General features: G+C 72.6%; 51 protein-coding genes, 2 pseudogenes and 1 CRISPR repeat array (1 of these 54 only partly in view). Of the genes and pseudogenes, 32 read left to right on the top strand and 21 right to left on the bottom strand.

Annotation, left to right across the window (positions count from 1 at the left end; genetic code table 11):
• Window positions 1-47 carry the final stretch of a GNAT family N-acetyltransferase gene (locus B7C62_20400; protein ID ARF74331.1) on the top strand. It extends 481 nt beyond the left edge of the window, so 47 of the gene's 528 nt are visible here — the last part of the coding sequence; the start codon falls outside the window, past its left edge; the stop codon is at window positions 45-47.
• A 58-nt stretch (window positions 48-105) separates the two neighbouring features.
• Here the strand turns inward: B7C62_20400 and B7C62_20405 are convergent, their stop codons facing one another.
• Window positions 106-570 carry a MarR family transcriptional regulator gene (locus B7C62_20405; protein ID ARF74332.1) on the bottom strand — a complete coding sequence of 155 codons (465 nt, stop codon included), beginning with the start codon at window positions 568-570 and terminating at the stop codon, window positions 106-108.
• A gap of 174 nt (window positions 571-744) precedes the next feature.
• Between B7C62_20405 and B7C62_20410 the strand changes: the two genes are divergently transcribed.
• From B7C62_20410 to B7C62_20440, 7 genes are all read left to right on the top strand, one after another.
• Window positions 745-1,401, top strand: coding sequence for a hydrolase (locus tag B7C62_20410; protein ARF74333.1), 657 nt, complete (start codon window positions 745-747; stop codon window positions 1,399-1,401).
• A 72-nt stretch (window positions 1,402-1,473) separates the two neighbouring features.
• Entirely contained in the window at window positions 1,474-1,782 is a 309-nt protein-coding gene (locus B7C62_20415) for a GNAT family N-acetyltransferase (protein ARF74334.1), read from the top strand.
• Window positions 1,783-1,840: 58 nt separating this feature from the next.
• On the top strand, window positions 1,841-2,101 hold the full coding sequence (locus B7C62_20420) for a hypothetical protein (GenBank protein ID ARF74335.1): 261 nt from the start codon (window positions 1,841-1,843) through the stop codon (window positions 2,099-2,101).
• 112 nt (window positions 2,102-2,213) lie between these two features.
• Complete coding sequence (locus tag B7C62_20425; GenBank protein ID ARF77289.1) at window positions 2,214-3,134, top strand: NADPH:quinone reductase; 921 nt, start codon at window positions 2,214-2,216, stop codon at window positions 3,132-3,134.
• Window positions 3,135-3,352: 218 nt separating this feature from the next.
• Window positions 3,353-3,682 carry a hypothetical protein gene (locus B7C62_20430; protein ID ARF77290.1) on the top strand — a complete coding sequence of 110 codons (330 nt, stop codon included), beginning with the start codon at window positions 3,353-3,355 and terminating at the stop codon, window positions 3,680-3,682.
• Between the two features lie 73 nt (window positions 3,683-3,755).
• Window positions 3,756-4,487, top strand: a complete 732-nt coding sequence (locus B7C62_20435; protein ID ARF74336.1) for an SAM-dependent methyltransferase — start codon at window positions 3,756-3,758, stop codon at window positions 4,485-4,487.
• Between the two features lie 49 nt (window positions 4,488-4,536).
• Window positions 4,537-4,950, top strand: coding sequence for a hypothetical protein (locus B7C62_20440; protein ID ARF74337.1), 414 nt, complete (start codon window positions 4,537-4,539; stop codon window positions 4,948-4,950).
• A gap of 116 nt (window positions 4,951-5,066) precedes the next feature.
• Here B7C62_20440 and B7C62_20445 read toward each other — a convergent pair.
• The 9 genes and pseudogenes from B7C62_20445 to B7C62_20485 form a co-directional block, all read right to left on the bottom strand.
• A pseudogene (locus B7C62_20445) lies at window positions 5,067-5,261 on the bottom strand (hypothetical protein).
• A 41-nt stretch (window positions 5,262-5,302) separates the two neighbouring features.
• Window positions 5,303-5,914, bottom strand: a complete 612-nt coding sequence (locus tag B7C62_20450) for a hypothetical protein (protein ARF74338.1) — start codon at window positions 5,912-5,914, stop codon at window positions 5,303-5,305.
• A 162-nt stretch (window positions 5,915-6,076) separates the two neighbouring features.
• Window positions 6,077-7,195: a phosphoserine aminotransferase gene (locus B7C62_20455; protein ARF74339.1), complete on the bottom strand. Its 1,119-nt coding sequence runs from the start codon at window positions 7,193-7,195 to the stop codon at window positions 6,077-6,079.
• 95 nt (window positions 7,196-7,290) lie between these two features.
• Complete coding sequence (locus B7C62_20460) at window positions 7,291-8,520, bottom strand: cytochrome (protein ID ARF74340.1); 1,230 nt, start codon at window positions 8,518-8,520, stop codon at window positions 7,291-7,293.
• Window positions 8,517-9,773, bottom strand: a complete 1,257-nt coding sequence (locus B7C62_20465) for a cytochrome (protein ID ARF77291.1) — start codon at window positions 9,771-9,773, stop codon at window positions 8,517-8,519. Before B7C62_20465 ends, B7C62_20460 begins: the two co-directional genes overlap by 4 nt.
• 116 nt (window positions 9,774-9,889) lie before the next feature.
• Complete coding sequence (locus B7C62_20470) at window positions 9,890-10,534, bottom strand: ATP-binding protein (GenBank protein ARF74341.1); 645 nt, start codon at window positions 10,532-10,534, stop codon at window positions 9,890-9,892.
• Window positions 10,515-10,886 (bottom strand): hypothetical protein, encoded by a 372-nt coding sequence (locus tag B7C62_20475; GenBank protein ARF74342.1) that lies wholly within the window; start codon window positions 10,884-10,886, stop codon window positions 10,515-10,517. The genes B7C62_20470 and B7C62_20475 overlap by 20 nt, the downstream gene beginning before the upstream one ends.
• Window positions 10,883-11,305 carry a dynein regulation protein LC7 gene (locus B7C62_20480; protein ARF74343.1) on the bottom strand — a complete coding sequence of 141 codons (423 nt, stop codon included), beginning with the start codon at window positions 11,303-11,305 and terminating at the stop codon, window positions 10,883-10,885. Before B7C62_20480 ends, B7C62_20475 begins: the two co-directional genes overlap by 4 nt.
• A complete protein-coding gene (locus B7C62_20485; GenBank protein ID ARF74344.1) occupies window positions 11,302-12,879 on the bottom strand; it encodes an ATP-binding protein in 1,578 nt (525 codons plus the stop codon). Before B7C62_20485 ends, B7C62_20480 begins: the two co-directional genes overlap by 4 nt.
• A 284-nt stretch (window positions 12,880-13,163) precedes the next feature.
• Here B7C62_20485 and B7C62_20490 point away from each other — a divergent pair, with 284 nt between their 5' ends.
• Genes B7C62_20490 through B7C62_20500 form a run of 3 tightly spaced genes read left to right on the top strand, consistent with a single transcriptional unit; the run spans window position 13,164 to window position 18,425 of the window.
• A complete protein-coding gene (locus B7C62_20490) occupies window positions 13,164-16,124 on the top strand; it encodes an FAD-binding oxidoreductase (protein ARF74345.1) in 2,961 nt (986 codons plus the stop codon).
• A 46-nt stretch (window positions 16,125-16,170) separates the two neighbouring features.
• Entirely contained in the window at window positions 16,171-17,247 is a 1,077-nt protein-coding gene (locus tag B7C62_20495) for a hypothetical protein (GenBank protein ARF74346.1), read from the top strand.
• The gene (locus B7C62_20500) at window positions 17,244-18,425 is read left to right on the top strand and encodes a hypothetical protein (GenBank protein ID ARF74347.1); all 1,182 of its coding nucleotides are present in this window, start codon (window positions 17,244-17,246) and stop codon (window positions 18,423-18,425) included. The genes B7C62_20495 and B7C62_20500 overlap by 4 nt, the downstream gene beginning before the upstream one ends.
• A 24-nt stretch (window positions 18,426-18,449) precedes the next feature.
• On the opposite strand, the gene B7C62_20505 is transcribed toward B7C62_20500, so the two are convergent.
• Window positions 18,450-19,286 carry a LysR family transcriptional regulator gene (locus B7C62_20505; protein ID ARF77292.1) on the bottom strand — a complete coding sequence of 279 codons (837 nt, stop codon included), beginning with the start codon at window positions 19,284-19,286 and terminating at the stop codon, window positions 18,450-18,452.
• A gap of 298 nt (window positions 19,287-19,584) precedes the next feature.
• Here B7C62_20505 and B7C62_20510 point away from each other — a divergent pair, with 298 nt between their 5' ends.
• Window positions 19,585-20,589, top strand: coding sequence for an EamA family transporter (locus B7C62_20510; protein ID ARF74348.1), 1,005 nt, complete (start codon window positions 19,585-19,587; stop codon window positions 20,587-20,589).
• Between the two features lie 12 nt (window positions 20,590-20,601).
• On the opposite strand, the gene B7C62_20515 is transcribed toward B7C62_20510, so the two are convergent.
• The 3 genes from B7C62_20515 to B7C62_20525 are packed head-to-tail and all read right to left on the bottom strand — an operon-like array spanning window position 20,602 to window position 22,047.
• A complete protein-coding gene (locus tag B7C62_20515) occupies window positions 20,602-21,036 on the bottom strand; it encodes a VapC toxin family PIN domain ribonuclease (GenBank protein ARF74349.1) in 435 nt (144 codons plus the stop codon).
• Entirely contained in the window at window positions 21,033-21,275 is a 243-nt protein-coding gene (locus B7C62_20520; GenBank protein ID ARF74350.1) for a CopG family transcriptional regulator, read from the bottom strand. The genes B7C62_20515 and B7C62_20520 overlap by 4 nt, the downstream gene beginning before the upstream one ends.
• Window positions 21,276-21,333: 58 nt before the next feature.
• Window positions 21,334-22,047 carry an NUDIX hydrolase gene (locus B7C62_20525; GenBank protein ID ARF74351.1) on the bottom strand — a complete coding sequence of 238 codons (714 nt, stop codon included), beginning with the start codon at window positions 22,045-22,047 and terminating at the stop codon, window positions 21,334-21,336.
• A 166-nt stretch (window positions 22,048-22,213) separates the two neighbouring features.
• Between B7C62_20525 and B7C62_20530 the strand changes: the two genes are divergently transcribed.
• A complete protein-coding gene (locus tag B7C62_20530) occupies window positions 22,214-23,431 on the top strand; it encodes a hypothetical protein (GenBank protein ID ARF74352.1) in 1,218 nt (405 codons plus the stop codon).
• Window positions 23,432-23,499: 68 nt separating this feature from the next.
• On the opposite strand, the gene B7C62_20535 is transcribed toward B7C62_20530, so the two are convergent.
• From B7C62_20535 to B7C62_20545, 3 genes are read right to left on the bottom strand one after another with little or no spacing between them, the layout of a single operon-like run.
• Window positions 23,500-24,213, bottom strand: a complete 714-nt coding sequence (locus tag B7C62_20535) for a DNA-binding response regulator (protein ID ARF74353.1) — start codon at window positions 24,211-24,213, stop codon at window positions 23,500-23,502.
• Window positions 24,153-24,917 carry a hypothetical protein gene (locus B7C62_20540; protein ID ARF74354.1) on the bottom strand — a complete coding sequence of 255 codons (765 nt, stop codon included), beginning with the start codon at window positions 24,915-24,917 and terminating at the stop codon, window positions 24,153-24,155. The genes B7C62_20535 and B7C62_20540 overlap by 61 nt, the downstream gene beginning before the upstream one ends.
• Window positions 24,914-25,924 carry a multidrug ABC transporter ATP-binding protein gene (locus tag B7C62_20545; protein ARF74355.1) on the bottom strand — a complete coding sequence of 337 codons (1,011 nt, stop codon included), beginning with the start codon at window positions 25,922-25,924 and terminating at the stop codon, window positions 24,914-24,916. The genes B7C62_20540 and B7C62_20545 overlap by 4 nt, the downstream gene beginning before the upstream one ends.
• A gap of 344 nt (window positions 25,925-26,268) precedes the next feature.
• Here B7C62_20545 and B7C62_20550 point away from each other — a divergent pair, with 344 nt between their 5' ends.
• The 15 genes from B7C62_20550 to B7C62_20620 all read left to right on the top strand — a co-directional run bounded on the left by B7C62_20550 (window position 26,269) and on the right by B7C62_20620 (window position 44,018).
• Window positions 26,269-26,469: a hypothetical protein gene (locus tag B7C62_20550; protein ARF74356.1), complete on the top strand. Its 201-nt coding sequence runs from the start codon at window positions 26,269-26,271 to the stop codon at window positions 26,467-26,469.
• A gap of 75 nt (window positions 26,470-26,544) precedes the next feature.
• Window positions 26,545-26,754, top strand: a complete 210-nt coding sequence (locus B7C62_20555) for a hypothetical protein (protein ARF74357.1) — start codon at window positions 26,545-26,547, stop codon at window positions 26,752-26,754.
• A 151-nt stretch (window positions 26,755-26,905) separates the two neighbouring features.
• Complete coding sequence (locus B7C62_20560) at window positions 26,906-28,810, top strand: thioesterase (GenBank protein ID ARF74358.1); 1,905 nt, start codon at window positions 26,906-26,908, stop codon at window positions 28,808-28,810.
• Window positions 28,807-29,373 (top strand): hypothetical protein, encoded by a 567-nt coding sequence (locus B7C62_20565; protein ID ARF74359.1) that lies wholly within the window; start codon window positions 28,807-28,809, stop codon window positions 29,371-29,373. Before B7C62_20560 ends, B7C62_20565 begins: the two co-directional genes overlap by 4 nt.
• Window positions 29,374-29,464: 91 nt before the next feature.
• Window positions 29,465-30,223 (top strand): SAM-dependent methyltransferase, encoded by a 759-nt coding sequence (locus tag B7C62_20570; protein ID ARF77293.1) that lies wholly within the window; start codon window positions 29,465-29,467, stop codon window positions 30,221-30,223.
• Window positions 30,220-31,938 carry an ABC transporter ATP-binding protein gene (locus tag B7C62_20575; protein ARF74360.1) on the top strand — a complete coding sequence of 573 codons (1,719 nt, stop codon included), beginning with the start codon at window positions 30,220-30,222 and terminating at the stop codon, window positions 31,936-31,938. Before B7C62_20570 ends, B7C62_20575 begins: the two co-directional genes overlap by 4 nt.
• On the top strand, window positions 31,935-33,398 hold the full coding sequence (locus B7C62_20580; GenBank protein ID ARF74361.1) for a dehydrogenase: 1,464 nt from the start codon (window positions 31,935-31,937) through the stop codon (window positions 33,396-33,398). The genes B7C62_20575 and B7C62_20580 overlap by 4 nt, the downstream gene beginning before the upstream one ends.
• Before the next feature lie 174 nt (window positions 33,399-33,572).
• Window positions 33,573-34,385 (top strand): TIGR03084 family protein, encoded by an 813-nt coding sequence (locus B7C62_20585; protein ID ARF74362.1) that lies wholly within the window; start codon window positions 33,573-33,575, stop codon window positions 34,383-34,385.
• On the top strand, window positions 34,382-36,127 hold the full coding sequence (locus tag B7C62_20590; protein ID ARF74363.1) for an exopolyphosphatase: 1,746 nt from the start codon (window positions 34,382-34,384) through the stop codon (window positions 36,125-36,127). The genes B7C62_20585 and B7C62_20590 overlap by 4 nt, the downstream gene beginning before the upstream one ends.
• Window positions 36,124-37,722, top strand: coding sequence for an acetyl-CoA carboxylase carboxyltransferase subunit (locus tag B7C62_20595; protein ID ARF74364.1), 1,599 nt, complete (start codon window positions 36,124-36,126; stop codon window positions 37,720-37,722). Before B7C62_20590 ends, B7C62_20595 begins: the two co-directional genes overlap by 4 nt.
• A gap of 7 nt (window positions 37,723-37,729) precedes the next feature.
• Window positions 37,730-39,706, top strand: coding sequence for an acety-l/propionyl-CoA carboxylase subunit alpha (locus B7C62_20600; GenBank protein ARF74365.1), 1,977 nt, complete (start codon window positions 37,730-37,732; stop codon window positions 39,704-39,706).
• Window positions 39,703-40,875: an acyl-CoA dehydrogenase gene (locus B7C62_20605; protein ARF74366.1), complete on the top strand. Its 1,173-nt coding sequence runs from the start codon at window positions 39,703-39,705 to the stop codon at window positions 40,873-40,875. The genes B7C62_20600 and B7C62_20605 overlap by 4 nt, the downstream gene beginning before the upstream one ends.
• Window positions 40,876-41,107: 232 nt before the next feature.
• On the top strand, window positions 41,108-42,691 hold the full coding sequence (locus tag B7C62_20610; GenBank protein ARF74367.1) for a 4-coumarate--CoA ligase family protein: 1,584 nt from the start codon (window positions 41,108-41,110) through the stop codon (window positions 42,689-42,691).
• Window positions 42,688-43,422: an enoyl-CoA hydratase gene (locus tag B7C62_20615; protein ARF74368.1), complete on the top strand. Its 735-nt coding sequence runs from the start codon at window positions 42,688-42,690 to the stop codon at window positions 43,420-43,422. Before B7C62_20610 ends, B7C62_20615 begins: the two co-directional genes overlap by 4 nt.
• Window positions 43,410-44,018, top strand: a complete 609-nt coding sequence (locus B7C62_20620; GenBank protein ID ARF74369.1) for a TetR family transcriptional regulator — start codon at window positions 43,410-43,412, stop codon at window positions 44,016-44,018. The genes B7C62_20615 and B7C62_20620 overlap by 13 nt, the downstream gene beginning before the upstream one ends.
• Window positions 44,019-44,197: 179 nt before the next feature.
• Here the strand turns inward: B7C62_20620 and B7C62_20625 are convergent, their stop codons facing one another.
• The 3 genes from B7C62_20625 to B7C62_20635 form a co-directional block, all read right to left on the bottom strand.
• The gene (locus B7C62_20625; GenBank protein ID ARF74370.1) at window positions 44,198-45,196 is read right to left on the bottom strand and encodes a MarR family transcriptional regulator; all 999 of its coding nucleotides are present in this window, start codon (window positions 45,194-45,196) and stop codon (window positions 44,198-44,200) included.
• A 387-nt stretch (window positions 45,197-45,583) separates the two neighbouring features.
• A CRISPR array of direct repeats spans window positions 45,584-47,321; the repeat unit is 29 nt; unit sequence GGGACCACCCCCGCGTGCGCGGGGACCAC.
• A 167-nt stretch (window positions 47,322-47,488) separates the two neighbouring features.
• Window positions 47,489-47,839, bottom strand: coding sequence for a 4a-hydroxytetrahydrobiopterin dehydratase (locus B7C62_20630; protein ID ARF74371.1), 351 nt, complete (start codon window positions 47,837-47,839; stop codon window positions 47,489-47,491).
• A 311-nt stretch (window positions 47,840-48,150) separates the two neighbouring features.
• A complete protein-coding gene (locus tag B7C62_20635; protein ID ARF74372.1) occupies window positions 48,151-48,735 on the bottom strand; it encodes an HAD family hydrolase in 585 nt (194 codons plus the stop codon).
• 196 nt (window positions 48,736-48,931) lie between these two features.
• Between B7C62_20635 and B7C62_20640 the strand changes: the two genes are divergently transcribed.
• The 4 genes and pseudogenes from B7C62_20640 to B7C62_20655 all read left to right on the top strand — a co-directional run bounded on the left by B7C62_20640 (window position 48,932) and on the right by B7C62_20655 (window position 56,238).
• Window positions 48,932-49,594 (top strand): haloacid dehalogenase, encoded by a 663-nt coding sequence (locus tag B7C62_20640; GenBank protein ID ARF74373.1) that lies wholly within the window; start codon window positions 48,932-48,934, stop codon window positions 49,592-49,594.
• A 166-nt stretch (window positions 49,595-49,760) separates the two neighbouring features.
• A complete protein-coding gene (locus B7C62_20645) occupies window positions 49,761-50,399 on the top strand; it encodes a hydrolase (protein ID ARF74374.1) in 639 nt (212 codons plus the stop codon).
• Window positions 50,400-50,408: 9 nt separating this feature from the next.
• Window positions 50,409-50,792: pseudogene (locus B7C62_20650) on the top strand (methyltransferase).
• Between the two features lie 322 nt (window positions 50,793-51,114).
• On the top strand, window positions 51,115-56,238 hold the full coding sequence (locus B7C62_20655; protein ID ARF77294.1) for a hypothetical protein: 5,124 nt from the start codon (window positions 51,115-51,117) through the stop codon (window positions 56,236-56,238).
• 74 nt (window positions 56,239-56,312) lie between these two features.
• Here B7C62_20655 and B7C62_20660 read toward each other — a convergent pair whose 3' ends face one another.
• On the bottom strand, window positions 56,313-56,765 hold the full coding sequence (locus B7C62_20660; protein ARF74375.1) for a hypothetical protein: 453 nt from the start codon (window positions 56,763-56,765) through the stop codon (window positions 56,313-56,315).
• Window positions 56,766-56,880: the final 115 nt, after the last annotated feature.

A 56,880-nucleotide genomic window follows, 5' to 3' on the forward strand; every position in this document is an offset into this window, starting at 1 on the left:
GGGAGCAGCGGTGGACCGGGTGCGCGCCGCGTCCGCCGGTTCTCTGACGGGCCTCCGGCGGTAGGAGGCCGGGTATCAGTCCGCTGACTCTCCGGAGGCCGGATTTCAGTCCGGCTGGTCCTCCATGTGCGCGAGGACGCGGTCCGAGAGGCGGGCGAGGGTGTCGAGCTCCTCCTGGGTGAGGGCGTCGATGAACAGCCGCCGGACATGGTCGACGTGCACGGGCGCCGCGTCCTCGATCGCCTCGCGGCCGGCCGGGGTGGCGACGACGAACGCCCCGCGCCCGTCCTCGGGGCAGTCCTCCTTCGCCACCAGTCCGCGCTTGGCCATCCGCCCGACCTGGTGGGACATGCGGCTCTTCTCCCACTCCAGCAGCTTGGTCAGCTCCATGAAGCGCATCCGCCCGCCGGCCTCGGTGAGTTTGGCCAGGACGAGGTAGTCGGAGGCGGACATGCGGGAGTCGGTCTGGACCCGGCGGGAGAGCCGTCCGATGAGCTTCTCCTGCATCCGGATGAAGCTGTTCCAGGCGGCCTGCTGCTCCGGGGTCAGCCAGCGGGGAGATGCGTCCATGCCGAAAAGCCTAGGAGGTGTCCGGCGATCCCGTGCGGGCGGGCGGCGCGGTCGGACGCGCGTCGGCGAATCAGTTGCCCCGAGCACTGGTTGACGTATCAACTAACCCTGCCTAATGTGGATGACACGTCAACTAAATGGTGGCGGGCCGTTACATGGACCGAGGGGAACCCCATGAGCACCCAGACCAAGACCGGACTCGACGCGCTGCTGACGCCCGAGGAGAGCGTCCTGGTGCTGATCGACCACCAGCCGTTCCAGTTCGCCAACCTGAACAGCCATGAGCCGACGATGGTCGTGAACAACGTCGTCGGGCTCGCCAAGGCGGCCAAGGCGTTCGGTGTGCCGACCGTCCTGACGACCGTTCTGGAGGAGCGCGGCGGGTTCCTCATCCAGGGGCTCCAGGACGTGTTCCCGGAGCAGAAGCCGATCGACAGGACCTTCATCAACACCTGGCAGGACCGGCGCGTCGTCGACGCCGTCAAGGCGACCGGACGCAAGAAGCTGATACTCGCCGGTCTCTGGACGGAGATCTGCCTGGCGATGCCCGCCATCCAGGCGGCCGGTGAGGGTTTCGAGGTCTACGCCGTCACCGATGCGTCGGGCGGTGTGTCGGCGGAGGCCCACGACATGGCGGTGCGCCGCATGGTCCAGGCGGGCGTCGTCCCGATCACCTGGATGGCCGTACTGGGCGAGTGGCAGCGCGACTGGGCCCGCGAGGAGACCGTGCCGGCCGCCGCCGAGATCCAGGCCCAGCACGGCGGCGCCTCGGGCGTGGCCTTCGCCTGGGAGATGCAGCTCCTCGCCGGGCGCGCCGGCAGCGGCGGCTGACCGCCCGGCCGCCGGAAGGCGGAGGGCGACACGAGCGGATTACGGTGAGGAAAGGGCGAGTGGAGGAGACCGATGACAGTTCAGGTGCAGGACGTTCCCGAGGCCAAGCGGTACGAGGCGCGGATCGAGGGGGAGCCCGGGGTCGCGGGTTTCGCGGACTATCTCCGTACGGAGGAACTCATCGCGTTCCTCCACACCGAGGTATCGCCGGACCACGAGGGCAGCGGGGTCGGTTCGGCCCTGGCCCGTACCGCCCTCGACGAGGCGCGCTCCGCGAAGCTGCGGGTGTTGCCCACCTGCCCGTTCTTCGCGGGCTGGATCGCGCGGCACCCCGAGTACCAGGACCTGCTGTACCAGTCCCGCAGCAGGGTCAGCGACTGACAGGCCGGGGGTCGGGGCCGGTGACCGGACGGGGGGACACGGACCGAGGGAGATCGGGATGAGCGACGGAACGGGCAGGCGGTCGTACGAGGGCCGGTCGATCACCGTCAGCTTCGACGCGGGCCTGTGCGAGCACTCCGCCGTCTGCGTCCGCGGCCTGCCGGAGGTGTTCGACACCGGCAGGCGCCCGTGGATCAGCCCCGACGGTGCCGATGCCGAGCAGGTGGCCGCGGTGGTGCGGCGCTGCCCCTCGGGCGCGCTGCGCTACGAACACCCGGAGGGCGGGAGGGGCACCGGCCCGCTTCCCTCCGGGTGCTGAGCACCTCCCTCCGGGGCTGATGCACTTCCCTCCGCGGGTAGCACTTCCCTCCGGGGGCTGAGACGGCCGGGCCCCTTCCGCGGGTGCCCCGGAAGGACAGGAGATGATCCGGATGTCCCTCGCAGTGCAGTTCTCCGACTACGGCACCACGGACGTGCTGCGTGTCGTCGATGTGCCACCGCCCGACCCGGGCCCCGGGGAGGTACGGCTCGCGGTGCGGGCCGCGGGCGTCAACCCGGTCGACTGGAAGATCCTCAGCGGCTCCATGCGCCAGGTCATGCCGCTCCGGTTCCCGGCCGGGCTCGGGTCCGACGTGGCGGGAGTGGTGGACCGGGTGGGGGAAGGCGTCACCGCCTTCGGGGTGGGGGACGAGGTGCTGGGAGCGTCCGTCACCCCCTCCTACGCCCAGTCCGCGCTCGCCACCCCCTCCGCGCTGGTCGCCCGGCCCGCCTCGGTTCCGTGGGAGGTGGCCGGCACCCTGGCCGGTCCGGGCATCACGGCCTGGGAGACGCTGAACAAGCTGGAGGTCGCCCGGGGCGAGACGCTCCTGGTCCATGCCGCCGCCGGAGGTGTCGGCACCTTCGCCGTGCAGATCGCCGTCGCCCGGGGCGCACGGGTCATCGGTACCGCGAGCGAGGCCAACCACGCCCGGCTCCGCTCCTTCGGTGTGGAGCCGGTCACCTACGGCCCCGGACTGGTCGAGCGCGTGCGGGCCCTCTCGCCGACGGGGGTCGACGCGGTCCTGGACGCCTCCGGGCGCGGGGAGATCCCGGACTCCATCGAGCTCGCCGGTGGTCCGGAGCGGGTCCTCTCCCTCGTGGCCTTCGATGCGGCCGACACCGGCATCCAGATCCATATGACCGAGCCCGGTGCGGGCGGGGCCGACGCGCTCGGGCACATTCTCGCCCTCATCGACGAGGGGCGGCTGAGCGTGCCGATCCACCGGGCCTACCCCCTCGACGAGGCGGCGACGGCGCTGGAGGTCAGCAGGTCGGGGCACCTGGGCGGCAAGCTCGTGCTGCTCCCCGCGTAGTCGCTCGTTGCCCATGGGTCCGCAGGCGCGTACGGACCTTCGACCGGCCTGCTCCACCGGCCCGCACCGGCATGAAGCCGAACGGAAAAGCACGGACAAGCACGTACAAGCACAGACAAGTACGGACCTCTGCCGACCGACCGTCAGGAGACACGACCGTGCCCGAAACCCACGCGGTGGACCAGGCGCAACGCAACACCGGGATCGTTCTCACCGCCATGCGGGAACTCTTCGCCGAGAAGGACCTCACCGCGCTCGACCGGTACTGGGCCGAGCCCTATGTGCAGCACAGCCCCCGGATGTCCGGCGGTCTGGACACGCTCCGTGCCGCGGTGCCGGAGCTGGCGGGCTTCCGCTGGGAGCCGCAACGGACCGCGGCCCAGGGCGACCTGGTCTTCACCCACAGCGTCGTCCACGGCTGGGCGCCGGGCCCTGTCGTCATCGTCGACATCTTCCGGCTGGAGAACGGCCGCATCGTGGAGCACTGGGACGTCGTCCAGGACCTCGTCGCCCCCGAGGCGACGGTCAGCGGCACCCCGATGATCTGACGCCGGGGCCGGAGGCGTGCGCCCACGGGAGTCCGGCCCCGGCCCACCGGACACCTCCTTAGGGTGGTGGACCATGACCGCATCCGAACCCCCGTCGCCGCCGGACTTCCTGCGCGCCACCCGCCGCTCGTACGACGCCATCGCCGGTGAGTACGCGCGGTGGACCCGCGACGAACTCGCCGCCAAGCCCCTGGAGCGCGGGCTGCTGGCAGTCTTCGCCGAACGCGCGGCGGCGGACGGCGGCGGGCTTCCGGTGGCCGACGTCGGCTGCGGAACGGGCCGGGTCACCGCCCATCTGCACGGACTCGGCCTCGGTCTCGACGTGTTCGGGATCGACCTCGCCCCGCAGATGCTGGCCGAGGCGCGGAAGGAGCACCCGGGGCTGCGCTTCGAGGAGGGCTCCATGCTCGGCCTCGGCCTGCCGGACGCGTCGCTGGGCGGGCTGCTCGCCTGGTACTCGACCATCCACGTACCGGACGAGGAACTGCCGCGCGTCTTCGCGGAGTTCCACCGTGTGCTGGCCCCGGGAGCCCCCGTACAGCTCGGCTTCCAGATCGGCGACGAGCCGTTGCGTATGACGGAGGCGCTGGGCCGGGACGTCTCGCTCGTCTTCCACCGGCGGCAGCCGGAGCGCGTGGCCGAACTGCTGCGGGACGCGGGCCTGGAGGTCCGGTCCCGGGTGTGGCGGGAGCGGGAGACGGACGGGCCGTTCCCGGAGCGGACGCCGCAGGGGTTCGTCCTGGCGCGGAGGCCGGTTGTCAGTGGTGGCTGTGAGGATGGGGACATCGGCACAGCGGGTGTGTGAGCGCAGTGGCTGAGTGCATGGACTGAGCACAGGAACTGAGGGGGACGCCATGGGCGCCTGGGACATCGGCCACTTCGACAACGACACCGCCGCCGACTTCGGCGGGCGGGTGGACGACGCGGAGCCGGAGAAGAAGGCGGACGTGCTCCGGGCGGTCCTGACGGCCGCCGCCGAGACCGCCCCGCAGGACTATCTGGACGAGGGCGAGGAAGCGGTGGCCGCTGCCGCGCTGGTTGCCGCCCAGTGCCCCGGCGGCGAGCCCGTCACCACCGCGTACGGCCCCAAGGACCCGATCCCGCCGCTCCCGGCCGACCTGCGCCCGCTGGCCGTCCGCGCCCTGGACCGCCTCACCGGCCCGAACGCGGAGCCGCTGGACCTGTGGGCCGAGGGCGGGGCGGAGGCGGAGTGGCTGGCGGGGATAGCCGCCCTGCGCGCGGTGCTGGCGGCGGCCCCGGGGGAGTGAGGGTGGCGGGGCCCGGTCACCCGGTCACCCGGTGTCCGCGGGGCTCGCGGTGTCGGCGGGGTCCGTGGGTTCTGGTCACCCGGGTCCGTGGGGCTCGCGGCGTCGGTGGGGCCCGGTCACTCCCTGCCCGGGTAGCGGCCCACCGCGCCGTCGATCAGTTCGCGCACGATGTCCATGTGCCCGGCGTGCCGGACCGTGTCCCCCAGCATGTGGATGAGCACCCACCGCATCGACACCACCCGGCCGTCCCACGCGGTGCCCGTCGTCTCCAGGTCCGTCGCCCGGATCGAGGCGTCGGCCGCCGCGCGGGCGCATGGGTCCGCACCCTAGTGGTCGGCCCCCGCGTCTGTCCTCAGCGTTTGGTGCGGCCCGCGCGCACGATCTCCTCCACGTCCAGGGCGAGTTCGGCGCCGATGGAGGCGGGCAGCGGGGCCTCCTGCCCGGGGGCGTACACCTCGTGGCGGTCGTAGCCGCCGGGCAGCGGCTCCGTCAGGACGTGGACCCGGCCGTGCTTGCGGTCAACGATCACGTAGACCGGGATCTTGGCCTGGGCGTAGGCGGTGACCTTGTGGCGCAGGTCGTTCTGGTAGTTCCCGGAGGTGACCTCCAGGACGAGGCGGAAGCAGGCGGGGTCGTAGCAGTTGTTCTCGATCAGGTGGTCGTCGAGGTCGGCGTCGACGATCGCCAGGTCGGGGATCGCGTAGTCCTCGGGGCCGCCGGGGAGCCAGAGGCCGATGCCTTGGAGGACTTCGGTCTCCCCGTCGTCGAGCCCGGCGGCGATGAAGGGCCGCATGAGCTTGGTGAGCGCCCGGGCGTGCGGGCCGTCCGGGGGTGGTGCCACGGTGATGACGCCTCCGATGATCTCGACGCGATGCCCCGGAAGCTGCTCCATGAGACGGTTGGCCGTTTCGAGCAGCGTCTCCGGCTCATCGTCACAGGGGTGCTCGACTGCTGCTGCAGGCATTGCGGGCCTCCTGGAATGGGCTGGTGTCGAGAGCGTCATCGTAGGGCGGGACAGCCGAGGATCGCGCTTCTGGCATATGCCGCCCGATCGAGCGAAGCAGAAACGGCCCGGCACCCCACGGGGTGCCGGGCCGTCTCCGTACAGCCGTACGAACAGGGAGGGCTACAGCTTCTCGATCACGTAGTCGATGCACGCCGTCAGCGCCTGCACGTCCGCCGGGTCGATCGCCGGGAACATCGCCACGCGCAGCTGGTTGCGGCCCAGCTTGCGGTACGGCTCGGTGTCCACGATGCCGTTGGCGCGCAGCACCTTGGCGACGGCCGCCGCGTCGATCTCGTCCGCGAAGTCGATCGTGCCGATGACCTGCGAGCGCTTCGCCGGGTCCGTGACGAACGGGGTGGCGTACTTGGACTCGTCGGCCCAGGCGTAGAGGTGGCCCGAGGACGCGGCCGTGCGGCCCGTCGTGAAGTCCAGGCCGCCCTGGGAGTTCATCCACTTCAGCTGCTCGTTCAGCAGGAAGAGGGTGGACAGCGCCGGGGTGTTGTACGTCTGGTTCTTCAGCGAGTTGTCGATCGCCGTCGGCAGCGAGAAGAACTCCGGGATGTGCCGGCCCGAGGCGTGGACGCGGGCGGCGCGCTCCAGGGCGGCCGGGGAGAACACGCCGATCCACAGGCCGCCGTCGGAGGCGAAGGACTTCTGCGGGGCGAAGTAGTAGACGTCGGACTCGGTGATGTCGACCGGGAGGCCGCCCGCGCCGGAGGTGGCGTCCACCAGGACGAGCGCGCCCTCGTCGGCGCCCGCGACGCGCTTGACCGGGGCCGCGACGCCCGTGGAGGTCTCGTTGTGGGTGAAGGCGTAGACGTCCACGCCCGCCTCGGCCCGCGGGTCCGGGTGGGTGCCCGGGTCGGAGGCGATGACGGTGGGGTCGGAGAGCCAGGGTGCGAGCTTGGCGGCCTTGGCGAACTTGGAGGAGAACTCACCGAAGTTCAGGTGCTGGGACTTCGTCTCGATCAGACCGTGCGTCGCGATGTCCCAGAAGGCGGTGGAGCCGCCGTTGCCGAGGATGACCTCGTACCCCTCGGGGAGGGAGAAGAGGGCGCGCACGCCGTCCCGTACCTCGCCGACCAGGTTCTTGACCGGGGCCTGGCGGTGGGACGTACCGAGGAGAGAGGTGCCGGTGGCGGCCAGCGCGTCGAGCGCCTCCGTCCGCACCTTGGAGGGACCGGCGCCGAAGCGTCCGTCTGCGGGCTTGATGTCAGCGGGAATCTGGATGTCGGCCACGAGTCGGAGCGTAGTCCCTCGGCGGCACGGCGTCGCAACCGTGTCCGTCCGGTGAGACGCGCGCTCCGACCCGTGGACCCGACAAGGAGGAGGGGCTACTCCTCGTGGCCGAACGGGCAGCCCAGCTTCACCGGCAGCTCGTACAGGTCGTTCTGCGTCACGATCGGCTTGTTGCGCAGCTCGGACGCCGGGACCGCCAGCTCCAGTTCGGGGAACTTCTCGTAGAGCGCCGGGAGCGCTATGCCCGCCTCCAGGCGGGACAGGGCCGCACCCGGGCAGACGTGCGGGCCGTGGCCGAAGGCGATGTGGCGGTTGGGGGTGCGGGTGGCGTCGAACTCGCCCGCCGTCGGGCCGTACTGCTCCTCGTCCCGGCCCAGCGCGCCGAACGAGATGATCAGGCCCTCGCCCTTCGGGAGGATCTTGTCGCCGACCTCGATGTCCTCCGTGGCGAACCGGATCAGGACGTGCGAGGTGGGGGTGTTCCAGCGGAGCGTCTCCTCGATCACGCCGTCCCAGGCGATCTCGCCGTTGAGGACCTTCTTGCGCTGCTCCGGGTGGGTCTGGAGCGCCTCGACCACGTTCACGATCAGGCTGATGGTGGTCTCATGTCCGGCGGCGATGATGAGTTGCAGCGTGTTGACGATCTCCTCGTCGGTGAGGTGGTCGCCGTTCTCCGAGGCCGCGATCAGCGCGCTGGTGAGGTCGTCGCCGGGGTTCGTCCGCTTGTCGTCGACGATCTTCGTGAAGAGCGCGCCCAGGTCCGCCATCATCTGCGGGACCTCCTCCGGCGGGGTCTGCGTCGAGAAGAACTTCTCGAACAGCTCCTTCAGCCGCGGGTGGTCCGCCGCGTTCACGCCCATCAGCTCGCTGATCACGTTCATCGGGAGGGGGTAGGCGAACTCGGCCTTCAGGTCGACCGGCTCCCCGGCGGGCAGCGCGGCCAGCTTCTCCAGGCTCGCGTCCGTCAGCGCCTCGATGCCCGCCCGCAGCCGCTCCACCCGGCGCACCGTGAGCGCCTGCGCCACCAGCGTACGGAGACGGCGGTGGTCGGCCCCGTCGACCGTCAGCATCGAGCGGCCCGGGTTGGCCAGGCCGATCAGCGGCCAGTCCATCGGTATCTCGCCGCGCTGCCAGGCGCCCCACACGTTGATGTCCTTGACCACCCGGCTGTCGGTGAGCAGCGCGCGGGCCTCCGCGTGCCGGGTGACCGCGTACACGTGTACACCGCCCGGCAGCTCCACCTCCGCCAGCGGACCGGCGGCCCGCAGCGCGGCGCTCTCGGCGTCGAGGTCGGTGACGAAGGGGTCGAGCGCGATGCGGGTCATGCGGAGCCTCCGAAGCTTCCGGGTCTGCCGAGGGCGGGCGTGGGCGTGAAGAGCACCGGCAGGTCGGTCAGGCCGCGCAGCCAGGGCGAGGGGCGGCGGGTGAGCTGCTCGGCGGGGACGGCGAGGTCCACGTCCGGCAGCCGGTCGAGCAGGACCTCGATACCGGTACGGGCGATGACCTCGGCGGTCTCCTGGGCCGGGAACGGGCAGCGGTGCTCGCCGTGGCCGAAGGAGAGGAAGGCGTTGTTGCCGCCGGTCAGCGCCGAGCCGTCGGTCCGCACCTGCGGGTCGCCGTTGGCGGCGGCCAGACCGAGGAGCAGCAGATCGCCGGCGCGGATGTGCCTGCCGCCGAGGTGGGTGTCGCGGGAGGCCCAGCGGCCCGCCACGTTCTGCGTCGGGGTGTCCTCCCAGAGGACCTCGTTCATGGCCTCCGCGACGCTGTGCCGGCCGCCCGAGAGCGAGGCGGCGAACCGGTCGTCGGTGAGCATCAGGCGCAGGGAGTTGCCCATCCAGTCGGCGGTGGGCTGGTGCCCGGCCGCCATCATCACCATGAGGTCCTGGGCGACCTCCTCGTCGGTGAAGCCGCCCGTGTCCGCGATCATCCGGCTGGCCACGTCGTCACCGGGCTCGGCGTGCTTGTCGGCCAGCAGCCGGAACATCGAGGTGGCCAGGTGCTGCTGTCCGGCGAGCGCCCGCTCCCGGCCGTCGATCATGTCGTTGATCGCGCCGACCAGGGGGTACGCCTCCTCGTCGGAGAAGCCGTAGATCCTGGCCAGGACCAGGGCGGGGAGCAGTTTGGCGTACTCCGCGATGATGTCGACCGAGCCCTTGGTGCAGAACCGGTCGATCAGCTCGTCCGCGAACTCCTCCGCGTACCGCTTCAGGGAGAACGGGTCGACGCCCTCCAGCGCGTTGCTGATCATCATCGCGCGGACGCCGTGGCGCTCGCCGACCGTGTAGAGGATCGAGGGCTGCCTGCGCCCGATCATCGGCAGCAGCGGCCAGTCGTCGGGGATGCGGTCCCACTGGTTCCACAGCTCGGAGTCGCGGCTGAAGAGGACCGGGTCGCCGGTGACCTGGTGCAGCTCGCGGTAGCCGAGGACGAGCCAGGCGGGCACGTCCCCGTCCAGGACGACCGGGGCGACGGCGCCGTGGTCGCGCCGCATGTCCCGGTAGAGCTGGACGGGGTCGCTCTGGAAGCGGGGGCCGGAGAGCGGGACGGACCCGTGGGTGACGGGGCAGCCGGAGGCGATGGTTCCGGAGGGGCCGGTGGGGCTGGAGGTGCCAGTGGTGCCAGTGGTGCCTATGGGGCCGGTGGGTCCGGAGGTGCCAGTGGTGCTTATGGGGCCGGAAGGGCCGGTGGTCGTGGTCACGGGGCGGGCTCCGGGGTCGGGCCGGCCGCCGCCAGTGCCGCCTCGGGGGCGTGCAGACGGGCGGCGGAGAGCGCGGCGAGGTGCTCGACGAGCGTGATGAGCACGTACTTGCTGGAGGACCGGTCGCGCGCGTCGCACTCCACCAGCGGTACGTCGTCCGAGAGGTCCAGCGCCTCACGGATCTGCTGCTCGCTGTGGAGCGGGCCGCCGAAGTCGTTGCACGCCACGATGAACGGCGTGCCGTGGTGCTCCAGGCGGTCGATGGCGTACCAGGAGTCGGCGAGCCGGCGGGTGTCCACCAGGACGACCGCGCCGAGCGTGCCGGAGAACAGCCGGTCCCACAGGAACCAGAACCGCTCCTGTCCGGGCGCGCCGAAGAGGTACAGCACCGAGCGTGCGTCGAGCGTGATGCGGCCGAAGTCGAACGCCACGGTGGTGGACGTCTTGGCCTGTACGCCGTCGAGGTGGTCGACGGCCTCGCCCGCGCGGGTCATCGTCTCCTCCGTGTTGAGCGGACGGATCTCGCTCACGGATCGGACCATGGTGGTCTTGCCGACGCCGAAGCCCCCGACGACAACGATCTTGAGTCCGTTGTCGGCGGTGTCGCTCAGGGTGGCGCGGTCAGAGGTTGCGGAGTCCAACGAGCACCTGTTCCAGGATGTCGGGGTCGGGGAGCCGGTCCGCGACACGGGCGGTACGGGGGTGGCGGGCGCTGATCCGGCCGGTGTCCAGCAGGTCGCACAGCATGATGCGGACGATGCTGACCGGCAGGTTCAGGCTCGCGGCGATCTCGACGACGGCGGCGGGGCCCTGGCACATCCGCAGGATCGCGACGTGCTCCGACTGCATGCCGGGGGACGGGTCGCACTCGGCGACGACCAGGGTCACCAGGTCGAAGGCGGCCGAGTCGGACCGGCTGCGGCCCCCGGTGAGGGTGTACAGCCGGTCCGGATCGTCGTCGCGGCCCGGCCGGGGGCGGGGCGCCGTCGTCATACGGCCGCGCTCTCGGCCGCGGGCGAGCGCGGCGGGGCGACCAGGTGTTCGCCGAGCTGCTCGACGAGCTCGCTCATGTTGTGGCCCACCAGGCCCACGTCGGACTCCTCGTCGGCGACGACGGCCAGATGGGCACCGGCGCCCGCCTCGACGATGAACAGCACGCCGCCGTAGAACTCGGCCATCGCGGACCGTACGCCGCCGGTGCCGTCACCGAACTCGATGGACGCGCCGTGCGAGAGGCTCTGGATTCCGGCGGAGATCGCGGCCAGCTGGTCGGCCTGGTCGACCGAGAGCTCGGGGGTGCGGCACAGCTTGAGGCCGTCGCGGGACAGGACGAGGGCGTGGCGGGTGCCGGGGGTGCGGTCGAGCAGCCCCTCCAGCAGCCAGTTGAGCTTCTCGTCGGTGGTCGCGGTCATCGGGTGTTGCCTTCCGGGTGCGGGGAGTTGGCACGTACCGCCCGGCTGAAGGTGCTGAAGCGCGCAGCCTGGACCTTCGGGTCGGTGGTACGGGCCTGGGGGGTGTCGGCTCCGCCGGGGGTGGCGTGGCCGGTACGGGCTTCGGCGGCGGCCAGGGTGCGGCCGCGGCGGCGCTTGGGCAGGCCGCTCTCGCCGAACGCGGGGACGTTGCCGGTGGTTTCGGAGGCCGACTCCGCCGCCGGGGCCGGGGCGCCGCCGGAGGTCCCGTTCTCGGTGGTGGACCGGGCCGCGGGGACGGTGTGGACGTCCGTGTCGGCGCCTTCGGCGGAGGCGTGGGAGGGCTCCGGCTCGGCGGCGGAGGCCGGGGCGGCGGTGGTGTCCGGGGCCGTGGCGCTGTCCGTCGGCGCGGCGGCGGTCGACAGGGCGGCGGCCGGGCCCGGGGCCGGGGCGGTCGTGCGCGAGATGAGGTCCTGCGGGAGCATCATCAGCGCGCCGGTACCGCCGCGCGCGGAGGGCCGGAAGGAGACGGTCAGGCCGTGTTTACGGGCCAGCCGGCCGACGACGGCAAGACCGAGCCGGGTACCGGAGAGGTTGGTCAGGTCCTGGTGGTCGGCGGAGACGGCCCGCTCGGCGCGGCGCAGCTGCACCTCGCTCATGACCAGGCCGCTGTCCTCGACGGTGATGACGATGCCCGCCGGGACCTCCTCCACATAGACATGGACCTCGGCGGTGGGCGGCGAGAAGTTGGCCGCGTTGTCCAGGAGCTCGGCGAGCGCGTGCATGACGCCCTCGGCCGCGTGCCCGGCGATGGCCACATCGCTGGTGGAGTGGAGGCGGACACGCTGGTAGCTGCCGATGCGGCCCATCGCGCCGCGCAGGATCGACTCCATGACGATCGGCTTGGCCCACCGCCGCCCGGAACGCGCCCCGGTCAGTACGGCGATGGAGTCCGCGAGCCGCCCCGCCTGGGCGGTGCGGTGGTCCAGGTGGAGCAGGTCCCCGAGCACGGACTCGTCGGTGTGCCGGTGCTCCATCTCCCGCAGGTCGGCCAGCATGCTGGTGGCCAGGGCCTGCATCCGCCCGGCCGCGTTGGCGCAGGCCGCGACGGCGGCGGAGCGCTCGGTCTCGGCGCGGGTGGCGCGGGCGGTGAGCCGCTCGACGGAGATGGCGAGGCGGGAGCGCTGGTCGGCGGCCTCCGCCGCGATCCGCTCGTTCTCGGCGCGGGCCTCGGCGGCGATGCGGGCGGTCTCGGCGGAGGCGGCGGCCTTGATCCTGGCCGTCTCCGCGGTGAAGCGCTGGGCCTCGGCGGCGGAGGCGGAGACCAGGCGCGAGGTCTCGGAGGTGAACCGCTGGGTGTCGGCGGCCCGCAGGGCGCGCAGGGTGCGCACGGTCCCCAGGGTGTGGACGGTGACGGCCACGCAGACGCTCAGCAGCACGGCGGCCGCTCCCGCGCCCCAGGCCAGCGGGGTCCGTACCGAATCGGGGGCCGAGGCCACGGCCCACAGAGTCAGCGTGCCGGTGACGGCTGCCGAGATCAGCAGGGCGAGTGCGGTGGGCCGGTGTGAGGGGCGCAATCGGAGTCCTCGGTGGCGGACGGTGCGGAACGGAGCGGAACAGAGCGGCTGAGCGGAACAACAGGTCGAAACAACGGGTCGAAACGACAGGTCGAATCCGGACAGTTCATCACGGGAATGGGTGTTCGTTACAACTGGAGCCGACAGTTCCTGCTCAAGTCTTGGTCACTATAGGAGAATTGACGTTCTGTTTGGGAAGTTCTTGTGGGCTTTTTTGTGCACCTTGTGCGCTTTGGTCCGCCCGCATCCCAAGAGTTCATCTGCTCCGGCGGCATCCTGAGCCCATGGCCGAACAGCATCGCCCGCATACCGGACCGTCCCCCGCTTTCGTCGCGGCCCTCCGCTCCGCCGTGCGCGGTGAGAGCGACTTCGGGGCCGCCGCCCGGGCCCTGACGACGATGGACGCCTCCAACTACCGCCGCGTCCCGCTCGGGGTCCTCGCCCCGCGCGACGCCGACGACATCGCGGCCGCGCTGACGGTCTGCCAGGAGTACGGGGTCCCCGTCGTTCCGCGCGGCGGCGGTACCTCCATCGCGGGCCAGGTCACCGGCACCGGCCTCGTCCTCGACCTCACCCGCCACCTGAACGCGATCCTCGCCGTGGACCCGGCCGCCCGCACCGCCACCGTCCAGCCCGGCGTGGTCCTGGACGACCTGCGGGCCGCCGCCGCCCCGCACGGCCTGACCTTCGGCCCCGACCCGTCCACGCACAGCCGCTGCACCCTCGGCGGCATGATCGGCAACAACTCCTGCGGCGCGCACTCGGTGGCCTGGGGCACGACGGCGGACAACGTGCGGGCGCTGGAGGTGGTGCGGTACGGGGGTGAGGCGCTGCGCCTGGAACAGGTGCCCCGGCACGCGGGAAGGGAGCGCGGCCCCGACGGCGTACGCGGAACATCACCCCACGGCCCCCACGGACCCCACAACCCCCATGGCCCCCACGGCGTACGCGAACTGATCGACGCCCACCTCGCCCTCCTCCGCACCGGCTACCCCGGCCTCCCGCGCCGCATCTCCGGCTACGCGCTCGACGCCCTGCTCCCCGAGCACCCCGGCGGCCCCGACCCCGTACGGGCGTTCTGCGGCAGCGAAGGCACCCTCGCCGTGGTCACCGAGGCGACCGTGCGCCTGGTCGAGGCCCCGCGCGCCCGCGCCCTGGCCGTTCTCGGGTACGCCGACGAGGCGGCCGCCGCCGAGGCCGCCCCCGGCCTCCTCCCGTACCGCCCGCTCACCGTCGAGGGCATGGCCGCCGACCTCGTACGCGAACCGGCCGGGCTGCCGCGCGGGGCCGCCTGGCTCTTCGTCGAGACGGGCGGTGCGACCCCGGCCGAGGCCCGCGCCCACGCCGAGCACGTCCTGCGGGCGGCCGACGCGGTGGACGGGGCGGTCGTCACCGATCCGGCCGGGCAGCGGGCCCTGTGGCGCATCCGTGAGGACGCCGCCGGGACCGCGACCCGGATGCCCGACGGCAGTGAGGCGTGGCCCGGCTGGGAGGACTGCGCGGTGCCGCCCGCCCGGCTCGGCCCCTACCTCCGCGACTTCCGCGCCCTGCTCGCTCAGCACGGCCTGCGCGGAACGCCGTACGGCCACTTCGGGGACGGCTGCATTCACGTACGCATCGACTTCGACCTGCTGACCCCGGCAGGTGTGTCAGGGTTCCGGCGCTTCTCCGAAGAGCTGGCCGATCTCGTCGTCGCGCACGGCGGCTCCCTCAGCGGCGAGCACGGCGACGGACAGGCGCGCGCGGAGCTGCTGCCCCGGATGTACGGGGACGAACTCGTCGCTCTCTTCGGCCGGTTCAAGGACCTGTGGGACCCGGACGGCGGCCTGAACCCCGGCATCCTCGCCCGCCCGGCCCCGCTGGACGCCAACCTCCGCTTCGAGGTGCTCCCGAAGCGCCCGGTGGACGTGGAGTTCGGCTACCCGCAGGACGGCGGCGACTTCGCGGGCGCGGTGCGGCGGTGCGTGGGCGTCGCCAAGTGCCGTACGGAACAGGCGAGTGGACCGGGCGTGATGTGCCCCTCCTTCCGGGCGACGGGCGAGGAGGCGCACTCCACACGGGGGAGGGCCCGGTTGCTGCACGAGATGCTGGCCGGGGAGGTGATCACGGACGGCTGGCGGAGTACGGAGGTACGGGACGCGCTCGACCTCTGCCTCTCCTGCAAGGGGTGCCGCAGCGACTGCCCGGTGGGTGTCGACATGGCCACGTACAAGGCGGAGTTCCTGCACCACCACTACCGGGGCCGCCTCCGCCCCGCCGCCCACTACGCGATGGGCCGCCTCCCGCAGTGGCTCCGCCTGGCCCGCCCCTTCGCCCGCCCCCTCAACTCCCTGGCCCGCGTACGCCCGTTGGCCGCGCTCGCGAAGCGGCTGGCGGGGATCGCGCCCGAGCGGACGATCCCGGTCCTGGCGACGGAGACGTACGGCAGGTGGCTGCTCGCCCGGCAGGGCGAGGGGGCGGAAGTGTTCGCCTCCGACCAGGTGGTGCACCTCTGGGCGGACACGTTCACCGAGTACCTGTCCCCGCAGGTGGGCCGGGCGGCGGTCCGGGTGCTGGAGGAGGCCACGGGCCGTACGGTGCTGCCGCATCCACGCGGCGTGTGCTGCGGCCTCACCTACGTCTCCACCGGGCAGCTCGACGCCGCCCGCCGGGTGATGCGCCGCACCCTCGACCGGCTCGCCCCGCTCCCCGGCCACCCAGTGGTCGTCCTCGAACCGAGCTGCGCCGCCACCCTCCGTACCGACCTTCCCGAACTCCTCCCCGACGACCCACGAGCCGCCGAACTGGCGCGAAGAGTAAGGACCTTGGCGCAGTACCTGGAGGAGTACGCCCCCGCCTGGACCCCGCCCCGCCTGGACCGCCCGGTCGTCGGCCAGACCCACTGCCACCAGCACGCGGTCCTCGGGGACGCGGCGGAACGGCGGCTGCGGGAGCGGATGGGGCTGACCGGTGAACTCAGCGGCGGGTGCTGTGGTCTGGCCGGGAACTTCGGCTTCGAGAAGGGCCACTGGGAGGTGTCCGTTGCGTGTGCGGAGGAGCAACTGCTCCCGTCCGTAAGGGAGTCGGAGCCAGGGGCCGAACTCCTCGCGGACGGGTTCTCCTGCCGTACGCAACTGGACCGGCTGGCCGGGCGCCGCGCCCGGCACCTGGCGGAGGTGATCGCGGAGGGCCTGTCGACGGAGGAGGAGCCGGGGCGCACGGGCGGTGACGGGGGAGCCCGGCATGATCCAAACGGGAGGCCCTAGCATCGAGGCGTTTGCAGGATCGTCGTGGTTCGCAAGGGGGAACATCATGGAAGACGGTGGCAAGCGGCGGCGGAGGCGGGTGGTCCTCGGCTCGGTGCTGGCGGGGGCGGTGCTCATATCCGGCGTCGGGCTCTGGGCGACGGACAGCCTGTCCTCCAAGGACCGCTACTGCTGGGGTGCTTGGGAGCAGGACAGCGGGCCGCGCTTCCTCGGTGACTACATGCTCCGTGACCCCGGCTCCGAACGGACCTCCGCCGAATCGGGCGTCCCCGGCTCCGGCGGGAGGACGGCGACCTGCACTCTCTCGGTGGTGTCCGCCGGTTCCGCCACCGAGTCGGCCGGCTTCCAGGACCGGCTGACGCTCAGCTACGGACCCGTCCCCGAGGCTCCGGACCAGCGACGCGACTGGATCGACCGCTACTTCAGCGGTTCGGCCTCGCCGCTGCCCGAAGGACTCGACGGGCTCGTGGCGGACGACCGGGCGATGCTGATCCTGCCCGAGGCGTGCGATGCGGCCGGCCGTCCGTCGGCGGTCACGCTGTGGGGCGAGAGCCGGGGCGGCGGCTCCACCGGCGGTCACGCGACGCCGCTGACGATCGCCTCCCTGCCGGACATCTCCACGATGCTGCTGGACGCGGCCGACGTGGGGATGCGGAAGGCGGGCTGCGCACCGGAGAAGCCGCTGCGGACCAGCGCGCCGATGGCCCGGCTGGCGGAGGACGGCCGGGCCGCCGAGAACCCCGTCTGCCGCATCCCCGGGGTGACGTTCACCCTGGACGAGGACGTGCGGTACGAGCAGCGGGTGGGGGTGGTCGGGGACCGGCTCCAGACCTGTTCGGTGATCCGGCGGGAGCGCGGCAGCCCCGACGAACCGGCGGCCCAGTTCGTGATGGCCGGATCGCCTCGTACGGTCGCGGTCTTCGCCGGACTTCCCGAGGGCGCCGGGCAGGGTTTCGTACGCACCACCTGCGGTGACCGGGACATGGTGTTCTACGCCCGCGTCGGGCCGGAACTCGGTGACGGCGGCGGGAAGAAGGACCGGCGGGTGTTCGAGCGCTTCACCGAGGCCGTGGGCAAGCGCGTCGGGTGCGAGCCCGCGAAGGGGAACGGGGGAGCGGCATGACGGACACCACGGCCACGACGACGGGGGAAGCGGGACCACGCCCCCCGTTGCTGAAGCGGCTGGTCCGCAGCCGGACGGCCCGGGCGGTCACGGCGGCCGGGCTCGTCGGCGTACTGCTCGGAGCCGGAACGGTCGCCTGGCGCACGGATACGCTCCCGTTCATCGCCGCACCGGCTCCCTGCTGGGACACGTTCGACGATGCCTTGACCGAGCGGGTGTTCGGCGACCGCGAGACCGTCGCGGAGACCCAGCGGCTGGGCAACGACCCGAACAGCAGGACCGCTGTGTTCGGGCAGTGCCGCATCACCGGTTACAAGGACGAGGAGAAGGCACGGGCGGCGAAACAGCTCACCGTGCAGGTCCGCAGGCCGGCCGGTTACGGCAGGCAGGACGTGTGGCCCGCCGAGTTCCTGGGCGCGGACATGGTTCCCCTCGGTTCGGGGCTGCCCGGCATGGTCTCGCCGGTCCGGGCCTGGCTGGCGCTGCCGGAGAGCTGCACCGGGAGGGCGGGCATCCTGTCGGCCCCGGCCGTGGTGGACCTCGCCTGGGGCGACCTGGCCCTCAGCGGCGCCGTTCCGGAGCGCGACCGCAAGGACCGGGCCGCCCTCGCCGAAGCGGTGGTGGCGGTGACCAACGGCGTCCTGCGGGAGCTGGGCTGCTCCGGCACGTACCCCGCCCCGGCTCCGGACAAGCTCGCCGACCTCGTCGGCTGGCAGAAGGCGGAGCCGGGCGCCTTCTGCGGGGTCGAGGGGCTCAGCGCGCCCGCCGCCTACAGCGACTCGCTGGGGCGGGTGCGCGTGGGCCCGGACGGCGGCGCCGCGCGGACCTGCGAGGCCGGTGGCCGCTACCCGCCGGGCTACCTGCGGCTGACCACGGTCGTCGACCCCACGCTGGCCCAGATCTTCGCCGACGAGGCGGATTACGGCGGTACGCGGCTGGACCGTACAGCAGGCGGACCCGAGGGGTTCGGGTCGATCAATGTGACGCGCGGGGTGTACCTGGCGCAGTGCCAGACCGGCGAAGTGGCGTTCGTGATCGAGCGGAGGGAGGCGGTCAGCAGCGTGGCGGGGAAGGGGGCCAACCTGATCCGGGCGCTGCTGCCGAAGTACGTGGAGGCCGAGGCCGAACGGATCGGCTGCGGCCCGATCCGGCTGGAGCTGCCGAAGGTCCTGGAGTAGCCGTACGGGCCCGGAGCCCCGGCCTCACCCCCGCGCGACGATCTCCCGGGCCAGCGCGGCCAGTTCCGGCAGGGCGGGGTGGCCCGGTCCGTCGCGGCGGGCGAGGAGGACCGGGATGCCCGGGGCGTCGTCGAGCGGCAGATAGACGACCCCCGGGTGCGGGTGCATGGCGACGGTGGAGGCGGCCGAGACACCGCTGCCGCGCCCGGCGGCGATGGCGGTGAGCCAGTCGTCGGTGTTGGCGACGGTGAGTGTGGCGGCGGGCCGGGCGTGCGGCGGCCAGAGCTCGGGGGTGGTGCTGCCGGAGACGGGGTTCAGGACGACGGGGCCACCCGCGAGGTCGGCGAGGCGGAGCGACGTACGGGAGGCCAGCGGCCCGTCCGCGGTCACCGCGGCCACCCGCGCCTCGGTGAACAGCACCTCGGTGACGAGCCCCGGCGCCCGGACCGGCCCGCGCAGCAGCGCCGCGTCGACCTCGCCCCGGGTGAGCCCGGCGGTGCGGTCGTCGATCCGGAGCAGCTCCAGCGGGGTGTCCGGGTGGCGCTCCTGCCAGGTCCGCAGGAGCGGTGTGGTGTACGGGCCGAAGGCCGACCAGGCGTGCCCGAGCCGCAGGGGCCAGTGGCGCAGCCGCCCGGTGTCGAGCGCCTCGTCGAAGGCGGCGACCGCGGTGGCGGCCTTGTCCCGGAAGGCAGCGCCCTCGGGGGTCAGGGCGAGATGGTGGGTGGACCGGTCGACGAGCCGGATGCCCAGGTGGCGCTCCAGGGCGGCGAGGGTACGGGAGACGGCGGGCTGACTGAGCCCGAGCCGCGCGGCGGCCCGGGTGACGTTGGCTTCCTCGGCGACGGCGAGGAAGGCCCGCAGATGACGGAGCTCGACGGGGCGGGCGGAGGGTGTGCGGCCTTCGGAGCGTCCGGCGCGGGCGGGGCCTCCGGCGCGGGCGGGGCCTCCGGCGCGGGCGGGGCCTCCGGTCCGTTCCGGGCCCCCGGGCCCTCCCGCACCCCCTGGGCCCTCTGCGTTTCCTGGCTCTCCCCGGTGGTTCATGCGTCCGGAGCATAACGGGAGCCCAGAAGTCATTTCACGGGACGCGCGCGGGTGCTTACCGTGGAGCCTGCGCCCCTGTCGGCGCGGCACATCGTTTCGTACCCCCGGAAGGCCGCCCGTGAACGTCCAGCGCAGTGCCGCAGAGTCGGCCGCCGCAACCGTCGCCGTACCCGAGGCGGCACCCGCCCTGGACGCCGCCGACCACGGGCCGGGGCACGGAACCGACCCCGATGCCGCCTCCGGGCGGAAGGGGGTCGGGCGTGGGGCGCAGCTGGTGCCGGTCGTGCTGGTGGTCGCGGGTGGGCTGTCCGTCCAGTTCGGGTCGGCCGTCGCGGCGCTGCTGATGCCGAGGGCGGGGGCGCTGGGCGTCGTCACGCTCCGGCTGGCGGCGGCCGCGCTGATCCTGCTGGTGGTCTGCCGGCCGAAGCTGCGCGGCCACTCGCGCGCCGACTGGGGCACGGTGGTCGCCTTCGGCGTCGCTATGGGCGGCATGAACACGCTCTTCTACCAGGCGCTGGACCGTATCCCGCTCGGTATCGCCGTCACCCTGGAGGTGCTCGGCCCGCTGGCGCTCTCCGTCTTCGCCTCGCGCCGCCTGATCAACGTCCTGTGGGCGGGGCTCGCCCTGGTCGGCGTGGTCCTGCTGGGCGGCGGGGGCGCCGACCGCCTGGACCCGGTGGGGGTGGCGTACGCGCTGGGGGCGGGGGCGATGTGGGCGGCGTACATCGTGTTCAGCGCCCGCACCGGCCGCCGCTTCCCGCAGGCGGACGGGCTGGCCCTGGCGATGGTGGTCGCGGCGGTCCTCTCGCTGCCGCTGGGCATCTGGGAGTCCGGCGCCAAGCTCACCGTCCCCTCCACCCTGGCGCTCGGCGCGGCGGTGGCGGTCCTGAGCTCGGTGCTCCCGTACACCCTGGAACTCATGGCCCTGCGCCGCCTGCCCGCCTCCACGTTCGCGGTCATGATGAGCCTGGAACCGGCCATCGCGGCCATGGCGGGCTTCCTGATCCTGAGCCAGGCCCTGTCCACGACGGACGCCCTCGCCATCGCGCTGGTCATCGGGGCGAGCATGGGGGCGGTCCGCAGCCAGACGGGGCCGCGGAAGCGGAAGAAGAAGGAAGGGTGAGGGGCGCGGCGCTCAGCTGTCCGCGGGCAGAATCCGGAAGGCGTCCAGCCCCGGGGTGAGCGGGGCCATGGCCCGGAAGTCGCGCTGGTCCAGGGTGAAGATGCGGTCGGTCCGGTAACGGTCGGCCAGGACCACCCCGACGGCGTCGGCCAGGTCCAGCCGCAGGCCCTCGTACTTCTGCCGTACCTCGTGGGCGGTACGCAGATCCGCGAGCCTGAGCTCGGCGAGCCGGTACTGCCCGTCGCCCATACGGGAGTTCAGCGCCTCCATCACCTGCATCGCCGCCGGGAACCCCAGGTCGCGGTGGATGAGGTGATCCAGCTCGGTGACGACCAGCGGTGAGACGGCCAGCCTTTCGTGCTCCAGGATGCGGGCTGCCGCAGAGTGCTCGGGCTGAGCGGCGTCGAAGGCGGCGTAGAGGGCCGAGGTGTCGGCGACGATGATCAACGGCGTGCGGCCCGTTCCTTGATGTGCTTGTACACCGAGTCGTCCATCTCGTCCGGCGTGCGGGACCGCCCGCTGTCGAAGACCGGGAGCTCATGGCTGCGCTTCGGCTTCTCCGCGTGTTCCAGGAGCAGGGCGATGCCGCGCCGGATGAGCTCGGCCTTGCTGACGCCGGTCGCGGCCGCCTCGGCGTCCAGCCGTACTTCCAGATCCTCCGGAAGGTACACGGTCGTCTTTATCATGCGGCCAGATTACCACCCTGCCCTACGTAGGGCAGGGTGGTAACCATGCCCTTGCCGCTCACCACGTACAGGGTGCCCACAGATCGGTGATGGAGTCGGCCAGTTCGGCCGGGTGCGCGGGCCACCCCGTCCGGTGCCAGTGCTCGATGCGCCAGGACAGCCTGCGCGGCCAGAGCGGGGTGGCGGGCAGCTCCGTCACGGGGACCCAGACGGGGGTGCCGCCGTAGGTGTCCAGGGTCTCGGCGGGGCCGAGCGGGCCCTCGGCCGCCATGAGGAAGTAGTGCTCGTGCCGCTTCCCCCTCCAGACCCGCGCGACCTCGCGCCCGACGCGCCCGTGCAGACCGGTCTCCTCGCGGAGCTCCCGTACGGCGGCCTCCTCGGGCGTCTCGCCCGGCTCCACCCCGCCGCCCGGGATCTCGAAGTACGGGCCGTCCTCGTCCGGCTCCTGGAAGCGGATCACCAGCATGCGCCCGTCCCGTATCACGATCGCCCCGGCCCGGACCCGTACGGGCGGAACGGCGGCCGGATCGTCCAGTTCGACCGTCTCCACGGGCCCGGCGCCCTCCGCCCAGGCCCGCAGGACGGTCTCCGCCGTGCCGACCGGCCATATGCGGGCGTGCAGGGCCTCGTCCAGGGAGAGCGCGTGCGGCGGGCCCGGGGGTGTCGCCGTGCCGGGGAAGGCGTAGCGGACGGCGTCGGTGTCGTGGCGCTGCTCCAGGACGAGCCGTTCACCGTCGAAGTGCGGGGTCACCAGGTGTGGTTCGGCAGTCATCGGCGGAGACTAACAGCGGCGGGGCGCCCGGCGGCCGGGTGCGGCAGGGCCTCCGATAGAATCCAGGCCCCCACAAAATGGCAGAGAACCTGACGTGTTGTCCGAGAAGCAGGCCCCTGGATTCCCTTCCGAACCGGCACCCGGCGAGGTCCCCGAAAGGCCGCTGATGGCCTGGTGGGACCGGCGGAGCAGCCCGGCCAGGATCGAGTTGTACACGCGGTGGATGTTCGGCGCGCTGGTACTGAGCGAGGTGCTGCTCGGAGTCGAGGCGCTGCTGGAGGCCGCGCCCCACGGGCCGGTGGCGGCCCTGAGCGCGCTCATCGTCCTGCACGCCCTGACGATGGGCGTGGCCTGCGCGCGGGTTCTCGACTGGGTGCTGGAGCGCAGGGCGTACCCGCGCCGCCTGCTGGCGTTCGTGAACGCCGTCACCGTCGGCGTGGTGGTGGTTCTCGCGGTGATGCGCGGCTCGGGCGGGCTGGTGCCGTCGCAGGCCACGCTCGTCCTGCTCGCGATCGTGCCGTGTTTCGGCATCATGCCCCTCACGATGCAGTCCCGGTCCGGACGGCGGATGCTGCTGCTGATCGGGGTGGTGTCGCTCCTGACGGGAGCGGTCGTCATGCTGGCGTCGTGGTCGGTACTGGAAGGTGTCGTCTGCGCGGGTGTGGTGCTGGCCGGATGCATCGGTACGGCCTTCACCTGCCGGTTCTCGACCTGGATGCTCACCGCCGTATGGAAGCTGGACGAGGCCCGTGCCACGCAGGCGCGGCTGGCGGTGACCGAGGAGCGGCTGCGGTTCGCCCGTGATCTGCACGATGTGCTGGGCCGCAACCTGTCCGTGATCGCCATGAAGAGCGAACTGGCAGGCAGGCTGGGCCGCCGCGGCTCCGTCGACCCCGCGCTGCGGCAGATGGACGAGGTGCAGCAGATCGCCCGGGAGTCGCAGCACGAGGTGCGCGAGGTGGTCCGCGGATACCGGCAGGCCGATCTGCCCGGCGAACTCGACGGGGCGTGCGGTGTGCTGAAGTCGGCCGGGGTCGACTGCGCGTACGTCAAGGAGGGTTCGGGCCCCCTGCCGAGAGAGGTGCAGGTCGCCCTGGGGTGGGTCGTCCGGGAAGGGGCGACCAATGTGCTGCGGCACGCCGAGGCCACGCGGTGCGACATCACGCTGTCCGTGGCGGACGACGGCGGCCGTGCCACCCTGACCATGGTGAACGACGGCGTGCGGCCCGCCGGGGCGGACGTCCCGGGCTCACGTTTCCGCTCCGGGACCGGTCTCGCCGGGCTGCGGGAGCGGCTCGCTCTGCAGGCCGGGACGCTGGACGCAGGCCCCGGCCCGGACGGCACCTTCCGCCTGGTGGCCGACGTACCGCTGGCCGGGCGGTGACGCAGCGGGCGGAGGCGGACGGCCGGCGGTACGTCGGCCGTCCGCCTCTGGCGGAGTGAACGGCCGGATCAGATCCAGCCGTTCTTCTGCGCGATGTGCACGGCCCGGTAGCGGTTCTTCGCCCCCAGCTTGGTCGCCGCGGAGGACAGGTAGTTGCGCGCGGTCCCCGGGGTGAGGGCCGCGCGCTCCGCGATCTCGTTGACCGTGACGCCGTCGGCGGCCAGCGAGAGCAGGTCCGCTTCCCGGTTCGTCAGCGGCGACTCTCCGGCGCTGATCGCGTCGGCGGCCAGCTCCGCGTCGATGTAGCGGCTGCCCGCGTGCAGGGAGCGGATGATGGCGCTCATGTCCTGCGCGGAGATGGACTTGGGCGCGAAACCGTGGACCCCGGCCTTGAGCGCCCGCTTGAGGTAGCCGGGCAGGCCGTGCCCGGTGACGATGAGGACCCGGCAGTCCGGCAGCTGACGGATGATGGCCTCGGCGGAGGCGATGCCGTCCTGGTCCGGCATCTGCAGATCCAGGACCGCGACGTCCGCGCGGTGTTCGCAGGCGGCCGCGACCGCTTCCGAACCGTTCGACGCCTCGGCGACGACCTCGATGTCCGGCTCCAGATCGAGCAGAGCGGACACGGCGCTGCGCAGGAGGTGCTCGTCATCGGCAAGGACCACACGGATCACTGAGGATCTCCTCGTATCGGTACTGCTGCTCACGTCGGTACCGCTGGTCACGTCCGGGGTTCCCAGCGGAACCGCCTGCGCACGGTGTACGCGGCGAGTGCCGTCCATCCTGCGAGAACGGCGATGTCGAGCACAATCCGCCCCCACGACATTCCCTCCGTCCACCCGGCCCGGACGAGATCGATGACGGGGGTCAGCGGGAGGAACCGGAAGATGTCGTGGACGACGTCGGGCAGGACCTCCAGCGGGATGTAGGTGCCGGAGGTGAGCGGCAGCAGGAACATGCCGGGCAGCAGGGCGACCTGGGCGCTCTCCACGGTGCGGGCCATCGCCGTCGTGGCGGCGGCGAGCATGACCATGAGGGTGGTGCCGAGCGCCATCCCGACGAGGGGGAGGAGGGGGTTGGGGGGCAGGCCCATACCGGCGATGAGGGAGACGGCGACGGTGATGAGGCCGAACTGCACGGGTACGGCCGCCGCGGTCGGTACGGCGGACCCGGCGAGGATCGTGAAATCGGAGACCTCGCCCGTACGCAGCCGCTTCAGCAGGAGCTCCTCGCGGCGGGCCACGTAGATCCCGACCAGCGGTGCGTACAGGGCCATGGTGAGGATGACGCCCGCGGCGGTCGAGATGATGACGGGGCCCATGGTGAGCCCGGCGGCGGGCAGGTCGAAGCGGTCGATGACGACCTTCATGCCCACGGTGACCATCACCGGGATGAGCAGCACGTTGACGAGATTGGACTTGCTGCGGAAGAAGAGGGTGAACTCGGCGCGCCCGAGCGCGGCCAGGTGGGCGGTGGTCGCGTTCATACGAGGCTGCTCTCTTCCGTGTCGTGGGCGGTGTCGCCGGGGAGGGTCCGGCCGGGTGTCTCGTCGTGGCGTCCGGCGATATGGAGGAAGACTTCTTCGAGGGAGGCCGAGCGGGCCTCCAGCCCGGTCAGCGTGATGCCCTTCTCGCGGGCCCGCAGCAGCGCCTCGGTCGCCGTGTGCTGGAGATCGTCGGTGGTCAGCCGGACCGGTCCGCCGGGCTCGGTCTCCGCGCCGGTGGCGCCGAGTTCGGGGAGGGTGCCGAGGTCGGCGAGCGTGGTGTCCGGAGGCATCCGGAAGGCGATCGTGGCCGGTCGGGTGCCGGTGATCTCGGAGACCGGACCGGACGCGGCGATCCGCCCCCGGTGCATGATCGCCACCCGGTCGGCGAGGACCTCGGCCTCTTCCAGGTAGTGGGTGGTCAGGACGACGGTGGTCCCCTGTTCCTGCAGCCCCTTGATGATGTCCCAGGTCTCGTGCCGCCCCTCGGGGTCCATGCCCGTCGTCGGTTCGTCCAGGAAGAGCAGCTCGGGCCGGCCGAGCAGAGCCAGCGTCAGGTCGAGGCGGCGCTTCTCGCCTCCGGAGAGATTCTTGACCAGCACCCCGCTCCTGCCGCCGAGACCGGTCATCCCGAGGGCCTCCGCCGTCGGCCTCGGTGTGGAGACGCAGCGGGACCACATCCGGACCGTCTCCGCCACGGTGAGATCGGAGGCGAAGCCGCCCTCCTGGAGCATGACGCCGGTACGCGGCCGGATACGGGCCCGGTCGCGGACGGGGTCGTGCTCCCCGAACAGCCGGATGGTGCCCCGGGCGGGGGCCGCGAGGCCCTCCAGGAGCTCCAGGGTCGAGGTCTTGCCCGCGCCGTTGGTGCCGAGCAGTCCGAAGGTCTCGCCCCGTCCCACGGTGAAGCCCACGCCCCTGACCGCGTCGAAACCGCGTTCACCGGCGGGCCCGTAGCGTCGCCACACATCCGTGGCGCAGATCACATGGTCGAGAAATGGTTCTGGCATGGCGACATTCTTGCCGTCGGTACACCTCGCCGGTAGTGAGTCCTGTCATGGCTTTGGATGACAAACCTCATGGAAGGATTTTGCGTTTCCACCGCAAACGGCATAACGCGTTCCGCTTAGCCGTGTGACCCGTGCCATATCGCACCCCCTGGTGTCTGCTTATAGTTCCGGCGTGCGGTTGGACCAGCCGCACGATGTGCGGGTCGGAATTCATGACCGCATATACGGGGGGTTCGCGTTCGGCATGTTTCGGCATGTTTCCGAACGCTCGAAAGTCGATTTCAGCCTTCTGTTATGCGTTCATGAGTTCTCCGCGTGCTTTTTTCACACCAGGGAGAAATTTTATGAGCGACATCGCCGCCTACTTCAACGCCCGGCAGGACCTCGGCGGTATCGGCAGCGCCCACGTGCCTGCCGCTGACGCGCCCCTCCTGGCCACCCCGGCGACCATCACGACCATCGCCGGCTGGAAGGCCGTCGGCGCCTTCGCCGCAGGTGCAGGCTGTGTCGTCGGCGCGTACACGGCCGGCAAGGCCAACGGCTGACCCACAGCTGATCCACGGCGCGTCCGCCGCGGCCATCCGCACCACCCTTATCGATTCTCCGGAAAGAGATCCCTCATGACGAACGTCATCACGCGTCTGCACGCGACCGGTCAGCTCCCGGTGACCGCCATCGCGGACACCGAGTCCGGCGGCCTCACCGCCGCCGCCTACCCGGTGCTCGGCACCCCCGCCTTCGCGGTGCCTTTCACCGCCAAGGCGTTCTCGGCCGGCATCGCGTTCGGTGCGGCCACCGTGGCCGCCTACGACGCCGGAGCGGGCAAGTAACAGTGTGGTCCGGCGCCTGAGCGCCACGCATTGTCCGCGTTATTCCGTATGACGGTCCGCCGGGCCAGAGTCGCAGTCTGGCCCGGCGGATCACGGGACATTCTAGCCGGTGCACCATGGGAAAATTCCGGCATATTGTGGAGTGGAATCTGTGAAGCTTTCGAAGAGGATCGCCTCTGCGGTCTTTCGCCCTCTCCCGGTCTCCCGGGAACGGGCCATCGGCATATCCGAGCGGCTGAGCGCGGCCACCGCACTGGGGTCCTCGCTGGAGTACCTGACCCAGCGCAAGCAGACCCGCAAGGGCGGGCTGAACGACTTCACGATCCTCAAGGACAGTTACTTCGGCTCCTTCCCGCTCACCCAGCGGCTGATGCGGGCGGCCAGCGGCGAACGGACCACGGTGGCCCTGCACGTGGCGCAGGCGGCCGCGGCGACCGCGCTGCTGCTGCCCGGCAACCACCGCGCCCGGGGAGCGGCGAGCCTGTTCCTGTCGGCCAGCGGTGCGCTGCTCTACCCCCGCCACCGCTACGGCACCGACGGCTCCGACCAGGTCTCCATGCTGGTGCAGGCGGCGAACGGGGCCGCCAGGCTCTCCCGCAGCCCCCAGACCCAGGACGCCCTGATCTGGTACATCGCCCTGCAGGCCAACCTGTCGTACCTGGTGTCCGGCTGGGTCAAGCTGCTCGGGGAGCCGTGGCGGGACGCCACCGCCCTCGGCGGGGTGATGCGGACCCGGACCTACGGCCACGAGCCCACCTTCCGCCTGGTCGAGCGCTTCCCCCGGCAGGCCAAGTACCTGACGCACGGCGTCCTGGCGCTCGAATGCCTCTTCCCCGTGGCCTACCTCGCGGGCGGCCGTCTCGCCCGGCCGGTCATCGCCTCCGCCGCGGCCTTCCACGTCGCCAACGGATTCGTCATGGGACTCGGCCGGTTCGTCACCGCGTTCGTCTCCATGCACCCCATGGTCGCCTACACCTCCGCGCCCAAGTCCCACCCCGCCGTGGCCGGACGGGACGACCGGGCGCCCGCCGTGGCCGCCGTCCTGCTGGCGGGCTCCGCCGCCGCGGCCGGGGTGACCGCCGTACAGCGCAGGATGCGCACCCGGGACGGCTGGCCGACCTCACGGTTCGTCACCACCCGGCACGGCAACACCCTCCAGTACGAGACGGGCGGCGGCTCCGACGCGTCGAAGCCGGTCCTCGTCTTCGCGGCCGGACTGGCGTCCACCTCGGAGCACTTCGCGTGGATCACCGAGCGGCTCGTCAAGGGCTCCGGCTGCGGTGTGCTGTCCTACGCCCGCGCGGGGTACGCGGGCAGCGACCGCAACAGCCGGGACGCCTACCGTCTCGAGGAGTCGGTGGACGACCTGGTCGACCTCATCGGGCAGGCCGTGCCCTCCGGCCGCCGGGTCGTCCTGGTCGGGCACTCGCTCGGCGGCGAGCTCGCCCGCCGGGCCGCCCCGCAGCTCGGCGACCGCCTGGACGGCATCGTCTACCTCGACTCCTCCCACCCGGACGAACTCAACCGGTCCGCCGCGCAGCGCGAGGCCGGGGAGCAGCTCGGCCGGTCGATGTCCCTCATCACCGTGTCCCTGCGGCTCGGCATGGGCATCTTCATGGCGCGCCCCGACTGGCTGGAGAACCTCCCCCTCAACTACCGCCAGCGGGTGTTCGCCCAGTACACCGACGCCCGCATGTGGATCGCCGCCCGCCGCGAATGGGACGCCGTGGAGGCCGACTTCACGTCCTACAGCGGTGACCTGGAGCCGGTGGCGGCCGACGCCCTGGTGATCTCCGCCCAGCAGAGCATCGACCAGTCGCCGGAGCAGCTGCTCATGCACCACGAGATCGCCGAGTCCCACCGGGGCGCCGGGCGCCGGGTCGAGACCTGGGTCGTCGAGGGCAGCGACCACGACACCATGCTCACCGACAGCAGGTACGCGCTGCTGATCGCCGACCGGATCAAAGACTTCCTCACCACGGCCGCCGCCACCGCCCCGACAGCCGTCACGGCTCCCGCCACCACCCCCACCCCCTCAGCAGGAGCGGCCGAATGAAAGCACTGCACCACGCCAGATCGCTGTTCACCGGACCCGGTGCCACCGCGCGCGTCATCGGCGCCGCCTTCGTGGTCGGCACCATCGCCGCCCAGCACCCCAACCCCGTCTTCAACCGGCTCCAGGCCAAGGACACCTTCTCGGTCCTCCCGAACTGGCGCTTCTTCGCCCCCTCCCCGGCCATGCACGACTACCACTTCCTCTACCGCACGCTGGACGAAGAGAACGCCACCTCGCCCTGGCGCACCCTGGACGTCATCGCCGGGCGGAAGATGAGCCAGATCTTCTGGTTCCCCGACCGGCGCCCCGAGAAGGCCGTCTTCGACGTGTGCGGTGAGGTCCTTCAGGTGATGGACCGGGGCGGCTTCGAAGCGGGCCTGCAGTCACCGCCGTACCGGCTGATCACCTCCCATCTGCGGCACCTGCTGCGCGCGGAGGGGCAGGAGTCGGTCAAGGGGTTCCAGTTCGCCCTGGCCCGGGACGCGGGCTACGACACATCGGTGGAACCGGACATGATCTTCATGTCGCCCTACACGCCCATGAACCCGGAGGCCGCGCTGTGACCACCACCACCGTCATCATCTTCGCGATCGGCATCATCATCGCCCTGTACTTCCTGTTCAGCATCACGACGAACAACAAAGACAAGTGAAGATGACTCAGGACATCGGCTACGGCCAGCAGTTCCAGGGCTGGTACGACCGGATCTTCCCGAAGGACGCCCACGCGGACGCCACCGCAGAGGTGTTGGCCGCCCTGCACCCCGAACCCGGCGCCGGAACCCTGGAGTTGGGCGTCGGAACGGGCCGTATCGCCATCCCGCTCTCCCGCCGCGTGGGCCCGGTCACCGGTGTGGACTCCTCGCCCGAGATGCTCCAGGCGCTGAGCGCCGACAGCACCGCCGAGGAGGCGCGCGTCACCGCGGTGCGCGGTGACGCGCGCACCTACACCGACGACCGGACCTACGGCCTGGTGTACTGCGTGTGCAGCGTCCTGGGCCTGGTCACCGACCCCGTGGACCAGCAGCGGGTCATCAGCCGGGCCGCCGCCCTCCTCGCACCGGGCGGGCGGCTGGTCGTGGAGAGCCACAACAGGCAGGGCATCGTCGCGCTGCACGAAGGGCGGCGGCAGGCCACCTTCTTCACCCGCTATCCGGAACCCGGTACGGGACTTCAGACGCACGCCACCCTCCTGGACGACATCTGGGAGTGCCACCAGGTCTGGTACGAGGCCGACGGCACCACCCGCGTCGGATCGGAGGCCGTACGCCTCCTGGACCCCGACACCGTCGACGGGTACGCCACCCGGGCCGGGCTCACCCCGCACCTGCGGCTCTCCTCCTGGGACGGCACGCCCTACACCCCCGGGTCGCCCCTGTTCATCACCGTCTACGAACGGGGAGAGAACGCGTGAACGTATGGGAGACCGCGAAGGCGCACCGGCCGCTCCTGATCGCCGGGATCACCCTCGGCCTGCTCGGCGCGGTCGCGTCGCTCGCCCAGCCGCTGCTCATCGGTGAACTCATCGGGGCCGTGGCCAAGGACAGCCCGCTCTTCTGGCCCATCGCCTCGATCGTCGCGCTGTTCTGCGCCGACGCCGTGCTCGCCGCGGCGCACGCCTACGCGATCGGCCGCGCCGGTGAGAACATCGTCTTCGACATGCGGCGGACGCTCGTCGGCCGGTTGCTGCGGGCCGACATGGCGGCGTTCGGACGCCTCGACCACGGCGATGTGTTCACCCGGGTCGTCACGGACACCTCCATCGCGCGGGTCTCCCTCTCCCAGTCGCTGGCCCAGATCGTCACCTCGGGCTTCATGGTCGTCGGCGGTATCGCCGCCATGGCCTGGATCGACTGGCCGCTGCTCCTGCTCAGCCTGGGCTGTCTCGGCGCGGCCAGCGTGGTCTCGCTCCTGCTCGCCCGGCGGGTGCGGCAGGCGTCCCTGGTCAACCGGGAGGACACGAGCTCCTTCGGCTCCGGAGTGCAGCGCGTCATGGGCGGGATGAGCACCGTCAAGACCTCCCGCGCCGAGGCGCGCGAGGACGCCCGGATCACCGCGCTCGCCGGGCGCGCCCGCCGCTCCGGCATCCGGGTGAGCGCGATCTCCGCGATGCTCACCCCCGCCATGAACGTGGGCACGCAGGTGTGCCTGGCCGCGGTGGTGGGCTGGGGCATGTCCCGGGTCGCCACCGGGGCCATGGAGCTGTCGGCCCTGACGGCCTTCGTGATGTACCTGTTCTACCTGGTCGCCCCCCTGGTGATGCTCTTCCTCGCCATCGGGGAGTTCCAGCAGGGCCGGGCCGCCATCGACCGGGTCACCGAGCTGTCCCACCTGGAGCAGGAGGAGGCCGTGGCCCCGCCCCCGGCCGAGCTGCTGCCCGGCCCCGCCGTCCGGTTCGACGGGGTGACTTTCGGCTATGCCCCGCCGCCCGCCGCCCCGGTTGTCGAGGACGTCTCGTTCTCCGTGCCGCCCCACGGCCTCACGGCGATCGTCGGACCGTCCGGGGCGGGCAAGACCACCCTGTTCCAGCTCCTGGAACGGCTCCACCGGCCCGGCGAGGGCTCCGTCCACCTGCGGGGCGTCGACATCGCCACGATGCCGCTGGACCAGGTGCGCGGCCTGATCGGCTACGTCGAACAGGAGAGCGCCCTGATCCGGGGCACGGTCCGGGAGAACCTCACCTACGCCGATCCGGACGCCGACGACGGGGCGATCGCCCACGTCGTACGGCTGGCCGGGCTCACCGACGTCCTCGCCGGACTGCCCCAGGGGCTCGACACCCCGCTCGGCGAACGGGGCGCGGGCCTCTCCGGCGGCCAGCGCCAGCGGCTGGCCATCGCCCGCACGCTGCTCCAGCGCCCCCAGGTGATCCTGCTCGACGAGGCCACCGCCCACCTCGACAGCGAGGCCGAGGCCGCACTCCGCGACACCATCGCCACGGTCTCCCAGGAGTGCGCCGTCATCGCCATCGCCCACCGCCTCTCCACCGTGGTGGACGCGGACCGGATCATCGTCCTCGAAGCCGGACGCGTACGCGCCACCGGAACCCACCACGAACTGCTGGACTCCGACGAGCTGTACCGGCGCATCGCGAGCCGGCAGCTGCTGACCGAAGGCGCGGCCCGATGAGCGGGGACCAGGCGGACGCCGCCGTCGTCGGTACCGGGCCGAACGGTCTGGCGGCCGCCGTGACCCTGGCCCGCGCGGGGCTGCGCGTGGCGCTGTACGAGGCGGAGGACACGATCGGCGGCGGTCTGCGCACCGAGGCCCTCTTCGACCGGGACATCGTCCACGACCTGTGCTCAGCCGTGCACCCCATGGCGGCCGCCTCCCGCTTCTTCCGCGCGTTCGACCTGCCCGCCCGGGGTGTGGACCTGCGCCACCCCGAGATCAGCTACGCCCACCCCCTGGACGGGGGCCGGGCCGGTCTCGCGCACCGGGACCTGGAGCGGACCTGCGCCGGGCTCGGCCGGGACGGCGCCCGCTGGCGCGGCCTGATGCGGTCGCTGCTCGACCACAGCGAAGGAGTTGTCGACTTCGTGCTGTCCGGGCAGCGGGCCCTTCCCCGGGACCCGGTCGCCGCCGCTCTGGTCGGCCTGCGGACCCTGGAGCACGGAACGCGGCTGGGCGCCGCGCGGTTCCACGGCGAGGAGGCCGCCGCGCTGCTCACCGGCGTCACCGCCCACGCCCTCGGCAGGCTCCCGAGCATCGCCTCGGGCGCCGTCACCGCCCTGCTCGCCCACCTCGCGCACGGCACCGGCTGGCCGCTGCCCGCGGGCGGCAGCAGGAGCATCGCCGACGCGATGGCCGCGGACATCACCGCGCACGGGGGTGTGTTCCACACCGGCCGCCGCATCACCGACCTGCGCGAACTCGCCCCCGCCCGCCTGCTGATGCTCGACATCGCGCCCCGCGGACTGCTGGAGCTGGCCGGGGACCGGCTGCCGCCCCGCTACGCGCGCGCACTGCGCCGCTTCCGCTACGGCCCGGGGGCCGCGAAGGTCGATTTCCTTGTCTCGGAGCCGATCCCCTGGGCCAACCCCGAGGTGGGCAGGGCCGGTACCGTGCACCTCGGCGGGACCCATGCCGAGATGGTCCGGCAGGAGACCCTCACGGCGCGCGGTGTCCGCACCGACGAACCGTTCGTGCTCGTGGTCGACCCGGCCGTCACCGACCCGGGGCGTGCCGTCGGGGGCAAGCGCCCGGTGTGGGCGTACGCCCATGTCCCGCACGGGGACCGCACCGACCCGGTCCCCCTCGTCCTTTCCCGGATCGAGCGGTACGCCCCCGGTTTCACGGACACCGTTCTCGCCTCCCGGGGCATCCCGGCCGCCGGGATGGAGCACCACAACGCCAATTACGTCGGCGGGGACATCGGCGCGGGCGCGATGACCCTGACCCAGTCCGTCCTCCGGCCGGTCCCCAGCGTCGACCCGTACCGGACGCCGCTGCCGGGTGTCTACCTGTGCTCGGCGTCGACCCCGCCCGGCCCCAGCGTCCACGGGATGTCCGGCTACCTGGCCGCGCTCTCGTCCCTGCGCAGGGAGTACGGCGTCCGCGTTCCGCCCCCTCTGGGCGTACGGCCCTGACGGGAAACACGAACCCCCGCACCTCCGAACCCCCTAACCCCGAACCCCCGACCCCGGGCTGTGAACGCACGGGAGCGGCAGGCGGCGGACAGAAAATCATGCAAGCGCGCTTGATTGTTTCCTGGCGCGCTGCCATGCTCCTGGGCACCACACCCGGTCCCGAGGGGAGCGCACGTGTCCGATGTCGCAGCGGTGGTCGGCGATCTGCGCGAGGAGAGCGACGAACTCGACGCTCTCGTCGGGTCGTTGGAGCCCGGGCGGTGGCGTGAGCAGACCCCCGCCGAGGGGTGGACCGTCGCCCACCAGATCGCCCACCTCGCCTGGACCGACGAGGTCGCGCTGCTGGCGGCCACCGACCCGGACCGGTTCGGCGACGAGGTCGGCAAGGCGTTCGCCGCCCCCGAGTCCTTCGTCGACGAGGCCGCCGGGGCGCTGGTCGCCGCCCATGCCCCGGACGCCCTGCTCGCCCGGTGGCGGGAGGGGCGGCAGCGGCTCGACCAGGTGCTGCGGGACGCTCCGGCGGGCACCCGCATCCCCTGGTACGGGCCGCCGATGAGCGTCGCGTCCATGGCGACCGCCCGGCTCATGGAGACCTGGGCCCACGGCCAGGACATCGCCGACGCCCTCGGGGCCACCCGGACCCCCACCGCCCGGCTGCGGCACGTGGCCCGGATCGGGGTGCGGGCCCGGAACTACGCCTACGCGGTACGGGGGATCGAGCCACCCGGAGAGGAGTTCCGCGTCGAACTCCACGCACCCGACGGCGCGTTGATCGCGTACGGCCCCGAAGCCGCCGCCCAGCGCGTCACCGGGCCGCTCCTCGACTTCTGCCTCCTGGTCACCCAGCGCGCCCACCGCGCCGATCTCGCCGTCACCGCCGAGGGGCGCCAGGCGGACCAGTGGCTCGGTATCGCCCAGGCGTTCGCCGGCCCTCCCGGACCGGGCCGCCCGCCCCGTACCGAGCGGGCCGCACGGGGTGACCGGTGACTGCCCCCGCGCCGGGCCCGGCCCCTCTCCGTATCGGCAACGCCTCCGGCTTCTACGGCGACCGCTTCGACGCCGTGCGCGAGATGCTCACCGGCGGCCCCCTCGACGTCCTCACCGGCGACTACCTCGCCGAGCTGACCATGCTCATCCTCGGCCGCGGCCGCCTCAAGGACCCCGAGAAGGGGTACGCCACCACCTTCCTGCGTCAGCTGGAGGAAGGGCTCGGGCTCGCCCAGGAGCGGGGCGTGAAGATCGTCGCCAACGCGGGCGGGCTCAACCCGGCCGGACTCGCCGACGCCGTAAGGAAGTTGGCGGCCAAGGTCGGGGTTCCGGTGGCCGTCGCCCATGTGGAGGGCGACAGCCTGCCCGTACCCGACGGCTTCCTCACCGCCAACGCCTACCTGGGCGGCGCCGGGATCGCCGCCTGTCTGCGGGCCGGGGCCGACATCGTCGTCACCGGCCGGGTCACCGACGCGGCCCTCGTCACCGGCCCGGCCGCCGCCCGCTTCGGCTGGGGCCCCGACGACCTGGACGCCCTCGCGGGAGCGGTGGTGGCCGGGCACGTCCTGGAGTGCGGCACGCAGGCGACCGGCGGGAACTACGCCTTCTTCGGCGACCACGACCCCGGCCTTCTGCGCCGCCCCGGCTTCCCGCTCGCCGAGATCCACGCCGACGGGTCCTCCGTGATCACCAAGCACGCCGGTACGGGAGGCGTCGTCGACCTCGGGACGGTCACCGCCCAACTCCTGTACGAGACCGGGGGAGCCCGGTACGCCGGACCCGACGTCACCGCCCGCCTCGACACCGTACGGCTCACCCCCGACGGCCCGGACCGGGTGCGCGTCGACGGCGTGCGCGGCGAGGCCCCGCCGCCCACGCTCAAGGCCGGGCTCACCCGGCTCGGCGGCTGGCGCAACGAAGTCGTGTTCGTCCTCACGGGCCTGGATGTGGCGGCCAAGTCCCGTCTGGTGCAGGCCCAGTTCGCCGACGCCCTGGAGCGGAGCGGTGTGCGGCCCCCCGCCGAGGTGCGCTGGGAGCTGGTCCGTACCGACCGCCCCGACGCCGACACCGAGGAGCGGGCCAGCGCGCTGCTCCGACTCACCGTCCGGGACCAGGACGCCGAGGCGGTGGGCCGGGCCGTCTCCTCCGCCGCCGTCGAACTCGCCCTCGGCAGCTACCCGGGCTGCCATGTCACCGCACCGCCCGGAAAGGGCGCGCCCTACGGGGTGTTCGAGGCGATCCACGTACCGGCGGGGGAGGTCGAGCACCTCGCCGTACTGCCGGACGGGCGGCGGGAGATCATCGAACCGCCCACCCATACACAGGAGTTGGCCGAGGTCGATGAACCGCCGCTCCCCGAACCGTATCCGTCCGGGCCCACCCGCCGCGCCCCCCTCGGGCTCGTCGCGGGGGCCCGCAGCGGGGACAAGGGCGGTGACGCCAACGTGGGCGTCTGGGTGCGGGACGACGCCGCGTGGCGGTGGCTGGCGCATGAGCTGACCGTCGAGCGGTTCAAGGAACTCCTCCCGGAGACCGCCGACTTGACCGTCGTACGCCATGTCCTGCCCAATCTGCGCGCCCTCAACTTCACCGTGCACGGCCTCCTCGGGGAGGGCGTCGCGTCCCAGGCCCGGTTCGACCCGCAGGCCAAGGCGGTGGGGGAGTGGCTGCGGTCGCGGTGGCTGCCGATCCCCGTGGCCCTGCTGGAAGGCACCGCCCCCGTACCGGAGGTGACCGTATGACCGTCCTGCCCACCGCGCTCGACACCGACAGCCCGGAGTACGCGGCGCATCGGGCCGCCCTGCTGGAGAAGATCGCCGCCCTGGAGGCCGAGCACGCCAAGGTGCTCGCGGGCGGCGGCGAGAAGTACGTGGCCCGGCACCGCAAGCGCGGCAAGCTCCCCGCCCGCGAGCGGATCGAGCTGCTGGTCGACCCCGACACCCCGTTCCTGGAGCTGTCCCCGCTGGCCGCCTGGGGCAGTGACTATGCGGTCGGCGCCTCGCTCATCACGGGCATCGGGGTGGTGGAGGGCGTCGAGTGCCTGATCACCGCCAACGACCCGACCGTACGCGGCGGGGCCTCGAACCCCTGGACGCTGAAGAAGGCCCTGCGCGCCAATGAGATCGCCTTCGCCAACCGGCTGCCGTGCATCAGCCTGGTGGAGTCGGGCGGCGCCGATCTGCCCTCCCAGAAGGAGATCTTCATCCCGGGCGGGGCGCTGTTCCGGGACATCACCCGGCTCTCGGCGGCCGGAATCCCCACCGTGGCCGTGGTGTTCGGCAACTCGACCGCCGGAGGCGCGTACGTCCCCGGCATGTCCGACCATGCCGTGATGATCCGCGAGCGCTCCAAGGTCTTCCTCGGCGGACCGCCGCTCGTGAAGATGGCGACCGGTGAGGAGAGCGACGACGAGTCCCTGGGCGGGGCCGAGATGCACGCCCGGACGTCGGGGCTCGCCGACCACTTCGCCGTGGACGAGCAGGACGCGATCCGGCAGGCCCGGCGGATCGTGGCCCGCTTCAACTGGCGCAAGGCGCACACCGATCCGGGGCTCGCCGAGCCGCCGAAGTACGACGCGGAGGAGTTGCTCGGGATCGTGCCGGGCGATCTGAAGGTGCCCTTCGACCCGCGCGAGGTGATCGCCCGGCTGGTGGACGGATCGGACTTCGACGCGTTCAAGCCGCTGTACGGGACGAGCCTGGTCACGGGGTGGGCGCGGCTGCACGGCTATCCGGTCGGCATTCTCGCCAACGCGCAGGGGGTGCTGTTCAGCGAGGAGTCGCAGAAGGCCGCCCAGTTCATTCAGTTGGCGAATCAGCGGGACATTCCGTTGCTCTTCCTGCACAACACCACCGGCTACATGGTCGGCAAGGAGTACGAGCAGGGCGGCATCATCAAACACGGCGCGATGATGATCAACGCCGTCGCCAACTCCCGCGTCCCGCACCTGTCGGTGCTCATGGGCGCCTCGTACGGGGCCGGGCACTACGGGATGTGCGGCCGGGCCTACGACCCGCGCTTCCTCTTCGCCTGGCCGAGCAGCAAGTCCGCCGTCATGGGCCCGCAGCAGCTCGCGGGCGTCCTCTCCATCGTGGCCCGCGCGTCGGCCGCCGCGAAGGGGATGCCGTACGACGACGAGGCGGACGCCGGGCTGCGCGCGATGGTGGAGCAGCAGATCGAGGCGGAGTCGCTGCCGATGTTCCTCTCGGGGCGGCTGTACGACGACGGGGTGATCGACCCGCGCGACACCCGGACCGTCCTCGGGGTGTGCCTGTCCGCGATCCACACCGCACCGGTCGAGGGCGCCCGCGGCGGCTTCGGCGTCTTCCGAATGTGAGGCCCGGATGACCATCACGACTCTTCTTGTCGCCAACCGGGGCGAGATCGCCTGCCGGATCTTCCGCACCTGCCGTGACCTGGGCATCACCACGGTCGCCGTGTACTCCGACGCGGACACCGACGCCCTGCACGTACGGGAGGCAGACCTCGCCGTACGCCTGCCGGGGGCCGCCCCGGCCGACACCTATCTGCGCGGCGACCTCGTCGTGGCCGCCGCGCTGGCCGCCGGGGCGGACGCCGTGCACCCCGGCTACGGCTTCCTCTCCGAGAACGCCGCCTTTGCCGCCGCCGTGCAGGACGCGGGGCTGGTGTGGGTGGGCCCGCCGGTCAAGGCCATCGAGCTGATGGCGTCCAAGACCCGGGCCAAGGAGCTGATGGCAGGGGCCGGGGTGCCGCTGCTGGCCCCGGTGGACCCGGCGACGGCGGGCCCGGACGATCTGCCGCTGCTGCTGAAGGCCGCGTCGGGCGGGGGCGGGCGGGGCATGCGGATCGTCCGGGAACTGGACGCGCTGGGCGGTGAGTTGCTGGCCGCCGCCGCGGAGGCCGCGTCCGCCTTCGGGGACGGGGAGGTGTTCGCGGAGCCGTACGTGGAGCGGGGCAGGCACGTCGAGGTGCAGGTCATGGCGGACGCGTACGACACCGTGTGGGCCCTCGGCACCCGGGACTGCTCGCTCCAGCGCCGCCACCAGAAGGTCATCGAGGAGGCCCCGGCGCCCGGCCTGGACGACGCCCTGCGCACCCGGCTCCATGACGCGGCGGTGGCGGCGGCGCGGGCGGTCGGGTACCGGGGGGCGGGGACCGTGGAGTTCCTGGTCTCCGCCGAGGGGCGGCCGTACTTTCTGGAGATGAACACCCGCCTCCAGGTCGAACACCCGGTGACGGAGGCCGTGTTCGGGGTGGACCTGGTCGCGCTGCAACTGCGGGTGGCGGAGGGCGAGCCGCTGCCGGAGCTCCCGGTGGCGTCCGGCCACGCGGTGGAGGCCCGGCTCTACGCCGAGGACCCCGCGCGCGACTGGCAGCCGCAGACCGGAGCGCTGCTCACACTGGAGGTGCCGGACGCGCCCGGCCTGCGCCTGGACACCGGGTACGTCGGCGGCGACACCATCGGCGTGCACTACGACCCGATGCTCGCCAAGGTCATCGCGCACGCCCCGACGCGGACGGAGGCGGTGCGACTCCTCGCCGGGGCCCTGGAGCGCGCCCGTATCCACGGCCCGGTCACCAACAGGGCGCTGCTCGTACGGTCGTTGCGCCACCCGGATTTCGCGGCGGCCCGCCTCGACACCGGCTTCTACGACCGCCACCTGGCCGACCTCACCGCGCCCGGAGCAGGCGACCCCGCCACCGCCGCCCTCGCCGCCACCCTGGCGGAAGCCGTACGCGCCACCGAGGGCCACACCGCCCCCACCCGCTTCGGCGCCTGGCGCAACGTCCCCTCGCAGCCCCAGCTCAAGCGCTACCGGAGCGAACCCGACGGCACCGAGCACGCGATCGCCTACCGCACCCCGCGCACCGGCATCCCGGAACCGTACGAGAGGGACGGTATCCGGGCCGTCTCCGTCACCCCCGACCGCGTCACCCTCGAACTCGACGGCGTGACACGCCACTTCACCCTCACACGCGACCCCGACCCCGACCGCGACCAGGTCCACGTGGACACCGCCGGAGCCTCGTACACCTTCACCGCCCTGCCCCGCTTCACCGACCCCGCCACGCGGACCGACCCCGGCTCTCTCCTCGCCCCCATGCCCGGCACCGTCGTCCGCCTCGCGGAGGGTCTCGCGCCGGGGGCCGTGGTGGCGGCCGGGCAGCCGCTGATCTGGCTGGAGGCGATGAAGATGGAGCACCGCGTCCTCGCCCCCGCCTCCGGCACCCTCACCGCCCTGCACGCCGCCCCCGGCCACCAGGTCGAGCTGGGCGCCCTGCTCGCCGTGGTCCAGGAAGACCTGGGCCCCGCCCCCGTAACGGAGGAGACCGCATGAGCACCGTCCGTACCGCCGTTCTCGAAACCGAAGAGCACCAGGCGCTGCGCGCCGCCGTCGCCGCCCTCGGGAAGCGTTACGGGCGCGACTACATGACCACCGTCATCCGCGAGGGCTCCCACACCCGCGAGCTGTGGGCGGAGGCCGCCAAACTCGGCTACCTCGGGGTGAACCTCCCCGAGGAGTACGGCGGCGGGGGCGGCGGCATGGCGGAACTCTCCATCGTGATGGAGGAGTTGGGGGCGGCCGGATCGCCGCTCCTGATGATGATCGTGTCGCCCGCGATCTGCGGCACGGTCATCGCCCGCTTCGGCACGGACGAGCAGAAGCGGACGTGGCTGCCGGGCCTCGCCGACGGCACGCTCACCATGGCCTTCGGCATCACCGAGCCCGACGCCGGGTCCAACTCGCACCGGATCACCACCACCGCCCGCCGCGACGGCACCGACTGGGTCCTCACCGGCCGCAAGGTCTTCGTGTCCGGCGTCGACATAGCCGACGCCACGTTGATCGTGGGCCGCACGGAGGACGCCCGGTCGGGGAAGCTGAAGCCCTGCCTGTTCATCGTCCCGCGCGAGGCGGAAGGCTTCGGGCGCAACGCGATCGACATGGAACTCCACGCCCCCGAGAAGCAGTTCGAGCTGGTCCTCGACGACGTACGGCTGCCCGCCGACGCCCTGGTCGGCGACGAGGACGCGGGGCTGCTGCAACTCTTCGCCGGGCTCAACCCCGAGCGGATCATGACGGCCGCGTTCGGGATCGGGATGGGCCGGTTCGCGCTCGGCCGGGCCGTCGAGTACGCCCGTACACGCCAGGTCTGGAAGGCCCCGATCGGCTCCCACCAGGCCATCGCGCACCCGCTCGCCACCGCGCACATCGACCTGGAGCTGTCGCGCCTGATGATGCAGAAGGCCGCCCGGCTCTACGACGAGGGCGACGACATCGGGGCGGGCGAGGCGGCGAACATGGCGAAATACGCGGCCGGCGAGGCGTGCGTGAAGGCGGTCGACCAGGCGGTGCACACGCTCGGCGGCAACGGCCTGACCCGCGAGTACGGGCTCGCGTCCCTGATCACGGCATCGCGGGTGGCCCGGATCGCGCCGGTCAGCCGGGAGATGATCCTGAACTATGTCTCGCACCAGTCGCTGGGCCTGCCGAAGTCGTACTAGGCCCCGCGCCCGCACCGGAGCTGTACGGGCTCCAGCGGCTGCGGCACCGGAGCCGCACGGTCGCTGGCACCGCAGCACCGGGGCCGTTCGGGAGCCCGTGCAGAAGAAACCCGTCCGACCTCTCCCTCTTTCCCTCCCCCAGGGGCGATTCTGACTCTCCGCACCACCCGCACGGCGTCCCGCACCGCCTCCCGGGCGGCGCGGGCCACCGCGACGACAGGGGTTGACCGCCATGGTGTTCCGCAGTGAGTACGCAGATGTACCGGCCCTCGATGTGCCCATCCACGACGCGGTTCTCGGCGAGGCCGCCGGGTTCGGTGACACCGTCGCCCTGATCGACGGGACGAACGGCATGTCCCTCACCTACGCCCAACTCGACGGCTTCCACCGCCGTATCGCCGCCGCACTCGCCGAGGCGGGGCTCAGGAAGGGCGACGTCCTCGCCCTGCACAGCCCGAACACCATCGCTTACCCGGCGGTCTTCTACGGGGCCACCCGCGCCGGGGCCTCCGTCACCACCGTCCACCCGCTGGCCACGGCCGAGGAGTTCGCCAAACAGCTCGCCGACAGCGGGGCGAAGTGGATCGTGACCGTCTCCCCGCTCCTGGCGACCGCTCGCCGCGCCGCCGAACTGACGGGCGGCGTAAGGGAGATCTACGTCTGCGACCAGGCGGAGGGCCACACCTCCATCCTGGACATGCTGTCCTCCACGGCCCCCGAACCGACCATCGCCATCGACCCCGGCGAGGACGTGGCGGCGCTCCCGTACAGCTCCGGCACGACGGGTACGCCCAAGGGGGTGATGCTGACGCACCGCTCGATCGGGACGAACCTGGAGCAGCTGCGGCCGTTCATTCCCATGGGGGAGGGAGACCGTATTCTGGCGGTGCTCCCGTTCTTCCACATCTACGGGCTCACCGCCCTCATGAACGCTCCTCTGCGCTGCGGCTCGACGGTCGTCGTCCTCCCGCGCTTCGATCTGGCGCAGTTCCTGGCGGCCATCCAGACGCACCGCATCTCCGGTCTGTACGTGGCCCCGCCCATCGTGCTGGCGCTGGCCAAGCACCCGCTGGTGGGGGAGTACGACCTGTCCTCGCTCCAGTACATCGTCAGCGCCGCCGCCCCGCTGGACGCCGAGCTGGCGGAGGCGTGTTCGGCCCGGCTGGGGCTGCCGCCGGTGCGGCAGGCGTACGGGATGACGGAGCTGTCGCCCGGTACGCACGTGGTGCCGCTCTCGGTGGAGCAGCCGCCGCCGGGCACGGTGGGCAAGCTGCTGCCGAACACCGAGATGCGGATCGTCTCCCTGGAAGACCCGTCCAAGGAGGCGGAGTTGGGGGCGGACGGCGAGATCCTGATCAGGGGCCCGCAGGTGATGAAGGGCTACCTGGGCCGCCCCGACGCCACCGCCGACATGATCGACGCGGACGGCTGGGTGCACACGGGGGACGTCGGCCGGGCGGACGCGGACGGCTGGCTGTACGTCGTCGACCGGGTCAAGGAGCTGATCAAGTACAAGGGTTACCAGGTCGCCCCCGCCGAGCTGGAGGCCCTCCTGCTGACCCATGAGCAGGTGGCGGACGCGGCGGTGATCGGGGTGTACGACGCCGAGGGCAACGAGGTCCCGAAGGCGTTCCTGGTCCGGGGCCCGGCGGCGGAGGGGCTGACGGAGGAGGACGTGATGGCGTACGTCGCCGAGCGCGTCTCCCCGTACAAGAAGGTGCGGCAGGCCGAGTTCATCGCGGCGGTGCCCCGGGCCGCGTCCGGCAAGATCCTCCGGCGCGAGCTGCGCGACCGGGAGAAGACGGAGGAACAGTGACCCTGATCGGTACGTCCCGGGAACGGGGCATCGCCACCCTGACCCTGGACTCCCCGGCGAACCGCAACGCGCTCTCGGCGCAGCTGGTGGCGGAGTTGCGGGATTCCCTGACGGCCTGCGCCGCCGACGACACCGTACGGGCGGTGGTCCTCACCCACACCGGGACGACGTTCTGCGCCGGGGCTGACCTGAAGGCGCCGCCGGACCCGGAGGCGTTCGTGGGGCTGATGCGGGAGATCGTGGCGCTGCCGAAGCCGGTGGTGGCCCGGGTGGACGGGCACGTCCGGGCCGGGGGGCTGGGCCTGCTGGCGGCGTGCGACATCGCGGTGGCGGGCGAGGCGTCGTCCTTCGCGCTCACGGAGTCGCGGCTGGGCCTGGCCCCGGCGGTCATCTCCCTGACGCTGCTGCCGCGCGTGGACCGTACGGCGGCCGGCCGCTACTACCTCACGGGGGAGCGGTTCGACGCGGCGGAGGCGGCCCGGATCGGGCTGGTCACGGTGGCCGCCGAGGACGTGGAGAAGGGCCTCGCCCCGGTCCTGGACGGTCTCCGGCGGGCCTCACCGCAGGGGCTGGCCGCATCGAAGGAGCTGGTCACGGCTACGGTTCTGAGGAGCTTCGACCAGTACGCCGAAGACCTCATCGCCCGCTCCGCCGCGCTGTTCGCCTCCGACGAGGCGAGGGAGGGGATGACGGCCTTCCTCGAACGACGGGACCCGGTATGGGTGCGGTGACTTCCTCCTCCAGCGTTGCAAGATCGGCGCACGCGCCCAAGCAGGACCGCAGTCGGGCCACCCGGCAGCGGCTCCTGGAGGCGGCGGTGGCCTGCCTGGCCGAACACGGCTGGGCGGGCTCCACCGTCTCGGTGGTCGCCGAGCGGGCCGGGGTCTCGCGGGGCGCGGCCCAGCACCACTTCCCGACCCGCGAGGACCTGTTCACCGGGGCGGTGGAGTACGTGGCCGAGGAGCGCTCGGCCGCCCTGCGCGCGCTCCCCGTGCAGGGGCGCGCGGAGGTGGTCGGGGCGCTGGTGGACCTGTACACCGGCCCCTTGTTCCGGGCCGCGCTCCAGCTCTGGGTGGCGGCGTCGAACGAGGAGCAGCTGCGCCCCCGCGTGACGGAGCTGGAGGCGCGGGTGGGCCGCGAGACCCACCGCATCGCCGTCGAACTCCTGGGCGCCGACGAGTCCCGCCCCGGCGCCCGCGAGACGGTCCAGGGCCTGCTGGACATGGCCCGGGGCCTGGGCCTCGCCAACCTCCTCACCGACGACACCGCCCGCCGGGCCCGGGTGGTGGCGCAGTGGGCGGCGCTGGTGGAGGAGGGGTTGGGGTGAGTCGGGGCCGTTCGGTAACGGATGCCTGAACGCAGGGCAGTTGACGTGACGGGACGTGACGTGCGTCCCGGAACCGGCCTTCCTGGTCCACGGGGCACGGGGCACGGGGCTCGGGCCGGTGAAGCCGCCCCCTCTTCCACCCCCGTTCCCCTGTATCGGCTGTATCGGCGTCGGCCGGCTCAGACGGGCTTGAGGAGGTTGCGGAGGTTGGCCATGTGGGTCTTGATGTCCGGTGGTACGGCCAGGGTGGGCGACGAGTCCCCGGGGCTGGTGCCACAGGTGCCACGGCAGGGGCGGCAGAGGCCGTCGGGGAGGGCCTCGGGCGGGCCGGGGGTGCCGCATTCCGTGCACTCGACCAGGACGCGGGCGGCGGGAGCAGCGGCCTGGGAGGGGCGGACGGTCGTCGGGGGCAGGTGCGGGGGCACCTTGGTCGTCAGGCGGCGGCGGAGGAAGCCGACCGGGGAGTTGATCTCGGCCGGGATGCCTGCGGTGAGGGCGCTGGTCAGGTAGTCCACCGTAACGCCCCGGGCCAGCCATTCCGCTGCTTGGGCCTCCAGGGCCGCGCAGTCGTCCGCCGACAGGGCCAGGCGGTGATCCTCACGGCCCAGACGCGCCAGGGCAAGGTAGGCAGGGGACGGGCCGGTCCCGCGCGCCGGAGGTGGGGCTGCCTCCCGGGCTGTCGTGCCTGTCGGATGTGTGGTGCGTTGCTGCGGTACGGCGGGGGGTTCGGGGTGTCGGTGGTCGCCAACGCCTACTGGTGCGGGCCTCGGCGGCTCCGACGGAGGCGGGACAGCCACGTTGGTGGTCGCAGCCTGGGCGGTTGCGGCCTTTGCGGCGGTTTCGGTGGCGAGGTAGGTGTTCCACCATTCGTTGTCGCGGGCGGTGCGGGACCAGAAGGTGCGGAAGACCCAGCGCGTCTCGTCGCCGGTGCCGACGGGGCACCGTACGCGTCGCAAGTGCCCGGCGACGGAGAGGGCGTTCAGGGCGGTGGAGATGGCCTGTTGCCCGTAGAGGGGAAGCTGCTTGGCCAGTTGCTTGACGCTCATGGCCGCGCCGTCGGGGAGGTGGTCGATGAACCCGGCGACGTACCGCTCGCGGGTAGGGAGGAGCGTGAAGTCATCACGCGTACGGGGCTGTTGGTCCGGGGCGGAGCGCTTTCCGTAGCCCGGATTCGCCATGGGGTACGCGTCGGAGAGTGCGGGAGGTTGCAGGGCGGAGCTAATGTGCTGGTTAGCCACGGGATCGTCTTTCTAAGGTGTTCGATCTTGCGGTCAGACCCCGGCCTGGTGTCTCAGCACCTGTCGGGGTCGCTTAGTTCTCGAACCGTAAGCACTCGTAACGCTCCGCCGCAAGCCGTCACCATTAGTCATACTTCCCCAGCTGTGACCTGGGTGGGGGGTGGGGAGGGTTTCCCAACCCCCTTCTCTTGCCTGCCGGTTAAAGAGGGCACTCGAACCCCGGGCCTCGGAGCCCAAGCTTCGGGCCAGGCCCCGTACCCGTACACGAGAAAGGGTGAACGGACCGGCCTCGAATCCCGAGGCTTGGGACCCGAGAGACGGTCAAGGCGGGGATGCCCCGCGTGCGCGGGGACCACACCGACATCGACGTCTCCACCGCCGAGGGCACGGGGCCACCCCCGCGTGCGCGGGGACCACCCCCAAGACCGGCTTGACCAGCCACTCCAAGGAGGGGCCACCCCCGCGTGCGCGGGGACCACACCGTGCCGTCGAGCCGCTTGCAGTACGGGCAGGGACCACCCCCGCGTGCGCGGGGACCACCGCCGTGCGATCCAGGTACTGACCGGCCTCCAGGGACCACCCCCGCGTGCGCGGGGACCACACCCCGCTCGGTTCGGCCTGCCACCGCCGGACGGGACCACCCCCGCGTGCGCGGGGACCACGCGACCGTCGGCGGACCCCCGGGCGGGTGGGAGGGACCACCCCCGCGTGCGCGGGGACCACCGGACCATGGCGCGGCAGCGCTGGGAGGACGAGGGACCACCCCCGCGTGCGCGGGGACCACAGCGCTCAGGTGATCCGGGCGATCGGTGACGCGGGACCACCCCCGCGTGCGCGGGGACCACCGACCGGCAGCACGGTCCCCGTACTGAGGCACGGGACCACCCCCGCGTGCGCGGGGACCACGCCGTCTCCTCGGGGGCCGTCGAGGGCTCCTGGGGACCACCCCCGCGTGCGCGGGGACCACGGCGCCGCGCTGCATGGGGGTGGCCATCAGACGGGACCACCCCCGCGTGCGCGGGGACCACCGGGGTGGTAGATCGAGGTAGCCGGGGTGGTAGGGACCACCCCCGCGTGCGCGGGGACCACACCCGGAGGCGTGACCCACCCCCCGGGCCGTCGGGACCACCCCCGCGTGCGCGGGGACCACACCCGGAGGCGTGACCCACCCCCCGGGCCGTCGGGACCACCCCCGCGTGCGCGGGGACCACCCCACCCCGTAACACCCCACCCCTGGAGCACCGGGACCACCCCCGCGTGCGCGGGGACCACAAGGACTTGATCAGCTTCGACACGGTGCCCTTGGGACCACCCCCGCGTGCGCGGGGACCACCGGGGTGGCTCGGGCAAAGGTCGGCCGCGCTGGGGACCACCCCCGCGTGCGCGGGGACCACCGATCATCGGGGGCTCGTGTCCGATCTGCTTGGGGACCACCCCCGCGTGCGCGGGGACCACAAGGCCGGACTCCTCCTCACCTTGGACGGGCTGGGACCACCCCCGCGTGCGCGGGGACCACGCTGGCGAGGGACGCGTCGTAGAGGTAGGCGAGGGACCACCCCCGCGTGCGCGGGGACCACCGGGCGCGCGGCCCGTCCCACGAGTGGGAGACGGGACCACCCCCGCGTGCGCGGGGACCACACTGCCCCGGCGCTGAATCGGGTCCAGCTGAGGGGACCACCCCCGCGTGCGCGGGGACCACTGCAGCGCCCACTGCCACGGTGAGTTGGGGCCGGGACCACCCCCGCGTGCGCGGGGACCACTTGGACGGGGTGAAGTGGCCGGTCACCGTGCCGGGACCACCCCCGCGTGCGCGGGGACCACCGGGCCGGTCTACTGCTTGATCCGTGGCAGCAGGGACCACCCCCGCGTGCGCGGGGACCACTCGACGTCCGGCGGGGTCGACTTGCCGATCTGGGGACCACCCCCGCGTGCGCGGGGACCACTACGGCTGTCGTGCTAGCTGAGCGTTCCGCGGGGGACCACCCCCGCGTGCGCGGGGACCACACATCTGGCTATGCTGTGCGCCAGCGTCGCTGGGGACCACCCCCGCGTGCGCGGGGACCACAGTTCGTGACCTGCGGGTTTAGGTGGCTGAGGGGCTGTTTTTACTTACTTCCAGGGAAACGGACATATCGTCTCCTTCTGTGAGTGGCCCAAGGCTGAACGCAGCGGACAGGACTTCTCCCCCGGCCGCACGCCCAGCATGCCTCATCGTCACCGCCGAAAGGCCGTTCACCGAATACTGCCGGAACAACCCGGGCGCCCTGATCCGGAGTTGTGGGCCTGGGCTTCGTGCGCCGTCGCGATACGGTCGATCCGGGCGGCCAGGTCGAAGTCGGCGGTGGTGGGGCGGTGTCCGGCGTCGTGTGTCGTGATGCGGAACCGTACGTGGTCCCAGCGCAGGTCGATGTCCGCGTGGTGGCCGATGAGTCGCTGGGCATCCGCGATGTTCACGATCATCGCGACGCCGCCGTGGTACCGAATCCCGAACGTGCGGGTGATCGCGTCCCCTTCACGCACCCAGCCGGGCGATCCGGCAAGTTTGGTAGCGATCTCCTCGTCTGACAGCGGATGCTTACCCATTCGTCAGAACCTTTCTGCACTCAGGGTCATGAGTCCCGCAAGGTCATGGCCTACTTGGCATCGTGCCACGATCTCCTCTTTCGGAAGAGGCTGTCCCGTCGCCAGGACGCCACGGGCAGAGGGGAGAGCCGCCTAGTTCGTGGCGACCGGCGCTGGGCCTCCTGGGGTCAGTGGCTGGGCGCAGGAAGCCCGGGCGTTGCTGATGTCACCCCCGTCCCCCGCTCCCATACGGCCGGAGGTCGGCTGTCAGCATGCGCGCCGATGCTGCCGCCTGTCACAGCCCCGGGGCCCTCTGCTCCGCCGCTTGCCCGCTACCCCCGCCCCTCTCCCAGAGCCGACCGCAGCCAGTCGATGCCCCCCTGCGCCAGCAGCTCGTCCGCCAGCCGGTTCGCGGTCTCGGTGGTGAGACGCCCCCGGCTGTTGTCGATCCAGCGCTGGGCGTTCTCGTAGCCCTGGGCCTTGTACTCGATGCCCTGGAGCAGGCACTCCAGCTTGTCCGCGTCGCGGGCGCAGACCGCTTCCGGTGACTCCTTGGCCTCGTACTCGGCGATCAGTTCGCGGACCGCCGAGGCGAGGACTTCGGGCATGCCGACCGTCTGGTCGGCGGTGACTTCCTGCGGGTCGCCAGCGGGGGCGTACTTCTTGCCGAGGTGGTTCACGTCCCCGGTCCGGCTCTCCTGGGTGTCGTGCCATACGGCGAGGTAGGCGGCCCGGGCGGGGTCGGCGCCCTCCAGCTTGGCGATGATCGTGGCGATCAGGGCCGTACGCCAGGAGTGCTCGGCCACGCTCTCGGGGTCCCGGACCCCGGCCATCCACCACCCGGTGCGGCGGGCGTGCTTGAGCGTGCCCGCCTCGTACAGGAAACGGCCCACTGCGGACAGGTCGTCACCGGCCATGAGTTGTTCCTTTCGCGCCTCGCTGGGAGAGGCGGATCGCGTACCTGATTCCTCCCGATTCCTGGCCATCCAACATCACCGGAGCGTTGCCCACGCTCCCTTCGTAGTTTGCTCGGACGGGCCGGGAGCGTGGGTTCGCCGTGGGGGCGTGGGGCCGCCTTCGCGTGGCCACTCGGTCGGCCCTTACGATCTCGGCATGATTCGTGCAGTGGTGTTCGACGTCGGTGAGTGCCTGGTGGACGAGACCCGCGAGTACGGCACCTGGGCGGACTGGCTCGGGGTCCCCCGCCACACCTTTGCCGCGCAGTTCGGCGCAGTGATCGCCCAGGGGCGGGACTACCGCGAGACATTCCAGGTCTTCCGCCCCGGCTTCGATCTCTACGCCGAGCGAGAGGCACGGGCCGCCGCCGGGCAGCCGGAGCACTTCGACGAGTCGGACCTGTACCCCGACGTACGCGACTCCCTGGCGGCGTTGCGTGCGGACGGGCTCTGGCTCGGTATCGCGGGCAACCAGACGGTCCGGGCGGGCGGCATCCTGAGAAGTCTGTTCACCCAGGACGTCGACCTGATCGGCACCTCGGACGACTGGGGCGCGTCGAAACCCGACCCCGAGTTCTTCGTGCGCGTGGCCGAGGTCGTTCCGGCGGAGCCCGGCGAGATTCTCTACGTTGGTGACCGCGTCGACAACGACCTCCGACCGGCCGTCGCGGCAGGCATGCGTACGGCGCTCGTGCACCGGGGGCCTTGGGCCACGATCCAGTGGGAGACGGAGGAGGCGAGGAGGCTCCCCACCTTCCGAGTGGAGGGCCTCCTTGAGCTGTCGCCTCTGATCCAGCAGTTCAACGTCCGGATGCCCTGAGCTGTGCTCTCGACGGGGGCGGATCACGTACCGAGCGCCCTTCTGCTCTCCCCGTCGACCGTCCGGTATCGCCGGGTTCCGGCTTGTTCTCCGTTCTCGTCGGGCGGAGGCGAGCCGGTGGCCGACGCCGCGCGCCGTGATCCGGAACCGTACGTAGGCTCGCCACGTGAAGACGTTCGTGTTCGACATCGGTGAGACCCTCGTCCGTGACGACCGATACTGGGGTTCCTGGGCCGACTGGCTCGGCACCCCCAGGCACACGCTGTCGGCATTGGTCGGTGCCGTCACCGCTCAGGGGCTCGACAACTCCGAAGCCCTGAAGCTCGTGAGACCAGGTATCGATATCCCTGCCGAATACGCTGCCCGAGAGGCCGCCGGGCGGGGTGAGCATCTTGACGAGTCCGACCTGTACGAGGACGTCCGTCCCGCGCTCGCCCGGCTTCAAGCACTCGGCGTGCGTGTCGTTGTCGCAGGCAACCAGACAGCGCGCGCAGGTGAGTTGCTCCGGACGCTGGACCTGCCCGCCGATCTTGTCGCGACTTCCGAGGAGTGGGGCTGCGCCAAGCCCTCGGCGGAGTTCTTCGCGCGGGTTCTCGACGTGTCCGGTGCTCCTGCGAGGGACACCGTGTACATCGGGGATCACCCCGCGAACGACACGTTCCCCGCCGCCGAGGCCGGGCTGCGCACCGTGCACCTTCGACGCGGTCCGTGGGGGCACCTGTGGGCGAACGACCCGCGTGTCCGCGAAAAGGCCGACTGGGTGGTCGAATCCCTCGTCGAGCTGACGGCGATCGTGGAGGAATAAGCGAACGGACACCGGGTGCCCGATCTCCACGAGGTGCGGGGCAAGGGGCGGGCTCGCGCGGCGGGCCTGGACCCCGTACGGCTTCTCGATCTCGGGTTCGCCCTGTATGCCGGGGCGCGGCTGCCCGGCGTACGGCTCGTCCATCAGGACAGCGCTGAGGGGGCCCGGGTCTGGGTTACCCGCGAGGACGGAGCCGCCGCCACGGCCGCCACGGGGGAGGAGGTGTGGCAGTACGGGCCCGGCCTGCTCTGGGAGGAGATCGAACAGGTCTGGTGGGAGTACGAGTCGGCGGGGCGCCCCGGCGCCGATCAGTTCGGGCTGACCGTGAGCAGCCGGGGGCAGCAGGTGTGGCTGCGGGAGCCGTCGGAGGTCGTCCGGCCTGCCCGGGGGTAGGGGGCTCCGGCGCGCGTGCGGCGGCCGAGGGGCTTCAGCGGGCGGCCGGAACCGGTCCACCAGGTCGTGCACGGACGTGCAGATGTACGGGAGTTGGCGCGCGGATGTGGAGTCGGCGGCGATCGTCCGCACGGCCCGCCGACCGGCTGTGAGGTGCCCCGCCGCTCGTTACGTTGTGCCCGTGTGGAGCCAGCAGCGGTCAGGGAACGACGGCGGGGCCGGGGGCGCGCGGCGTACGGCCGAGGGGTCCGGGCAGGCGCCCCGGGTGGCGCATCCGGCCGGTCCGGGGGTCTTCGGCGGTGGTCCCCGGGGCCTCCAGGGCATGCAGCAGACGGTGGGGAACGCGGCCACCGCGCGGGCGGTACGGCGGGGGAAGCGGCCGGTCGCCCTGCCCCCGCGCATCGAGGAGAGCGCCGAACAGGGGCTCGTACTGCCGCCGTACCTGATGGACCTGGAGGCGGGCGGGCTGTCGACGGCGTACGGGCTGACCGGGCAGGAGTTCGTCCGCACCGCGATCGCGACCGTGGTGGGGCACGGCGACGGCACGGTGGCCGGTATCGCGTCCGAGCTGGCCGGGCGGCCCGAGTCGTTCTTCGGGCAGGGGCGCGCGTTCGCGGTGGAGGGGACCGGGAGCACGGAGGGGGCCGGGGGAGCCGGGAGCGCCGGGTTCGACGTCACCGTGAGCATCGCGCCCGCGCCCGACGACCGGCCGCCCGTGTTCCATCCGTCTGCCGCCCTCGCGACGGCCGCGCCGGACCCGGGCGGGGCGCCGCTCGCCGCGCTGGACGACGCCGAGGGCAAGGACACCAAGGTCGACGTCCAGCACAACAGCGGTGCCAGCAGCAGCAGTTCGGTGGGCAACTCGTCCAGCACGGGCGCGGGCGGCACGGTGTTCGGGCTCGCTCCGGTCGCGCCGGGGGTGTGGCTGGGGGCCGCGGCGACGGGGAGCGTACAGCCCTGGCAGTCCTCGCGGGATTCCCGCACCCAGCGGGGCGTGGCCGAACCGCGCGTGCTGCGCAGCGACAAGGGCTCGGTGGAGGTGGAGCGCCGGGTGGTCTACCGCGTACGTATCCGGCCCCAGGCGGGCCGGGGCGAGCACGTCTTCCGGGGCTCGGGGACCCTCACCCAGCGGGTGCCCACCGAGCACCTGATCCCGGCCACCACCGGGGCGCCGGGCCGGCCGCAGCCGGTGGGCGCCGACCTCGCGCGGCAGGTCTCGCTGGCCGACTCGCTGGCCCCGGTCGCCGTGTCCGACACCGCCGCGCCGCACCGGGGCGGCGGCGGGCTCTTCGACGCGGTCGCCTCCGTCCTGCACCCCTCGCTGACCGCGCCCGGCGCCCCCGGCCGCTCCCGGCTGTACGAGGCGACCGCCACCCCGACCGTGCTGGAGGACCTGCCCCGGCTGCTGGGCGGCGACGGCGTCACCGGGGACGATCTGTACTCCAAGGACGGCAGCAGCGCGGGCAGTTACCGCATGCGGGCCGCCGTCACCGGGCTGTCCCCGGCCTGGGGCACCGGGAAGACCCAGCTGCGTACCCACCAGCAGGCCCAGCAGACCAGGACCGAATCGGCGGGCAAGGGGCGCTCCCTCGCGGGCGGCGCGGGCCCGGCGGTCGGGTTCGGGGGCGCGCCCAACGCGGCCGTGATCCGGGGTACGGCGATGCCGGTCGCCGCGGCCCGCAAGGCCCGGTTCAGCGTGAACGAGCAGACCGTCTCCAGTCGGCAGGGCGCGGAGGTACGGGGCGAGAAGGTGCTGTACCTGGGGACCGTACGGTTCACCGTGGAGGGCACCGGCCCCCGTTCGGCCCGGATGGTCCTGCGCCCGGAGGCGAGGGTCGCCACGCACACGATGCGGGTCTGGGTCAGCCTGCGGGCGGATGAGGCCCAGGAGTTGGGGCTGCCGCTGCCGCCGGGGGTGACGGCGGACGCGTTCATCAAGAGACCGGCGCGGCAGGCGGGGGCTCCGGCCTCGCCTCCGGGAACAGCCCCGGTCCCGGCTCCCGCATCGGCTCCGGGGGCGGTGCAGACCCCGGCCCCGGCCTCCGGGGCAGCGCAGACCCCGGCCGCCGCCCCCGCTGCGGACGCGCGGCACCTCCCCTTCGGTGCGATGGGGTCGAGCGTCACGATCGGCCGGCTCGACACCGGGCCCATGGTGCGGGCCGTGCAGAAGCTGTTCGCCACCGACCCCCGGCTGGCCGGTTACCTGCCCGCCTTCGGCACCACCGCGCCCGCGGCGGACACCAGCCGGGAGGAGGACGAGGCGCAGCGCACCAACTACCGCGAGCTGATGGCCGCGCTCTCCGAGGCCAACCTGCGGGTGAACAAGGACCAGTTGCTCTCCACCGGCATCCGGGTCCGGCTGCGCCGCAAGACCACCCTGCACGCCCACGACGTCCAGCTGCGGGTCCACGGCACCCTGGGCGAGGCGAGCCACCTCGGCGAGATCGACGACTGGCTGGCGCGCAGCCACTCCGGGGTCGCCGCCAACGTACAGAGCGGGCGCAGCAGTTCACGGTCGATCGGCGGCATGGTGCTGGCCCAGGCCCGGTTGGTGCCGGGCATCCTCACCGCTTCGGCCCGCTACGAGCGCAACGCCACCGGCTCCCGCCGCAACCAGGCCGGACCCACCACCCGTACCGATGTCGTCGCCAACGGTTCGGAGAAGGCGAGCGCGTTCGGGGCGGCGCTGCGCCTCAACGTGGACGTCACCATGACCTCGCGGCAGCGCAAGCTGGCCCGTGCCGTGACCCCGGGCAGCCCCGGCCGGGACGCGCCGGAGCCCCGGCTGCTGTCCGGGTTGCACCTGGAGGAGCAGGACGTACGGCTGCTCACGCCGTCCGAGTTCACCGTCGGCACGGCGGAGAAGGCGCGGCTGGACGCGGGCGGCGGGCAGGCCCCGGGCCCGGAGCGGCCCGTCGCCGCGACGGGGATCGGCGACCTGGCCGGGCTGGCCCCGGTGCCGACGGCCGGGCAGCTCGTACGGGACTGGCAGCTGGTGGAGACCGTCGGCGACGGGCAGCCGGTCCGCGATCTGGCCCTCGGTCTGCTGGCCCGGGCCGCCGCCCGGGGCGAGGCGGGCCGCCGGGACGCGGCGCTGTCCACGGAGGGGCTGGCGCCCCGGCTGGCGGTCGAGGAGCGCTTCAGCCCGCGCGCGATCACGGCGGCGCTGCGGCAGGCCGCGTCCTCCGGCTGGGTGGTGAAGAACCTGCGGTACCCGCGTCGGCTGGCCGCGCTGAACGGTGCCGTGGGCACCCGACTGGCGCTGGCCGCACCGCAGTTGGTGCACGAGGCCGCAGGGCCGGGTACCGAGACGTTCGTCTTGGGCGGCCACCAGGCAGGCGGGCAGCAGGGCCAAGGCACCTCCGAAACCGTCCAGTTCGGGGTCACCGGCGCGCAGAACGGCGCCGACTGGCGGCTCGCCGAGGGTCTTTCGGCGTACGGGTCGAGCTCGGCGGGCGACACCGGGGCGGCCACCGTGTCGGGGGCCGTGGAGCGCAACGCCCACACCCCGAAGAAGGCCCCGCTGTACCTCGTCCGGTGCGATCTGCTGGTCACGATGGTGGCGGAGGTCAAGGTCACGGGCGGCGGCCCGTACGTGGCCAACGCGGCGCAGACGCTGCCGGGCGCGGCGGCGGTGTGGCTGACGGCGGAGCAGCTGAGGGCGGCGGGGGTGCCTCTGCCCGCGTCGGCGCGGAGGGCGCTGAAGCTGGACGGGGACGGTGGTGGCGGGGGCTCAAACCGTACGGCGGCGACGGCCGGGGGATCAGGCCGTACGGCGACGGCGGCCGAGGGTTCAGGGCGTACGGCGACGGGTGCGACTGCGGCGACAGGCGCGACGGGTGGCCCGGCCCGGCGGCCCAGGCCGACCTTCGCCCGCGCCCTGCCCCTCGGCTTCGGCATGATCGAGGACCTGCCGGACTTCGTTCCCCTGCTGGACCGGCTGCGCACCACCCTGGCGACCGGCGGCCACCAGGACCTCGCCGACGACCTGCTGCCCCGCCAGCAGCTGCGGGACCGCAACGACAACGTGCAGCGCCTGCTGCGGGTCCTCGACCGGGACGGCTCCACCGGGCTGCTGGCGAGCGCCATGGACGGCGGGGTCACCGTGGAACTCCTGGACGGGCGCAAGACACCGTACTGGGCGGTGTTCAAGGTCGACCGCATCGGTGAAGGCGTCCAGGAGGGGCAGGCGGACGACGGCCGGGACATGGAGTACATCACCTCGGCGGTCGCCCAGCAGGCCACCTCCCACGACGAGGGCTCGGCCAAAGGGGCGGAGGGTGTCCTCGGGGCCTCCGGAAAGCCGGAGGGCGGGGCGGGGCAGGTCAAGAGCGCGGGCGGGGCGGCCGGGCTCGGTGCAGGCTCGGGCTCCGGACGCCGTCGCGGTGGTGCCGTACGGGGCCAGCTGGGGATGAAGACGGTCGCGGAGGCGAAGACGGCCAAGGCGGTGAAGGTACGGGTGCCGATCCTGGCGTCCCTCGAACTCCACCGGGGCGCGGGCAGGCTGGCCATGGCGGGCCTGGGCCGTATGACCCTGGTCCACCGCGTCCTGGAGAGCGACTTCGAGGCCCTGGGCCGGGTGAGGACCCCGCGCCGCACCCCGCTTCCCGCCGCTCCCGACGCGACGGCCGGTACACCGGCCGGGCTGGGCGCCTGGCGGGCGGGCGGGGTGCCGCTGCCGATGGAGGCCCAGGTGAACGGCTTCCAGGGGGCGCCCTACGTAAGGGAGTTGGTGTCGACGGCGGTGCGGCGGGCGGGCGGCAACGACCGCTTCCGGGGGAAGGGGCAGGCAGCCGCGTACACCCTGGGCGAGGCGGTCTCCACCGAGTGGCTGATCGCCGCCCTCCCGCTGCTCACCTCCGCCGGGGCGGAGCTGCCGCCGGTCCACGTGAGCGGGGCGGAGGGCCAGGACCTCCAGGCGTCGGTGCACGCACGGCTGCGGAACGGGCGGGTGCTGGGGGCCGGGGACACGATGACGTTCGAGACGGTGGCGCAGAGCGACCTCGGGGCGCCCCGCCCCACCCAGACGGACGGCCAGAGCTCGGCCGAACAGGGCAGACAGGCACGGGGGTTGCTCGGCGCCGGGGTCCTGAACGCCGACGAGTTCCGGCTCAACCAGCTCATGGGCAACACGGGCGGCTCGGCCTCGGGAAGCGGAGCGGCGGCACACGGCGCGGGCTCGATGCCGCTGCACAAGCCCAAGTTCGGCTCGGTGCTGGTGCAATTCGCCCTGGACATACGGGTGGTGGCCCGGGTGACGAACCGGGTGCGCACTTCGCGTACGGAGGTGGCGGTACGCGAGATGACGCTGCCGCGCCCGGTGGTGATCCGGATGCCTCTCCCCGCGGTCGGCCGCCTCCTGGCCGCCCACCCCACGGCCGTCACGGACCCGGGCGACCACCTGGGCCTGCGGGCGACGGCGGCACCGCCCCCGACGGGGCCCTGAGACCGCAGCGCCCCCGACGAGACCCTGAGACCAGGGCCGCCCCCGCCGATCGTTCGGCGGGGGCGGCCCGTCCCTTAACCCTTCTCCCCCTGAAGGGAGAAGCCCTCCGAGGAGACCAGGCCCTTGACCGGGTCGGCGCGGAAGCCTGCGACGTAGGCCACGGGGTCGCAGCCCTTGCCGTTGGGGTGTTCCTCGGTCAGCTGGGCCTGCTCGGTGTCCTTGACCGGGCTGCCGCCCTTCACCGGAGTCACGGTCAGTTCGACCGGCACCTTCTTCGCCCCGATGTCCTGCGGAAGCCGCACCGACACCATTCCCATCGGATCGCTCGGGTTGCCGGATGCGCGCTCCTCGCACGAGCCGTCCACGCAGACCCGGATCGTCGCCCCGCCGGAGCTCTCGAAGTCGGCCGGGCGCCAGACGACGGAAACCCCGGAATCCATGTCGGCGAGCGTGCATACGCTGCTCTGCCCGAACGTGCATCCGGTCAGAGCGGCGACCGCCACCAGCGGGAGGAACACCTTGCGCATGTCAGCCCCTCGCCACCGTGCCGGGGAGCGCCGAGTGGGCGAGTCCGATGTCGGTGAAGACGAGGTGGCAGGGGTCGAGGAGGCCGCCGCTCTTGTCACCTCCGCCTCCGCCGCC

The organism is Kitasatospora albolonga, from assembly GCA_002082585.1.
GTDB classification, from domain to species: domain Bacteria; phylum Actinomycetota; class Actinomycetes; order Streptomycetales; family Streptomycetaceae; genus Streptomyces; species Streptomyces stephensoniae.

Excerpts from the sequence above, each read along its gene's own strand:
- B7C62_20405 (ARF74332.1), bottom strand. The coding sequence starts at position 570 with ATGGACGCATCTCCCCGCTGGCTGACCCCGGAGCAGCAGGCCGCCTGG.
- B7C62_20410 (ARF74333.1), top strand. The coding sequence starts at position 745 with ATGAGCACCCAGACCAAGACCGGACTCGACGCGCTGCTGACGCCCGAG.
- B7C62_20415 (ARF74334.1), top strand. The coding sequence starts at position 1,474 with ATGACAGTTCAGGTGCAGGACGTTCCCGAGGCCAAGCGGTACGAGGCG.
- B7C62_20420 (ARF74335.1), top strand. The coding sequence starts at position 1,841 with ATGAGCGACGGAACGGGCAGGCGGTCGTACGAGGGCCGGTCGATCACC.
- B7C62_20425 (ARF77289.1), top strand. The coding sequence starts at position 2,214 with ATGTCCCTCGCAGTGCAGTTCTCCGACTACGGCACCACGGACGTGCTG.
- B7C62_20430 (ARF77290.1), top strand. The coding sequence starts at position 3,353 with ATGCGGGAACTCTTCGCCGAGAAGGACCTCACCGCGCTCGACCGGTAC.
- B7C62_20435 (ARF74336.1), top strand. The coding sequence starts at position 3,756 with ATGACCGCATCCGAACCCCCGTCGCCGCCGGACTTCCTGCGCGCCACC.
- B7C62_20440 (ARF74337.1), top strand. The coding sequence starts at position 4,537 with ATGGGCGCCTGGGACATCGGCCACTTCGACAACGACACCGCCGCCGAC.
- B7C62_20450 (ARF74338.1), bottom strand. The coding sequence starts at position 5,914 with ATGCCTGCAGCAGCAGTCGAGCACCCCTGTGACGATGAGCCGGAGACG.
- B7C62_20460 (ARF74340.1), bottom strand. The coding sequence starts at position 8,520 with ATGACCCGCATCGCGCTCGACCCCTTCGTCACCGACCTCGACGCCGAG.
- B7C62_20475 (ARF74342.1), bottom strand. The coding sequence starts at position 10,886 with ATGACGACGGCGCCCCGCCCCCGGCCGGGCCGCGACGACGATCCGGAC.
- B7C62_20480 (ARF74343.1), bottom strand. The coding sequence starts at position 11,305 with ATGACCGCGACCACCGACGAGAAGCTCAACTGGCTGCTGGAGGGGCTG.
- B7C62_20490 (ARF74345.1), top strand. The coding sequence starts at position 13,164 with ATGGCCGAACAGCATCGCCCGCATACCGGACCGTCCCCCGCTTTCGTC.
- B7C62_20495 (ARF74346.1), top strand. The coding sequence starts at position 16,171 with ATGGAAGACGGTGGCAAGCGGCGGCGGAGGCGGGTGGTCCTCGGCTCG.
- B7C62_20500 (ARF74347.1), top strand. The coding sequence starts at position 17,244 with ATGACGGACACCACGGCCACGACGACGGGGGAAGCGGGACCACGCCCC.
- B7C62_20520 (ARF74350.1), bottom strand. The coding sequence starts at position 21,275 with ATGATAAAGACGACCGTGTACCTTCCGGAGGATCTGGAAGTACGGCTG.
- B7C62_20525 (ARF74351.1), bottom strand. The coding sequence starts at position 22,047 with ATGACTGCCGAACCACACCTGGTGACCCCGCACTTCGACGGTGAACGG.
- B7C62_20530 (ARF74352.1), top strand. The coding sequence starts at position 22,214 with ATGGCCTGGTGGGACCGGCGGAGCAGCCCGGCCAGGATCGAGTTGTAC.
- B7C62_20535 (ARF74353.1), bottom strand. The coding sequence starts at position 24,213 with ATGGACGGCACTCGCCGCGTACACCGTGCGCAGGCGGTTCCGCTGGGA.
- B7C62_20540 (ARF74354.1), bottom strand. The coding sequence starts at position 24,917 with ATGAACGCGACCACCGCCCACCTGGCCGCGCTCGGGCGCGCCGAGTTC.
- B7C62_20545 (ARF74355.1), bottom strand. The coding sequence starts at position 25,924 with ATGCCAGAACCATTTCTCGACCATGTGATCTGCGCCACGGATGTGTGG.
- B7C62_20550 (ARF74356.1), top strand. The coding sequence starts at position 26,269 with ATGAGCGACATCGCCGCCTACTTCAACGCCCGGCAGGACCTCGGCGGT.
- B7C62_20555 (ARF74357.1), top strand. The coding sequence starts at position 26,545 with ATGACGAACGTCATCACGCGTCTGCACGCGACCGGTCAGCTCCCGGTG.
- B7C62_20565 (ARF74359.1), top strand. The coding sequence starts at position 28,807 with ATGAAAGCACTGCACCACGCCAGATCGCTGTTCACCGGACCCGGTGCC.
- B7C62_20570 (ARF77293.1), top strand. The coding sequence starts at position 29,465 with ATGACTCAGGACATCGGCTACGGCCAGCAGTTCCAGGGCTGGTACGAC.
- B7C62_20580 (ARF74361.1), top strand. The coding sequence starts at position 31,935 with ATGAGCGGGGACCAGGCGGACGCCGCCGTCGTCGGTACCGGGCCGAAC.
- B7C62_20595 (ARF74364.1), top strand. The coding sequence starts at position 36,124 with ATGACCGTCCTGCCCACCGCGCTCGACACCGACAGCCCGGAGTACGCG.
- B7C62_20600 (ARF74365.1), top strand. The coding sequence starts at position 37,730 with ATGACCATCACGACTCTTCTTGTCGCCAACCGGGGCGAGATCGCCTGC.
- B7C62_20605 (ARF74366.1), top strand. The coding sequence starts at position 39,703 with ATGAGCACCGTCCGTACCGCCGTTCTCGAAACCGAAGAGCACCAGGCG.
- B7C62_20610 (ARF74367.1), top strand. The coding sequence starts at position 41,108 with ATGGTGTTCCGCAGTGAGTACGCAGATGTACCGGCCCTCGATGTGCCC.
- B7C62_20620 (ARF74369.1), top strand. The coding sequence starts at position 43,410 with ATGGGTGCGGTGACTTCCTCCTCCAGCGTTGCAAGATCGGCGCACGCG.
- B7C62_20625 (ARF74370.1), bottom strand. The coding sequence starts at position 45,196 with ATGGCGAATCCGGGCTACGGAAAGCGCTCCGCCCCGGACCAACAGCCC.
- B7C62_20630 (ARF74371.1), bottom strand. The coding sequence starts at position 47,839 with ATGGGTAAGCATCCGCTGTCAGACGAGGAGATCGCTACCAAACTTGCC.
- B7C62_20635 (ARF74372.1), bottom strand. The coding sequence starts at position 48,735 with ATGGCCGGTGACGACCTGTCCGCAGTGGGCCGTTTCCTGTACGAGGCG.
- B7C62_20640 (ARF74373.1), top strand. The coding sequence starts at position 48,932 with ATGATTCGTGCAGTGGTGTTCGACGTCGGTGAGTGCCTGGTGGACGAG.
- B7C62_20655 (ARF77294.1), top strand. The coding sequence starts at position 51,115 with ATGCAGCAGACGGTGGGGAACGCGGCCACCGCGCGGGCGGTACGGCGG.
- B7C62_20660 (ARF74375.1), bottom strand. The coding sequence starts at position 56,765 with ATGCGCAAGGTGTTCCTCCCGCTGGTGGCGGTCGCCGCTCTGACCGGA.